Origin of the sequence: Colwellia asteriadis, from assembly GCF_039523295.1 — a bacterium.
Taxonomy (GTDB): domain Bacteria; phylum Pseudomonadota; class Gammaproteobacteria; order Enterobacterales; family Alteromonadaceae; genus Colwellia; species Colwellia asteriadis.
Genome location: NZ_BAAAFA010000004.1, coordinates 115,343 through 173,013 on the forward strand (window position 1 = coordinate 115,343; position 57,671 = coordinate 173,013).

The window sequence follows — 57,671 nt, forward strand, 5'->3', positions numbered from 1 at the left end:
GGAGGCAATGATGAAAAACATCGTCAATGTAATATCGTTAAGTTTACTTATTATGCTCACAGGTTGTAGCAACACCGTTGAGCTCAGTAAAGCTTTACCAGATGACCCAGATTTTGCGCCAATTTTACCCGAGGAAGAAGAGTCTCGTATTGTCCCTTCAGGCTCTTTATTTAAGCCTAATTATGTCAATAATATTTACTCAGACTCTAAAGCACACCGTGTTGGCGATATTATTTCGGTGATTTTGAGTGAAAATACTCAAGCGAAAAAAAATGCTAAAACCGAACTTAAAAAAGATAATGAATACAACCTAAATGCTGTTACAGGCTTAGGTGGTGCTCCGGTGACTATCAACGGCAAGTCACTAGAATTTGGCTTGTCACAAGACTCTAATTTCAAGGGTGACTCTAAAGCAGACCAAGGAAATAGTTTAAGCGGCAATATTTCAGTGCATGTGCTGCGAGTTCTGCCTAACGGTAATTTAATGATTCGTGGCGAAAAATGGATGACCCTTAATAACGGTGATGAATATATTCGCTTAACGGGTATTATTCGCTCTAAAGACATTAATTCTAATAATACTATTTTATCGAATAAAGTCGCGAATGCACGTATTCAATATGCTGGTACTGGCACCTTTGCAGACGTCAATGAACAAGGTTGGTTAACGTCGTTTTTTAACAGTTCTTGGTGGCCACTATAACTCAATGCTAATTCATTGAGAGGTATTTTATTATGAAAGCAATTCTTAACCTTATATTGATAGGTGTGGCGTTAAATACTTTTTCTGTTCACGCCCAGCGCATTAAAGATTTAGCCGATGTTGCTGGTGTACGCTCTAACCAATTAATTGGTTATGGCTTAGTGGTCGGTTTACCTGGTACAGGTGAACAAAGTCCTTTTACAGAACAAAGCTTTAAAACCATGTTAAGTAATTTTGGTATCACTATGCCAGAAAACCTTAAACCAAAAATTAAGAATGTTGCCGCGGTAGCGGTACACGCTGAACTTAATGCTTTTGCCAAACCAGGGCAAACTATTGATGTTACTGTGTCAAGTATGGGTAGCGCGCAAAGCTTACGTGGCGGTACTTTATTACAAACCATCTTAATGGGTCTAGACGGTAATGCTTATGCTGTAGCACAAGGTAGCTTAGTGGTTAGTGGTTTAGGTGCTCAAGGGCTTGATGGCTCGCAGGTATTAGTGAATATACCAACAGTTGGCCGTATCGCTAACGGGGCAATTGTTGAACGTGAAGTTAAATCACCATTTTCTTCAGGTGACCATATTACCTTTAACTTAAAAAATTCAGACTTTACTACCGCAAAACGCTTATCAGACACTATTAATGAACTTATTGCTGGTTCAGCACAAGCACTTGATGCAACGTCGGTACGTGTTAGTGCTCCACGTGATATTAGTGACCGTGTTAGCTTTTTATCTGTAATTGAAAATTTAGAATTTGAGCCGGCCTCACCGGCAGCAAAAATTATTGTTAACTCTCGAACAGGCACTATTGTTATAGGGTCAGAAGTTAAGCTTTTAGCTGCAGCAATTACTCACGGCGGTATTACCGTTACTATTAATGAAGTACAAAACGTGAGTCAACCTAATGCTTTTGCAGAAGGGGAAACTGTCGTCACTAATGAATCAGCCGTGAATGTTAGTAACTCAGATGCTCGCATGTTTGTTTTCAATCCCGGTGTAACTTTAGATACCTTAGTACGCGCTATTAATGAAGTAGGTGCAGGCCCTGGCGATGTTATGGCAATTCTAGAAGCATTAGATCAAGCCGGTGCCATTCGAGGCGAGTTGATTGTTATTTAACAGTTATCGTTTATTTAATGATTTTCGATGAACGGTTCAATAAATTAATTAAGCAGAAATTATGGATATTAAATCAAATTTAACACATAACTTTGACCAAGCGAGAAACTCGCTTGAGCTTAATGGTTTAAATAGCATCCGTCAGCAATCACGTGAAGGAAGTGAAGAAGCCAAAGACGGGGCGCTGAAAGAAGCCGCCCAACAATTTGAAGCTATTTTCATGAAAATGCTGTTATCGAGCATGCGTAAAGCGCAAGATGTTTTAGAATCAGATAGCCCATTCAACTCACAATCAACCAAGTTTTACCGCGATATGCACGACCAACAAATGGCCGTAGAGCTATCATCTAATGGATCGCTAGGGTTAACAGACTTAATTGTTCGACAATTAGGTGGTGATAGCGGTAACTTCAAGCCAAGCTCTGTATTACGTAATGACGGTAATTTAGCTGCTACGGATGATGTCAGCCTAAACCATGTTAGCCTAAATCATGTTAATAACACAGACGACACCACAGGTAAAACATCAGCAGGTAAACGCAATACCTTAATTGAAAATATGCTCGCAAGAAGTAATCAACTAAATGAGCAAATACAACCTGAGATTGATATTCCATTTGCGGGTAACTATAACGGTAATAACTATGCTCAAAGTGCTGTTATGGGGCAGTTTAATCAAAAAACTGTTAATAAAAGTAGTCGCTCAGAAAGCGTCAATAGTTTAACGCCAGACACAGGAACAACATTTAATGAGCCAAAAGATTTTGTTAGTGCCTTAACTGAGCCAGCTAAAAAAGTACAACAACAGCTTGGCGTACCTTTTGAAGTTGTTATTGCGCAAGCAGCACTTGAAACAGGCTGGGGACAAAAAATAATAAAACAGTCAGATGGGACTAGCTCAAATAATTTGTTTAATATAAAAGCAGATAACCGCTGGGGTGGCGATAAAGTAACGAAAGACACTTTAGAGTTTGAACAAGGGGCAATGGTGAAAAAATCCGAGCCTTTTAGAACTTATTCATCAATGCACGACAGCGTCAACGACTATATAAACTTCCTTTCAAATAGTGATAGATATCAAGACGCATTACAAAACTCCGGTAATGTGGAACACTTCCTGCATGGGTTACAGAAAGCCGGTTATGCGACGGATCCTCAATATGCCAATAAAATTTTAGGCACATTGAAAAAAGTCACAAACCTTTTAGCAAAGTAACCATATTTTTACGCAGCCATATAGGTTAGCGCAAGATCAAAGAACTAATAATTCAATATAAGTTACAGGATCAAAAGAGATCTATAGCGCTTATTGTTGAGGTTATCGTTCAGGAGTGTAAATTATGTCAGTAAGTTTGTACCAATCAGGTGTAAGTGGCTTACTAGCTTCTCAACAGCAGCTGGCAACTACCGGCCATAACATTGCCAATGTTAATACCGAAGGGTTTAACCGTCAAAGAGCCGAGCAAAATGCAACCTTAGGCTTTCAAAGTGGCGGTAACTTTATTGGTACTGGTACATATATTGATAATATAGCACGCCTCTACGATCAATTTTCACACAAAGAACAATTATTAAATCAGAGTAACTTAGGTCAGGCTGACTCACTTAACGGCAAGTTAAGCCAGTTAGATCGCTTAATGAGCCACTCTGGTGAAGCGGTGATGGGCTCTATTAATCAACTGTACCAGTCAATTAATGGTGTAGTAGATAACCCAAGTGATGCAGGTTTACGTAGTATTGTGTTAAACCAAGCTAGCGTGCTTAGTAGCAACTTCAATGACTTATCTAATGAATTTAATAACATGACCAAAGCTGTTAATGGCGAAATAGATCAAGTTGTTAATAAAATATCTGAGATATCGGTGGAGCTAGCAAAAACGAATGAAGCAATTTTATATTCCCAAAATTTGAAAGAAACAGGGCAAGCAAACGACTTATTAGATAAGCGTGACCAACTTATTGGCGAACTGAGCCAATATACCAGCGTTAACACTATTGAAGATCAACACGGTGTAATGACCGTTATGATTGGTCAGGGCGTGACATTAGTCGCGGGTATTACACCGTTAACTATGCAGGTTAATGCAGGAGATCCCGATCCACTTAAAACAGAGTTACGTTTAGTTGGGCCTAATGGCTCAGTTGCCATGTCTGAACAAAAACTTGGAGGCTCTTTAGGTGCTAGTTTTGAATTTAGAGATGAGCACTTAAGCCAAACGAAAAAAGATATTGATCGCTTGGCTATGGCGATCTCTTCAACATTAAATACAAACCAAGCGAGTGGTTTAGATCTTAATGGTATTCAGGGGGCTAATATGTTCTCTGATATTAATACCCTGCAGTTACAACAAGGTAGGGTTTCATCGCCATCAACCAATACAGGTAACTTAGCAGCACAAGTCAATATTACTGATATCTCATTATTACCAGCGGCCGAATTTGAAGTTCGTTATGACGGTACTAATTATATTATGACTAATATGAGTAACGGTAATACTGAGAACTTAGGTGCGCCAGGCTCAGGTACATATACGCCATCATCACCTGATTATGGTTTTGAGTTTATTGAAACCAGTGGTGCTCCCGTTGCTGGTGACGTACTAACTCTACAGCCAACTAAAGATGGTGCTGCATTATTTAAAACAATACTTAATGATGGCAGTGCAATTGCAGCAAGCTCTGCTGTGAATGTAACCCCATCAACTAACAATGTGAGTGACGGCAAAGTTGCTATAACCAATGTTACCGATCCTGCAGCAGCACGTACTTTTGCTAGCACCACTAATCAAGGCTTATTAGTTGATGTATACGAGTCTAGCCCTGGTACTTTTTCATACCGTGTTTATGATGGTGACCCTAATACACCACCACCAACACCACCCTCAGTTGTTGGTGCAATAACATCAGGTACGTTTTTAGCGGGAAATTCTGTGGTGATAGATATGCCACCAGCCCCAGCAACAGCTGCATTTCAGTTTGAAATATCAGGACAGCCTGTAGGGCAAGGTGTACTTGCTCCTGAAAAATACACTATTGGTGATGCCTTCGGTATTGGTAATGGCGGCAATGCGTTGTCAATGGCTAAAACACAAACAGAAAAAGTGATTAATGGCGGTACAGAAAGCTTTAGTCAGAATTTAGCTGTATCTACGGCAACGGTAGGCTCAAAAGCCAGCAATGCTGAACTTGTCTCTGACACAGCTCAAGCATTATATAACCAAGCTTATAACCGTAACCAATCAATATCAGGGGTTAACCTTGATGAAGAGGCGGCTAACTTATTGAAGTTTCAACAAGCCTATCAAGCATCTTCGCAAATTATTTCAGTCGCCAATACGCTTTTTGACACAATTTTAGCAGCAGTAAGATAAGGAATTATTTATGCGAGTTTCTACCTCTCAGTTTTATCTTCAAAGTGCGCAAAATATGGCGGCGAGAAATACTGATGTTCATAAGCAAGCTACTTATATTGATAGCGGCAAAAGAGTACTTACTGCAAAAGATGATGCGGTTTCTTATAGTAGCTTAGCTGGCTATAAAGAAGGTATTAATCAAATTTCACAGTACACTCGTAATATTACGTTAAGTACAGGCAGCAACCAACAAACTGAAACGGCTTTTGAGGTAACCCAAGATGTATTACTAAATGTAAAGTCGCGCTTTATACAGGCAAATAATGGCTCATTGTCTGACGATGATAGGCAGTCGCTTGCCACACAGATGAAACAATACTTAGAACAAGTTCTCGATATTGCTAATAGCAAAGATGAAACCGGAGGTTTTATTTTTTCTGGGCACCAAATTGATAAACAACCGTTTGCACTGCAAGCAGATAGAAGTGTTATTTATCAAGGTGATAGTGGTATAAATCAACTGGCTATTAGCAATAGTGTTGTCGTTAATATGAATCAGTCAGGTGATGAAGCCTTTGTTAAAATAGCTAATGCTGTAGGTGATTTTTCTCCTGAATATAATACTAATAACGGTAGCGCAACCGTAACGCGTGCGGTTGTTGCCGATAGAGGCTCTTATGATGTTGCTACATTTCCCCCTGGTTACACTTTAGATTTTACTGATGCGGATAATAATGGCCAACTTGAAGTTGTAGTAACAGATTCAGCGGCAAACCCGGTAAGTACCATAGACCCTTTTGTTCCAGGGCAACCTTTTACCTTCAATGGTGTAGAAGTCACTATTGAGGGAACACCTGAGGTTGGCGACCAATTTGGCTTAGGTGAAGATGAAGATGTTAGTATTTTTGAAACCTTAAAAGCGGCAATTGAGTGGTTAGAAACTGACAGTACAGCGGCAAATACTAGCCAACATCAAATAGACTACGGTCACATCTTAAGTCAAATTAATAGCGCTGCAAGTCATATATCAGCCCAACAAGGCATTATGGGGGTTAACTTACAGTTAATTGTTTCTCAAGAGAGCCAGCATCTTGATACTAATCTTTCGTTAGAAAAAGGTCGTTCGTCCATTGAAGATCTTGATTTTTATCAAGCAGCAACCACCCTTGAACAATCGAAAGTTGCCCTAGAGGCCGCTCAGCTAACATTCTCTAAGATTCAGGGCTTATCTTTACTTAATTATATTTAACCATTAATGACCAACTTTAAAATTATTTTTTTAAAGTTGGTATCTTAATTGCTTTAGTAATAATCAGTGACGATATGTAAAGCACTAAAAAACCATGCAGTTTGCTTGACTATATCTTTTTTAACCATTTAACACTCAAGGGGTAGATTATGCCTTTATATGTAAATAGTAATATCAGTTCATTAAACGCACAGCGCCAGTTGAGCAAATCTGGTGGTGATTTAGATACAGCTTTTCAACGTTTGTCATCAGGCTTACGTATTAATAGTGCAAAAGATGACGCCGCAGGTTTGCAAATATCAGATCGCTTACAATCACAAATTTTAGGTTTAAACCAAGGTAACCGAAACGCGAATGACGGTATTTCTTTAGCGCAAACGGCTGAAGGTGCGATGGAAGAAATGACATCAATGTTTCAGCGCGTTAGAACCTTAGCACAACAAGCAGCTAACGGCTCGAATACAGGTGATGATAGGTTAGCGATTCAAGAAGAGATTCGCTCACTTATGGATGAGGTAAACCGAGTAGCGACAGATACTACCTTTGGTGGACAAAACTTACTAAATGGTCAATATAATGCAAGCTTCCAAGTGGGCGCTGATGCGGTACAAGTTGTTGGCTTTAGTATGCAAAATGTAGGTGGTACAGCAGCAATTAACAGTTTGTCTGCTAATGGTGGTTTTACTGTTTCAGGTATTGCGGGTATTGCCAGTGCAGTAACAGGTCAAGGTTTGACTACCTTGGCGGCAGGTGTATCAACTATCGCAGGTAACGCTATTACTGGTGCTGATGATTTCGCAACACGTTTCCTTGCAGCCACTATTAGTGTGTCTACTCAGGAAAATGCTCAGTATGTATTAGCGGGTATGGATTCTATGGTTGCGGTTGTAGATAAAAAGCGTGCTGAACTTGGTGCGGTACAAAACCGTTTTCAATCAACTATCCGTAACCAAGCGAATATATCTGAGAATTTATCGGCTGCTAAATCACGTATTAAAGACGCTGATTTTGCCATGGAAACCGCTAAGTTGACACGAGCGCAAATACTACAACAAGCAAGTCAAACAATATTAAGTCAAGCGAACCAAAGACCACAAGCAGCATTAAGCCTGCTGCAAGGTTAATCGCTAACGATACTCTCTATAAAGAGACTTAATTAAAGCCTGACGATAGTCGGGCTTTTTTGTGTCTGTAATTCACGTTTAAGTAATTATACCAAACGGATTAATTAATTGACCAACTTAGCTACATTAGCGAGCTTGGAACAAACGAAATGAGTTAAACATAGTTGCTCTATATTTCATTCATTTTGTGCGGTTATTAGTTTGCTAATGAGCTCCCAAAGGGCGAGTTGAAAAGACTTATATGCTGCGTTATTGATTTTGACAAGGACGCTACATGGAAGTAGCTTATTAGAGAATGCAGGAGCAATTCTCCTGAATAACCATTCTTTTCAATCAATGCCTTACCTTTAAGCCTTTTAATTCTCGTTAAGTGATCAATTAATTAGTCCGATTGGTATTAATCAGGTTGCAGGCTTTTCATTGCACTACTGAGGTTCATTATTTTATTTAATAAACAATTGGTTATGGTGGTGTTTTGTTTATTTAAATAAAATGTGAATATTTTCTAAAGTTTATTTTACTCTGTCCGATAAAGTGTTTGAGCAAAGGAATAATCGTTAAATTATTTCTTTGTCATGTCACTTCTTTTCTAGGGGTAGAAAAAAACTGACATATAAAGTTAACTGGTATGCGCGGAGCACTCACCAAGTTAAATACTCATTAATCTGAGCAATGTTTAGGTTAATGGTTGATTAGTTAATAATTTAATTAGTCAATCATTAACAAAAACTAGAAGTTAACGGTTCAACAATAGTGAACCCGTTGAACCAATAAGATTAGTGAGGATTCTATTATGGCTTTATATGTAAATACCAACGTAAGTTCATTAAATGCACAACGCCAATTAACCAATACTGGTGGTGCACTTGATACATCATTCCAACGTCTATCGTCAGGTCTTCGTATTAATAGTGCGAAAGATGATGCGGCAGGTTTACAAATAACCGATAGACTACAATCTCAAATCTTAGGTCTTAATCAAGGTAACCGTAATGCCAATGATGGTATTTCATTAGCGCAAACCGCTGAAGGTGCGATGGATGAAATGACCTCAATGTTTCAACGTGTCAGAACTTTGGCACAACAATCAGCTAACGGCTCTAACACTGATGAAGATAGATTGGCAATTCAAGAAGAAATTCGCTCGTTAATGGCAGAAGTTAACCGTGTGGCAACTGATACCACTTTCGGTGGTCAAAATTTACTCAATGGTACCTACGATGCGAGTTTTCAGGTGGGTGCTGATGCCGTGCAAACTATTGGCTTTAGTATGCAAAATGTTGGTGGTACCGCGGCAATTAATAGTTTGTCAGCAAATGGTGGTTTTACCTTGTCAGGTATTGCCGGTATTGCCAGCGCGGTAACAGGTAATGAGTTGTCTGCATTAGCTGCTGGTGTGTCTGAGATTGATAATGCAGCTATCTCAGAAACCTTTGCTAATACGTTTATTGCAACAGCTATCAGTGTTTCCTCTCAAACGAACGCACAAGTGATCTTGGCCGGTATGGACTCATTAATTGCTGTTGTTGATAAAAAGCGTGCGGAGCTTGGTGCGGTGCAAAATCGCTTTCAATCAACTATTCGTAACCAATCGAATGTTGCTGAAAATTTATCTGCAGCGAAATCACGGATTAAAGATGCTGATTTTGCAGCAGAAACCGCAGCTTTAACGCGTAATCAAATACTGCAACAAGCAAGTCAAACAATTTTAAGTCAAGCGAACCAAAGACCACAAGCAGCATTAAGTCTGCTGGGTTAATGATTATAACAAAAAAATAATTCTCGAGCGGTAAGGTTTTGCCGCTCAATTCACTAAAAATATTTTTTTAGCGGCAACTGCTGTATGGCTTAGTGCGGTCTAAATAAAGGAAATAAGTGTTGATATAGGGTTTAGTGTGGAGGCGCGCCCTTAGCAATGGGGTAATAGCTAAGGGCGCTAATTAATGAAAGTTAACTGGTATGCGCGGAGGCTACAAAACCATTAAATACTCATTAATAGCGAGCTAATGTTTAGCAAGCTACTTAATAGTAAGCGAGTATCGTGCCAACTTTTTTAATAGTGGTAGGGGAGAAGGTTATTTTGAGTTTAAGTGTTTAAATTTGAAATGATAATTGTTTATTTTAATTAAATGTTAAGGGGGCCATCATGGCTTTATATGTAAATACAAATGTAAGTTCATTGAATGCACAGCGTCAACTAACCAACACAGGTAGTAAGCTTGATACATCATTCCAACGTCTATCATCAGGTTTGCGCATTAATAGCGCAAAAGATGATGCAGCAGGTTTGCAAATCACTGACCGTTTACAATCGCAAATTAACGGTTTGAATCAAGGTAACCGTAATGCCAATGATGGTATTTCATTAGCGCAAACCGCTGAAGGTGCGATGGATGAAATGACTTCAATGTTTCAACGTGTCAGAACTTTGGCGCAACAATCAGCTAACGGCTCTAATACTGATGAAGACAGGTTGGCAATTCAAGAAGAAATTCGCTCGTTAATGAGTGAGGTTAACCGTGTGGCAACTGATACCACTTTTGGTGGTCAAAACTTACTCAACGGTACCTACGATGCGAGTTTTCAGGTGGGTGCTGATGCTGTGCAAACTATTGGCTTTAGTATGCAAAATGTTGGTGGTACCGCGGCAATTAATAGTTTGTCAGCAAATGGTGGTTTTACCTTGTCAGGTATTGCCGGTATTGCCAGCGCGGTAACAGGTAATGAGTTGTCTGCATTAGCTGCTGGTGTGTCTGAAATTGATAATGCAGCTATCTCAGAAACCTTTGCCAATACGTTTATTGCAACAGCTATCAGTGTTTCCTCTCAAACTAATGCACAAGTGATCTTGGCCGGTATGGATTCATTAATTGCTGTTGTTGATAAAAAGCGTGCGGAGCTTGGTGCGGTGCAAAATCGTTTTCAATCAACTATTCGTAATCAGTCGAATATTGCTGAAAACTTATCTGCAGCGAAATCACGTATTAAAGATGCTGACTTTGCAGCAGAAACCGCAGCTTTAACGCGTAATCAAATACTGCAACAAGCAAGTCAAACAATTTTAAGTCAAGCGAACCAAAGACCACAAGCTGCTTTGAGTTTACTGGGGTAAACGTATAATTGATGGAGTTACCTTATGGCTCTTTATATTAATACCAACACTAGTAGCTCATTTGCGCAACGGAAACTAACATCAACAACACATGAATTAGATGTTAGTTTTCAGCGCCTTTCTACAGGTTTACGAATTAACAGTGCAGCTGATGATGCTGCCGGTTTGCAAATTTCAAATCGGTTAGCATCACAGGTACTGGGTCTGAACCAAGGGAATAGAAACGCAAATGATGGAATTTCCTTAACACAATCCATTGAAGGGGCAATGGAGGAAATATCAACCATGCTCACTCGGGTGAGAACTTTAGCATTACAATCTGCTAATGGCTCTAATTCTGGTAGCGATAGATTAGCATTACAGCAAGAAGTGCGGGCATTAAGTGAGGAGGTTAATCGTATTGCCAAAGATACAACCTTTGCACAAAGCAAAATACTTAATGGCGAATTTTCTACTTCAATACAGGTTGGTGCTGATGCTATACAGTTGATCCAACTTGATATGCGCAGTGTAGGCGGTAGTGCTGCAATTAATAGCTTATCGGCAAATGGCGGTTTTACCTTATCAGGTATTGCAGGTGTTGCTAGCGCTGTAAGTAGTAAAGGTTTAACAGTGTTAGCTTCAGGGGTCTCAATAATTACCGGTGCGGCTCTTGGTGCTAATGATGATTTTAATACCTTGTTTCGTGCAAGCACAATTAGCATTTCTACTATTGGTAATGCTCAACTCGTTTTAGCTGGAGTCGACTCATTAATTAGTGTAGTAAATAAAAAAAGGGCAGAGTTAGGTGGTTTACAAAATAGGTTTCAGTCAACCATTCGCAATCAATCTAATATCGCTGAGAATTTATCAGCAGCTAAATCAAGAATAAAAGATACAGATTTTGCTTTTGAAACAGCAAAATTAACAAAATATCAAATATTACAACAAGCCAGTGCAACGGTGCTAACACAAGCCAATCAAAGACCTCAGCAAGCATTGAGTTTATTGAGTTAATGCTAATAGGTAAAATAAAATAAGAAAAATAAAATAAAAGCTAAAGCTTTTTTATGTTGAGTCGATAGCGTGTTTAGGTAACTAAAAGTAAGTTCCCAGGCTTTTTGATTTTGGTAGGGGTACCAAGTCATTAAGTAACTAAACAATTAGCGGAGGCTCACATGGCTGTTTATGTAAATACTAACGTAAGTTCATTGAACGCACAGCGTCAATTAAATAAATCAGGTAGCGCACTTGATACATCATTCCAACGTCTATCGTCAGGTTTACGCATTAACAGTGCTAAAGATGATGCTGCAGGTCTACAAATTTCAAACCGTTTAAGTTCACAAATTAATGGCTTAAACCAAGGTAATCGTAATGCCAACGATGGTATTTCACTAGCGCAAACTGCTGAAGGTGCGATGGATGAAATGACTTCAATGTTTCAACGTGTTAGAACCTTGGCACAACAATCATCTAACGGCTCAAACACTGATGAAGATAGATTAGCGATTCAAGAAGAAATTCGCTCGTTAATGTCAGAAGTTAACCGTGTTGCTGAAGATACTACATTCGGTGGTCAGAACTTACTTAATGGTAGTTATGATGCTAGCTTTCAAGTAGGTGCTGATGCGGTACAAACTATCGGCTTTAGTATGCAAAATGTTGGTGGTACAGCGGCAATTAATAGCTTATCAGCTAATGGTGGCTTTACTTTGTCAGGAATTGCCGGTATTGCTAGTGCAGTAACAGGTGATGAGCTGTCTGCATTAGCTGCTGGTGTGTCTGAAATTGATGGTGCGGCAATTTCTGAGACTTTTGCTAATACCTTTATTGCAACAGCTATTAGTGTTTCTTCTCAAACTAACGCACAAGTAGTGTTAGCAGGTATGGACTCACTTATTGCGGTTGTCGATAAAAAGCGTGCTGAGCTAGGTGCGGTACAAAACCGTTTTCAATCAGCAATTCGTAATCAGTCTAATATTGCTGAAAACTTATCAGCGGCGAAATCTCGTGTACAAGATGCGGATTTTGCAGCAGAAACAGCAGCACTTACGCGTAATCAAATCTTACAACAAGCAAGTAGCTCTATTTTAAGTCAAGCTAATCAACGTCCTCAGTTAGCCCTTTCATTACTTGGTTAATTATTAGGATAGATAAGGTAAAGCTTGGATAAAGTTACTATAGTTAACTGATGCCAAGTTTTACCTGTTTGATTATCTGGCTTAATATTTGCATTGTTTAGTGGGAGCGAATTATGTCAATTGAACAAATATCATCTGAACAGTTAATTAATGTTTTATCGGGTTATGATAAACAGCGGAATACTGAATCAACATCGCTGAAAAGTGCGGAAAATTCAGTTGACGATACGAACTTAGTAAGTAAACGAGCAGCTTCTTTAGCTCCAGAAGGTATTGAAAAGTTAGCTGAAGAGAAAGATAAAGGACCTTACTCATTAGCATCAAGTTTAAATGAAGTAGAGGATAAAGCAGAGCTTGAGAAATCACTTGAGATTATCAATCAATTTATTCCTTTAAAGAATACAAATTTGATTTTCGAGTTTGACGACCTTTCTGATCCACCTATTGTTAAAGTGGTTGATAAAGATACAGATGAAGTTATTCGGGAAATACCGCCGAAAAATATTAGAGAAATATCTAAGGCTTTAAATGATATGGCCGATAGTATTAGTAAGTCAGGCGCGTTATTTAATTCAGAGGTTTAGTCTAATTACTTTTTAGGCTTTAGATATATAGTTAATTTTTAAGCATTAAGGTAGGTTTATATGCCATTAATTACATCAGCAGGGGTTGGCTCAGGCCTCGACCTTGAGTCTATTATTAAGGCCAGTATTGATGCTGAAAACTTACCTAAATTACAAAGTCTTGAAAAAAAAGAATCAGAGCTAAGTGTTCGCCTATCTAGTGTCGGTGCAATTAAGTCATCATTGTCGAGCCTTGATGATGTAATGGAAAAGTTATCTGATATTGATAACTTTAATAAACGTACTGCAACAATCACTCAGCCCAGTAGCGGTGATTTAATTTCTGTAACTACCAATTCCAACTCGACGTCAGCTAATTTTAATGTTGAAGTGATGCAGCTTTCTCAAGGCTCTAGAGCTGTTATGGCTGATAACCTATATACCGCACCTACCGACGTGGTAACCGCTTCGGGTGGTAACTTAACCTTTACCGCTGGTAGTAAAACATTTGACTTAAACGTTGCTGCTGGGGCTACGTTAGAAGAGTTAAGAGTGGCGATTAACGACTCGAGCGACAATTTTGGCGTTACTGCCAATATTATTAATGATGGCACGTCCTCTAAATTGGTATTAACATCAGATGAAACCGGTGTTGGTAATGATTTAGTTATTACCAGTGATACGGCTGAGCTTGATAATGTATCAACATTGGCAAATGATGGTGTTACAGCAGGTGGTTTAGCTATAGCCTTAGAAGATCAAGCGCAAGATGCTATTATTGAGGTTGATGGTATCTCAATATCTAGTTCGACCAATAAATTTACCGATGCGGTACAAGATATTACGATTAATGCGTTAAAAGTTAGTGAAAATAATGAAAAAGCTGGCTTGGTTATTGACGTCGATAAAGCTGGCGTAGAAGCAACTATAGATGAGTTTTTAGAAAAGTTTAATAATGCTATTGATACCATTGAATATCATACGCAAAGTGGTAGTGCGCTATACGGTGATAGTGCTATGCGTAGTTTGAAGTCACAATTAATTAATACATTATCGAGTAAAGTAAGTGGTGCAGGTAACTTTGAAACCCTTTATGATTTGGGGTTAGGCCTAAGTTATGATATTGATGCTAAAGAAGGTGGTAACTTAGAAAGAGATTCATTAGTGCGTAGTTTAACTGATGCATTAACCGACTCTTATGATGATGTAGGGATTATTTTTACAGCGCCTGATGGTATAGCTACCCAATTTTCTAACTTACTCGATGACTATGTTGGTGGCAGTGGTGCAATGAAATCGAGAGAAGACTCGATTAATTCTCAAATAAGACAATTGACCACAGATAAAGATAATCATGCTTACCGTATGGAACAATTAGAGATTCGCTTAAGAAAACAGTATTCAAGTTTAGATGTACTGGTTGCAGGTATGCAAAGTACAGGTAGTTTCCTTACCAGCCAATTAGCTAATTTGCCTGGTTTTACTAAACCTAAATAATACACCACAATAAATAGAGAATAAGTTATGAATATTAAATTAAATCAATATAGAAAAGAAGCGACTAAAACACAAATGGCAGGTGCAGAGCCTTATCAAATCATACAAATGCTAATGGCAGGTGTTATGGATAGTTTAGCTTTAGCAAAAGGGTGTGTTGAGCGCGGTGATTTTGAACAAAAAAGCCGTAACATCTCTAAAGCTAGCTCTATTATTGTAGCACTGCGCTCTAGCCTTGATTTTAAGGTGGAGAGTGAGGTACCAAATAATTTAAACGCCTTGTACGAATATATGACCGATAGATTAGTTGATGCAAGCATTGATAAAGACACTATAGCTATTGAAGAGGTAGCTAACTTATTTCGTGAGATTAAGTCGGCATGGGATGAAATTCCTGTTCAAGCTCGTGTTGAAGCTGAACAATTAAGAGCCAGTACAGCCACAGCAAGTTAATGGTTGCTTCAACAAAGGAAGTAACAAAAGCTTTTGATGAGTTGAATGAAATATTCATAGAAGCAAAGCTGTTAGTTAATAAAGAAAGCTATGAGCAAGCTCGCGTAACGATAGAAGCATTACAGCAAGCACTAATGCACTTGTTTTCTCTTAACAGTTTTGATCGTAATATTTTTATAGAAGATAATATTGAAAACGTAAAGAATAGAGCATTACTATTGGCAATAGATGACTTTCTAACATCGAATGTCGAAAAATTGACACTCACTTCCCAGAACCTTAAAACTGAGCTTTCAGGGCTAAACGTCGCAAAAAAAATGAAAAAAGCTTACGGTAAGCTCTAATTTCTTCTCTGTTACTCATCTATTTATCAATTATTCCTCCTTGCTCAAACGGTATTAACCTAAACCTTATTACTTTCTTGTCTGGCATAGCCCTTGCTTTATTTAGATAATATATCGAGTTAAGTGTAGATTTATGCTTAACTTAACATTGATAAAATTAATTTATTTAAAATCCAATGGTTAGGTGTGCTGTGAATTCAATTAAAGATAGCTTAGATGACATAGAAAGAAAACTGTTACGGGTGCAAAAAAAAGCAGAACAAGAGCACGAATTTTCCATAGAAGCAAATGCTCGATTTGAAAAAAACTTAAAAGCATTTGAACAGTACTTCCCTGAAATACAAAAGAAATTTATTAATTATCAACCTAGTGATAGTTTTCAATTCATAATTAACGATAATGGCACCGCAAATATTATTGATTATGATACTAAAGTGCCTATGTATAGTGACGACCCTATTACACAAGTACATGAGCAAGTCGTACAATCTTTAGCAGAACCCGTATTAAGTAACTTGAACTTTTCAGGAGTAGAGTTTCTAGAGAATACCACCAACTTTTTACATGTAGACTTAATGAAAGCGATTGGCGCTCAATATAATAAAGCGAAAGATAATCTAGCTGCTAACAAGGTCGTTGATAAAAAAGTTCCTAGTGCAATTATATTTGGTATAGGGCTCGGTTATCATTTAATGGAGCTTGCACAAGCAAGTACTGCCTCTTATTTATCAATATTTGAACCTAATGAAGATTACTTTTTTGCTAGCTTATTTTGTTTTGATTGGGCGGAGTATTTAAATATAATTGATGAAAGTGGTGCTTATTTATATATTGGGATAGGCGACTCTGAAAGTGAAATTTATCAGCAACTCCATCAACGAGCTCAGGACATTGGTCCATTTAGTATCTCTAATTCATTTTTTTACCAGCACTACCCATCAAAAGCAATGCAGCGCTTAACCACTGAAATTCAAAATAATTTTCATCAATTCTTTATGGGGTGGGGCTTTTTTGATGATGCCTTGATGAGCATGGCGCATACTATAGGTGTAATGGATAAATCACCTCATATTTTAAAAGGGAGGAATACTTTAAGCAAAGACCTAAAAGAGTTTCCTATTTTTATTATTGCTAATGGCCCATCGCTTGATGCTGATATTGAAAAAATAAAACAAGAAAAAGATAACGTTATCCTTGTTTCTTGTAATTCTGCTACCACAGCATTACTGGCGCAGGGGATTACACCTGACTTTCATGTCGCTTTAGAAAGAACCAAAGCAACAGCTGATTTTTTATCCGAATTTATTAGTCAAGAAAATCGAGAGCAGATTAACCTATTAGTGGTTAATGTTATGTACCCTGGTACTCTGGACTTATTTAAATGGAGCGGCGTTGCTTTAAAGGGTAATGAGTCAGGTACAACGTTATATCAGATGACTCAATTTATAAATAAAAATGAAGTAACGCCAACTATTGGCTACTGTAATCCATTGGTGGGTAATACAGGCTTAAGCTTCTTTACCAATATGGGCTTTGAAAACATCTACCTGTTCGGCGTTGATAATGGCTATGTTGATAAAAACCATCACCACTCAAAATCAAGTTTTTATTATAACAAGTCAGGTAAAGCGGTGTATGAACCAGTAAAAATGGGAGCAGAATTTACCGTTGAAGGAAACTTTGGCAAGCCTGTAATCACAGAGCCATTTTTATATACTGGTAAGCAACAAATGGAGCGGTTAATTGACTCATTTAAACATACCAACTTAACTTGCTTTAATTGCAGTGATGGCGCAAAAATCGAAGGGACTTATCCATTAACATCAACCGATATATTGTTATCGGAAAGTTCGTTAAGTAAAGCCGCTGTGATTGATAAAATTAAAAGTGATGCTTTTGCTCCGAGTATGGAAAATGCCGATCTTAAATCTTTGTTAGACTTTGATATATTCGAAGATATTTGTAAAACCATGGTCGAAATACTTACTGAACCAATGGATAATCGTCCACAAGCACTTGATAGCTTAATCAAACAGTTAAGGTACTTGAAGTCTTTTAAGCTTGGCGGTCGTCATACTCATTTATACTTATTACTTGAAGGTGAGGCTTTATATGTCAACTCAGTTTTAATTAGTTTGTTATATAACTTCGGTGATAGCAAAATCATTATGCCTTACTTCCAAGCCGCGTTGAATTATTGGGTAGATTTTCTTAGGAAAGCACCTGACTATTATCGCGATCGTTGGGATTTACTCAGTACGTATACATTAGACTTTTCCGCTTCTAAAGAGGAGTAATGCTTGAAAATTTCTACGCATCGATTTTACCTTAGAGAGTTAACTGAAAATGATGTTGGCTCTCGTTATTTGTCGTGGTTACAAGATAAAGAAACAGCTGAGTTTATTACTTATAAACAGAAAAATTTAGATGAGTTAACACTGTATGTGAAAACTAACTTATTAGCTAAGGATGTATTGTTTTTAGGCGTTTTTTGTAAATGTACTGACGAACATATTGGTAACTTGAAGTTTGATAAAATTATTAATCACTCTGCAGTCATGGGGGTTTTAATCGGACAGGCTAATTGGCGTGGCTGTGGAGTTGCAACAGAAATATTGCCAGCTTCTATAGAGTATTTATACCGAGAAATGAATATTGATTCGGTCTATTTAGGTGTAGAAAGAGACAATACACCGGCTATTTCAGTTTATGATAAAGTGGGTTTTTTACCTTGTACTAATCAGCCATTCTCTTTAGGTGATAATGGACTTGCAATGGTCCATCGGTTTTTATAGATGTTTATAGGTTTCTTATGGTTGATTTAAATAAAATTTATAGTGATAGGGCTGCTCGATATATTCCCGCAGGTGCGCACACTTATAGTAAGGGAGCCGATCAATTTCCTGTTAATGCTCCGTCGGTAATTGAGCGCGGTGATGGTTGTTATATTTGGGATGCGAATGGCAATCAGTATACTGATTTTGCTATGTCTTTGGGGACTGTTGTTTTGGGACACGCATATCAACCTGTACTAGAGACTGTTCGTACAGAATTAAATAAAGGGGTTAACTTTGTTCGTCCTTCTATTATTGAAGGGGAATTGGCCGAGTTACTTTGCGATATTATCCCCTGTGCAGAAATGGTTAAGCTAGCTAAGCATGGAAGTGATGTAACTACAGGGGCTATCAAACTTGCTCGTGCTTACACAGGAAGAGAAAGGGTAGTACGTTGCTCTGCTGACCCCTTCAACTCCGTTCATGATTGGTTTATAGGCTCAACAGTTGTTGATCGAGGAGTTCCACAGGCTGTAAAAGACTTAACCTTGCAGTTTGAGTATAACAATATTGATAGTTTGAAATGTTTATTTGAGCAATTTCCAAATGAAATTGCTTGTATTATATTTGAACCGATTTCATTCATTGTGCCTCATGATGGCTTCTTACAAGAAGTAAAAGACTTATGTGAGGAACAAGGTGCTATTTTAATTTTTGATGAAGTAGTTTCTGGTTTTCGTTTTGCTTTGGGCGGCGCACAGCAATATAGCGGTGTAACCCCACATTTGGCTGCATTTGGAAAAGCGATGGCTAACGGTTTTTCGGTAAGCGCATTAGCTGGCAGTAAAGAAATAATGCAGCTAGGAGGAATTGAGCATGAAAGCGAGCGAGTTTTCTTATTATCAACCACTCATGGCGGCGAAACACACTCTATTGCTGCGGCAATAAAAACAATCAATACTATTAAAGAACAAAATCTAATAGAGCACTTTTGGCATGTTGGAAAGTCATTAAAGTTAGGTATTTTAAAGGCAGCAAATAACAGTGAGTTATCTAACTATGTTCATGTAGGAGGCTATGATTGCAAACCTGCTTTTGCACTGTTAAATGACAAGGGAGAAGCGTGTATGGCAATGAGAACGCTCTTTTTACAGGAAACTATTAAACGCGGTTTGATGATGCCTTATATTGTACCCTGTTTAGCTCATACCGATGAAGTTATAGATCACTCCCTGAATATTATTGAAGACGTTTTTAGTATTATAAAAACAGCTTTAGATACTGGAAGTATTGAGAAGAAAATTGTTGGCCCTATCGTTAAACCTGTCTTTAGGAAGTTTAATTAATGCAAAGCTTTAAAATAGGCAATCATTTAATCGGCGAAAATCAACCTGTCTTTATTATTGCTGAAATGTCTGCTAACCATGGTGGTAAGCTTGAAAATGCAATTGAAATTATTCGAGCTGCTAAACGCGCTGGAGCCGATGCGGTTAAATTGCAAACATATAGAGCAGATACTATTACGCTGAATTCAGAAAAAGAAGACTTTACCTTACCAAGTGAAAGTCCTTGGCAAAAAAGTAAAACATTATACTCATTGTATGAACAAGCCTATATGCCATGGGAATGGCACACTAGATTGTATGAAGAGGCTAAAAAGCTAGATATAGAAATATTTTCGTCCCCGTTTGATCATAGTGCGGTTGACTTATTAGCTGAGTTAAACTCTGTCGCTTATAAAATTGCCTCACCTGAAATAACAGATTTACCTCTGATTGCTAAAATAGCAAAATTAAAAAAACCTGTAATTTTATCAACAGGTTTAGCTGAAAAAGCAGATATACAAATGGCAGTTGATGTTTTAAAAGAAAATGGCAATGAGATGTTTGCATTTTTAAAATGTACTACGGCTTATCCTGCACCCATTCATGAATCAAATTTAGCGCTAATCCCTCAAATAATGAAAGACTTCTCTTGTATATCAGGCATATCAGATCATACTTTAGGTCACGAAGCAGTACTCGCTAGTGTTGCTTTGGGTGGAAAAATTATTGAAAAGCACTTTATGCTTGATAACAGTGACGAAACTCCAGATTCATTCTTTTCGTTATCAGAGTCTGAATTTACGGACATGGTAAAACTCGTGAGGCGAGTAGAGTCGAGTTTAGGTAATGGTTATTATGACTTATCTTCATCGGCCCAGAAAAATTTGCGTGGGCGGCGCTCACTTTATGTTGCTAACCCTATTAAAGCAGGGGAAGTGATCAGTGAATCACATATAAAATCAGTAAGACCCAGTTTTGGTCTTCACCCTAAATATCATGAAGAAATTCTTGGTAAAAGAGTTCTTAAAGATTTAGATATCGGGGATAGGTTATCTCTTGAGTTAATTGACTTTGAATAAGGGCAATACAGCTGTTCTCATTAAATGTGATGGCTCTTCTTTTTATGGTCTTGGACATATCAGGCGGTCTATCACATTATTTCAATACTTAACTCAATTAGGGGTCACTTGCTACGTTGAATGTTTATCTGAAGCAGGGCGAAAATGGATGCTCGATACGTTTAAGCAACATGCGCCATTTTTTTTACCTATTAAAGCTTTAGTACTTCAGCCCGATGTTGTGGTTTTTGATGTTCCTTACCCATTAAAAGAAAAAGTGCTAGATGAAAAAAATAAAGGACGAAAAGTCGTTTGTTTAGACTGTATAGCTGATACGGCACCAGATACTTCGTTATTTATTTTTAAGCACCCTGAGCAAGTTATTATTGGTCCACATTTTATTGGGTATGAACATATCATAATTCGTGATGAGTTTTTTAAGGAAAATAGCACTCAGCAGTATGTCAATAACACTAGAGCTCGTGTGCTTGTTGTCTTAGGTGGTGCTGATGTTAAAGGGCAAAGCTTTGATACAGCTAAAAAACTCGCTTTTATAGGGTATTCAGTAACTTTGATTTTAGGGCCTTTAGCTACTATTCCTACGGTAGAAGAACAGCAGGATATTCAAATATTAACTTGTCCTGAAAATGTTGCTGAACTGATGGCAAGTGCTGATTTTTGTGTGGTAAATGGTGGCGGCTGTTTATTTGAGGCATTATTTTTGAAAAAACCATGCGTTGTATTACCTCAAACCCAGGCTGAACTTAATATTGCGCAGGATCTTATGCAAAAACAACAACTTTTGGGGGTTGGTGAAGAGTTTATTCGGTTATTTTCAAAGCAAGAGTTGTTAAAAAAGCACAATCAAATAAATCAGGTAGATGGCTTAGGGTTACCGCGGATTTCAACCATTATTACCAAATTACTAGGCGAGTATAGTCATGCAGTTTAACTGGTTAATTACTGTCACCGCAGGACGTTGGCAGGCAAATACAATAAAAAGAGCAAAGCAGCAAGGGATCAAGATCATTGCCATTGACTCGTCTCTAGCCGCTGAAGGTTTCGAATATGCTGACTTGATCATAATAGCTGAGCTCGACGATGTTGAATCAATTAAGGCTCAAATAGGTAACAGAAATATCTGTGGTGTGCTCAGTATATGCTCTGAAGCTGGAATGATTTTGGCAGGAAAGCTCAGAGATTACTATCATGTCAGCACAGGGCCTAATCTAGAGGTTAGTCAACGCTTAGTGAATAAGGCCTTACAGCGTACTTATTGGCAGCAAGAAAATGTTACAGGTCCTAAATGGTTGGCGAGTGGAAACTTAGATCAGCTTTTTAGCTCAGCACAAACTATGGCACTCCCTTTTATGATAAAACCTGCTGATAGTGCAGGGAGTAGAGGCGTGGTTAAAGTTGAGCATTTCGATGATAATATTAACAATTACCTTGAGTCTGCTTTAAGTCTATCAAAATCTAAACAAGTGATTATTGAAGACTTTATGGATGGGGTTGAATACACAGTAGAAGGGTTTGTTCATCAAGGTAAGTCACAGGTTTTAGTGATAACTGAAAAAGATAAAATACCTTCAACCCATGGGCTTGTTGCCTACCGTTTACAAAGTGCTATTTTATCTGAAAAGCTTAACGCTAAAATATCTCAGTTGGTAATTGATGCTGTTACAGCGCTGAATTATAAAAATGGACCGTTTCATGCAGAGGTTATTGTTATGAAAAACGGAAATATTGGTATGGTTGAGTTAGCTGGAAGAGGAGGTGGTTTTTTAGTGTTTGAGCGTTTTGTTCAGCTTGCTTCTGGTGTTGATATTGTTGCAAATACGATAAACCAAGCTATAGGAAAAAACATTACTCCTACACAAGTTTCTAAGCAATATTGTATTTTACATTTCTTTCCAAATGAAGTGGGTACAGTAAACGCTATAACAGGTTTTGAAGAGGCAAATCTATTAGATGGTGTTGAAGGTGGAGCTTTTATTGAGCAAGGTACAGTGCTCACCGAGGCAAAGTGTGATGGCGATAGAATGGGATATGTTATTAGCTATTCAGACAATGAGACTAAGTCAAAACAACAATTACAAAAGGCCATTAGCTTGATCAACTTTAAGGTAACAAAATGAACTGTATAGATTCACACTTACACTTAGACTCGTGGACGTTTCCTTGTATTTCAGAAGCCTCTGCTCAATTACAGCAGCAGTTAGCTGCGGCTAACATTGAAAAAGGTATCATCTTACACTTATTGATCCAGCCTTGGTCAATTTCAGACGTTGCTCAGGTGATAGCTAAACATTCACGACTAGAGGCTTTTGTTAATGTCCATCCTGATGATAAAGACGCTTTTAGCATTATGAATAAGGCAATCAAGGAACAAGGATTTTGTGGGATAAAGTTACATCCTCGATTACAAAAACTAGATATGACTAGTGCAAGCTTGATTGAGCTATGTCGTCACGCGGCGAGTTTAAACGTGCCTGTATTATTAGATGCATTTCCTGACGGTACAGGTTTAATGCAGGGATTTAATCCATTGCATTATGCTAAGTTAGCAAAAGAGTGTCCACAAACGCGGTTTATTTGGGCGCATATGGGCGGCCACCATGTGTTAGATATGATGATGCTAGCAAAGCGCCTTGAAAATGTATATTTTGATTGCTCATATTCATTGCTTTATTTTAGAGGGAGTTCAGTGCCCCAAAACATGGTTTATGCAATGAATAGCATGCGTTTTGAACGAGTGTTTTATGGCTCTGACTACCCTGATCGAAACATTAAAACATCGCTAAATGAAAGTGTTGCTTTGTTAAAGTCGCTGCAAGTTAATGATGAGCAACTTGAAAAGTTGTTGTATACGAATTTTAAGAGTTTTATGCAATGGTAAAAGGGCTTAGTGAACACGACTATCAGCAAATAACCGATTTTTATAATCAACGATTTCAAGAAAAAGGGCATGATATTGCATCGGTTGGTTGGCGAGATAAGGCCTCCCAGTGGCTTCGATTTGATATGTTATTTAGAGATTATAACCCTAAAGGAAAAGTTATTTTAGATGTTGGCTGTGGCTTTGGTGATTTATATGCATTTTTAACTCAGCAATGTGGTGATGACTTTCATTATATTGGTATTGATATTTCTTCAGAACTTATTAACGAAGCTAAAAAGAAATATAACCAAACGAATGCCGATTTTTTTGTAGGAGATCTCTTTTCTATCGCTGATTTTACTCAAAAGGATATAGATTACGCTGTAGAGTCAGGCATGTTGAGTTTTAAATTAGAAAACAATGATGAGTATGCAAAACAGATTATGGATGAAATGTTTACACTTTCTAAAGAGGGAGTAGCACTAAACTTTTTAACGGATCAAGTCGATTACCAATTAGAAAAAAATCACCACTATGCTATGCAAGATGTTTTGTTATGGGCGAGAGCTCTCTCTAGTGATTTTGCATTGTTTCATGATTATCCCCTTTGGGAATTTACCGTCAAAATAATGAAGAGAAGGTAACTACAATGAGTATGAAAGAGCAGATAATTTCTTTTATTAAAAAAAATAGAGTTTCGACCACTGAAGTTGCGGATGCATTAGGGAAAAAGGGAGTTCTACCTAACGTGTTGCCGGTTATTGATGATGTTCACGAAGTTGGGAGAATTCACTGCGTTTTTACCGCCAATGAGTCAAATTATCAAGTACACGATGAAATTAACAAAGTGAATGAAAATGATATTGTTATTGTGTTTACACACAACTGCGGTGAACGTGCAATTTTAGGCGATCTAGTAAGTAAATATGCTTTACTTTATAGAGGAGCTAAAGCGCTTGTGGTTAATGGCAAAGTACGAGACATTGCTTCAATAAAGCGCTCAAAATTTAAAGTGTGGTGTAATGGCACTAGCCCTATAGGCTGCTTCAATGAAATTGCTGATGAATTTCCAAAAGATAAGCGAGCAGTAATAGAAAAAAGGTTTCATGGGGCTATTGCTGTTTGTGACGATGGTGGTGTGGTGGTCATTGAAAATGATAATATCAATGAAACTATGTTAACTAAATTGCACCGCATTGAAATGCAAGAAGACATTTGGTTTTTCTGTCTAGATAGCTTGAAGTGGGATACAAAAAAAATAGTGTGTGATAACGCTTATTTAACTGAAACTAATTTACTTTCTACTGTTCATTTAGAGCAGTTAGCCGAATTAGATAAGCTTCTCGATGGCGATGATTCGAATGTGGAATAAACTACTGCAACAGGTTGAAGAGTCAATTAATGTCTCATTAGCCAATTCAATTCGTGATATTGAAGCAACAGGGCAAAGCATTATAAAAATGCAAACAGGAGATCCTGACTTTAACACTCCTGATTTTATATGTGAGGCGAGTCAACAGGCTATGCTTAGCGGAGAAACACACTACTGTGCCTCAAGTGGAGTAAGTGAATTAAAAGCTGCAATAACACAAAAACTAGCCAGCCAGAACAAATTTACCTCACCCAAGTCTCATCATATTTTAGTAACGCAAGGTGCTGTGCATGGCTTGTATTTAACATTGCAAACATTGCTTAATTATGGTGACGAGGTCATTATTATTGCTCCCTACTGGATGCCTTACCATAGTAATATTATTTTGGCAGGAGCTAAACCAGTAGTTGTTAAAGCCAGAGCTGAAAATGATTTTATCCCCAGCCTAAATGACATTATATGTGCTATTACTCAAAACACTAAAGCTATCATTATAAATAGTCCTAATAACCCAACAGGCGCTGTTTACAGTAGGGATGTACTGCAAAGTATTGGCCAGCACTGTTTTGATAAGGGAATATATATTATCTCAGATGAAGTTTATGAAGATTTGCTGTATGAAGATAAACACTACTCAATGCAATCTATATTGCCTAACAACCCTTACATTGTAACCTTATTTAGCTTTTCTAAATCGTATGCGATGACAGGTTGGCGCATTGGTTATCTATATGGCTCTAAGGAATTTGTTGCTCAGGCTAATAAATTAACACAATACATAACCACCTCAATTAATAGTTTTGTTCAAGCAGGCGCTGTTTCTGCTTTAACACATCAAAAATCACCAGAAAGTAAACAAAGCATCTTAGACTTGTTTTCTAGCAGAAGAGAGCTGATTATAAATAAAATATCCGGTACTTGGTTACAACATTGTATTGTAATACCTAAAGGAGCATTTTATTTATTCATTGATATTTCGTCTTTTTCTAGTAACTCAATGACTTTTGTAAAGCAGCTATTGGAACATGAACATATTGCTTTTACGCCAGGGCTTGCTTTTGGTGTAGAGAGTGATCACTGTATTCGTATGACCTTCGCAAGTAATGAGGTGGATATCATTAAAGCATTAGATATTTTAATTAGGCTGAAGTAAATAATGTTTGCTTATATTCCTGCTAGAATAGGTTCAACCCGTATAAAGAAAAAAAATATTCGTTTATTAGATGGTAAGCCTGTCATTTGTCATGTAATTGAAAATTTACTTAACACCTCTGGCTTACAAGGCATTGCTATATCTACAGACAGCCAAGAGATTAAAGATATTGCTGATAAGTATACTGGAGTAACAACATTATCGTTAAGGAACAAGAAGATATCTAATAATAGTTCGAATTTTATGGATCTCGTTAAGCAGGATCTGCCTCGGTTTCAACAGCACTTCTCAAGTGATGATGTGTTATTCACTTTAGCAACATCAGCGTTAATTTCATCTCATTATTTTCAGCAAGGAATTGATAGCTTTACCAAACAGAGTACGGCATCTGAAAATAGCTCTAGCTTAGTCATGTCAGTTAGGGAAATTGGTAGTGAAGCTTTACTTGGTATGATACAAACTACCGATGGCAGCATTAGTCCTTTGTTTCCTAATAACTTTAATCTGCCAACGGCTGACTTACCTAAGCTATTTACTGATGCCGGTGGTTTTTATATTTTTAATGCCGATCAGGCTCGTCAGTATAAAATGTTAATTGATTTAAAACCTATCCAGCCAGTTTTTTTACCTGACAATATTGGAGTTGACGTTGATATAGAAGAGGACTGGCAAAAATTAACGGATAGTTATTTTAAGACCAAAGGCTTGGTTTAATTATTTTCTCATCTGTGACCGCAAAAGAATCATAACCCCAATCGAGATCTATTGCCGAGTGATAACCTTGAATAATTTCTTTTAACTCTAACGAAGAACAACAGCCTATAACCAGCTTGTCGATGTACTTACTCTTAATAAAAGGGGAAAGTGTTAAACTTATCATAGATTTATTTTTTTCCACGGAGACTTGCTTTAGCTTTGCCAATTTTGGTGCAAGTATTTTGAGGTGTTCTGGCAAAGTATTAGGCTGTAAGAAAACCACGCCTTGTAGAAATAGCGATCTAACATGAATTTCTATATTCTTTTCTTTTAACGTTTTACCTACCACTTCACCTAAGATCTCTTGATCAAAAATATTTCCAGGTAGTTGGATAATATCAATATCAAATTTATTGCTAATTTCTATTGCTTGTTTAGCACTGTAAACGGAACAACCTATTTTTTCAGTCAGTCCCTTTTTTTTTGCTAGCTGTAGCTGCTGATAAATTTTATTTCCTTCACCTCCAAGTAGTGCTTCACCATGGTGTAGCATAAGCCCTGATAGTTTTTGAGTGTCTAGATCTTTTAGAGAGTTTTGACAGCTTGCAACAAGTTTACTTATTGAGAGTTGAGGTGGTACTTTCGTGACAAAAGAAAAACTTTTACTTTGTTTTTGTAAACCAAGTACTTTTTCACTATTACCATAGGCTGGAGCGGTATCAATCACGGTAATATTATGTTGTTTAGCGAGTGCTAATATGTTGCCAATCTCGGTATGACTGACTTGACCAAGCTGATTAGAAATCCCGTAGTTGCAACCAAACTGGACTGAGCCTAGTGCGATTTTCATGACTTTTATTACCCCTTAGTTACGTAATAGCTGTTGTTAAACACTTTTATAAAGCTGCTTTAGTTGGTGTTATAACAGCTCAAGTATGGTTTTTATAATATAGCCTTGCTCATCTTCGGTTAACTCAGGGTATAGAGGTAGTGAAATAGCACGGGAGTAGTACTCTTCTGCAACAGGAAAGTCACCAGCGGCGAAGCCAAGCTTTTTATAAAAGGGTTGTAAATGTACGGGAATATAATGTACGTGTGCGAATATTTCACGGTTGCGTAGTGCGGTTATTACGGCTTTATGCTTTTCTTTATCACTATCAGGCAGTAAAACAATATATAAGTGATAGGCTGAGTAATTATCTGTTGTCGTTGTTAAGCTGGTTAATGCTGAAGATGAAAATGCCTGATCATAAACCTGTGCGAGGGCGTTGCGTTTAGCAACAAAAGCCTCTAAACATGTCAGTTGACTTAAACCTAAAGCTGCTTGTAACTCAGTCATTCGGTAATTAAAGCCTAATGCGATTTGCTGATAATACCAAGGGCCATGGCTTTCCTCGTCCATGTCTTGCGCGTTACTGGTTATGCCGTGACTTCTATAAAGCTGCATTTTTTTAGCTAAATCGGCATTATTCGTTAAGGCAACGCCGCCTTCAGCACATGTAACAATTTTTACAGGGTGGAAACTAAAGATAGTGATGTCACTGTACTGGCAATTACCAATAGGTAAATTTTGATAATGACCGCCAATGGCATGTGAAGCATCTTCAATAATGCTAAAACCATACTCTAACGAAAGTGCCTTAATGCTTTTCATATCACAAGACTGTCCGGCTAAATGCACAGGAATAACCACTAGAGGTAAAGTGTTGCTCTTTTTGGCTTGCTCAAGTTTTTGTTGTAATGCTTGTACTGACATCAAGCCTGTATCGATATCAATATCAACAAAATCAACACTCGCGCCACAATATAAAGCGCAGTTAGCTGAAGCAACAAAGGTTATTGGTGTTGTCCAGACAATATCTTTACTATCTACATTTAGCGCTAAACAGGCAATGTGTAAAGCTGATGTAGCACTGTTAGCAGCAATACCAAATTGACTACCGCAAAGCTTAGCAAGTGTACTTTCAAATAAAGGTACCTTAGGGCCTTGTGTTAAATAATCAGAAGTTAATACCTCTGTTACTGCATCAATATCAGCTTGTGATATTTGTTGCTTTCCATATGGAATCATTGATCAACCTGTTGGTTAAATTCAGTGATTTCTTTAATCGATAAATAATTAGGGTTACTTAATGAGTCATACTCATAACCTTCAGGAACAGGCTTACCGGTTTCATTTATAGCATTGACGGTAAAATCGTTACTGCGGCTACTAAACTTTATCGCTGGCGCAATAACAAAATGATCATCAAACTCAAAGGTGCTATAACAAATCTCTCCAGGACACATCACTTCATGCAATTTTTCACCAGGGCGAATACCGACAATTTTTTGCGGTAAATCTGGCGCCATAGCACTGGCTAAATCGGTAATTTTAATTGATGGGATTTTAGGTACAAAAATTTCACCACCGTACATCCGGGAAAAATTCTTAAGAACAAAATCAACACCTTGTTGTAGTGTTATCCAAAAGCGTGTCATGTTTTCATGTGTAACAGGTAAGTGGTCTGCGCCATCATTGATCATTTTTTGAAAAAAGGGCACAACTGAACCTCGTGAGCCAACCACATTACCGTAACGTACTACTGAAAAAGTAGTTTTATGACCACCAGCAATATTATTTGCAGCGACAAAAATTTTATCGGAAGCGAGTTTGGTTGCACCATATAAGTTAATAGGGTTAGCTGCTTTGTCTGTTGAAAGTGCGATAACTTTTTCAACATTATTATCTAAAGCCGCATCAATAACATTTTCAGCGCCATTAATGTTGGTTTTAACACATTCCATTGGGTTGTACTCTGCCGCAGGTACTTGTTTCATTGCTGCAGCATGAATAACAAAATTAACACCGCGCATAGCACGAGTTAAGCGCTCTTTATCACGAACATCACCAATAAAGTAACGCATGCAAGGTTGATTAAAGACCTGTTGCATTTCAAATTGCTTTAATTCATCGCGTGAGTAAATAATGATTTTTTTAGGGTTATGGCTTTTTAGTAATGTTTCTACATATTTCTTACCAAAAGAGCCGGTGCCTCCAGTGATCAAAATGCTTTTATTGTCGAACATTGATGTGGTCATTTTTGCCTCACACGTGTATTTAGGATGCTTGTTATAGTTGAGTAAAGCCCACCATATGTGTGATTTACTTTAGGTTTAACTATAACGACATTCAAGAGTAACGCAAATTATGTGCCTACTGTTGTTGATACACAATAGATTATTGAAAAATATCAGTAAAAAAGTAAATTATTTATTTAATGTTGGAGCGTAGCTCTTCAGAGCTAAAAGCCTTTGTCGATTAACCACACAGTTAAGTGTCAATAATTCGTCTTATTCGGCTTTTTTCAATTAAAGCGTCAATATTTTGTTGATTTTAGTTAATCAAGCGCTACTATAAAAAGTGAAGTGCTGATAATAGTGATATTTTAAAGAACTGGGTTGTATATGAATGATATGAATCAAGCGTTAGACCATAAGAAGATATTAGTTGTTGATAATGAACCTGTTCGTTCACAACAAATAACAACGGTATTATCGTTTGTGGGTGAGTACTTTGAACATTGTGAACAAGATGATCTTGCTGAAAAATTATCGAAAAATAGTAACTATATAACCGTAATTGTTACTGGGGACATTAGCAATAATACAAGCGATATTATTAAAAAAAATCCTAGCACTCCTTTTTTATTACATGATGTTATTGATGCAAATGCTCTTGCTGGTTTAATGAATGTTATTGGCTCTTTACAAGTTCCTTTAAACTATGCCCAATTAACAGAGCAGATCCACCACTGTCACCAATACTTTAATAAATTACCACGCACAGGCGCTCAATTTACCTCAAGTGCTTTATTTCGTTCACTTGTTGGATCAAGTAAAGCCATGTCAGAAGTACGTTTTCTAATTGAGCAAGTTGCCAAAACACCCGCGAGTGTTCTCGTACTTGGAGAGTCAGGTACCGGTAAAGAAGTGGTCGCTCGTAATATACACAACCTATCTGATCGTGCTAAGGGGACTTTTGTGCCCGTTAACTGTGGCGCTATCCCCGCAGAGTTACTTGAAAGTGAATTATTTGGTCATGAAAAAGGTGCTTTTACAGGAGCTATCTCTACTCGTAAAGGCCGATTTGAACTAGCTGAAGGCGGCACTTTATTTTTAGATGAAATAGGTGATATGCCGCAACCAATGCAAGTTAAACTACTGCGCGTATTACAAGAGCGTACCTTTGAACGAGTAGGCGGCAGCAAAAGTATTAAAGCGGATGTACGTATTGTTGCAGCGACCCACCAAAACTTAGAAGACATGATCAAAGAAGGTAGCTTTCGTGAAGATTTATTCTATCGGCTCAATGTTTTTCCCGTTGAAACGCCATCATTACGTGAGCGTAAAGAAGACATTCCTTTACTGTTAAAAGAGTTGTTATCTCGTTTTGAAAGTGAACAAGGTAAAACTGTACGTTTTACTGAAAAAGCGATTGAGTCGTTAATGGAGCATCCTTGGCCAGGTAATGTCAGAGAGCTTTCAAACTTGATTGAACGTATGCTTATTATGTATGGCGACCAAATAGTTGATGTGACAGAGTTACCTCGAAAATATCAACATATTGATATTGAGGCATATAATCCAGAGTACCCTGAAGAGCTACAAGAGCAAGATGCGATTAATGAACTTTTTGCTGGGTTCGATTATGACGATATCGATGATAATGATGCTCCAGAAAGTACAATTGTCGATAACACTACTGATGCCAACATAGTAGAAAACAATAATACGGGCCTGCTGCCTGACGAGGGCTTAAACCTTAAAGAGCATCTTGCCGAGTTAGAGGTTTCTCTTATTACTCAATCATTAGTGAAACATGATTATGTTGTTGCTCGAGCTGCTGAAACATTAGGTATGCGCAGAACAACATTAGTGGAAAAAATGCGTAAATATGACTTACAAAAACCAAATGAATAGTTTAGTAATGAGTCAATGTCTTGACAGTTATTTAGGGTGTTAAATTACAGGTTTTAAGTTTTTTGTGTTGTAGGTGTATGATTTTATTTGAATAAATAAATGGCATGTTAAATGCTTTGTAAGTACTGAGTTAATTTTTAATTGAGTACTTATTTATGACACATGTGACAGCACAAACAATAAAACTAGACCCTAAAAATAGTTCAAACCTTGATGCTAAAGCGAATGCTAGTTTTGGCGCCGCTTTTGAAAGCGAGCTTAATAATGATGTCGCTGGTTTACATAGTACTTTAAATCATAAAGGCGTTAATTTTGTGGCGCGTAAAGCTAAAGCGCCTACACGCCATGTTTCCTTAGCGCAAGAGTCATTTCCAGGTGAACTTGCGTCTCTTCGAGCACAATTAGCTGAGCAAACTTCTCCACAATTCAATCAAAATATTACTCAAAAAAATCAATTAGCGGATCAACTTATTGACGTTATGCCAACAGGTTTAGTTATGCTTGATGGTAACGGTATTGTTGTCAGAATCAATAAAGTCGCTAGCCACTTACTTGATGAGCCTATTTTAGGGCAGCCTTGGTTTGAAGTGATTGCTCGATCATTTAATCCCAGAGAGGATGACTGGCACGAAATATCATTAAAAGATGGTCGTCGCGTTAAATTAGAAATTAGCAGTTTAGGTGCTCAACCTGGGCAGTTAATTATGATCACAGACTTAACTCAAACACGCTTGCTACAAGATAAAATAGGGCAAATGCAGCGTCTTTCTTCATTAGGGCGCATGGTGTCAACACTCGCACATCAAATTAGAACCCCATTATCTGCGGCCATTCTATATGGTGCTAATTTAAAAAATAGCCAACTGCCAGAGGCGTCCCGTTTAAGCTTTCAAGAAAAGTTAAATGCTCGTTTATATGATTTAGAACAACAAGTTAATGACATGCTGTTATTTTCTAAAAGCGGCACTGAGCAAGTTGTGGCGCCGGTAGTGGTAAATGACCTCATTAATAGTTCAGTGCAATCAATGGATGCCTTATTAACTAAAGCTAAAGCACAAGTTAATTTACAACTTTCAACGGAAGAACATACCATTTTAGGTAATAAAAGTGCATTAACAGGTGCAATACAAAATTTATTACACAACGCCTTAAAAGCTGCAGTGCTAACACAACAAACCGTGATTAACATTCAAGTTTATAGCCAAGAAAATAATATTTATTTGAGCGTTAAGGATAATGGTCCGGGGATTGATGTACCGAATAAAGACAAAATTTTCGAACCTTTCTATACCTCAAGTAGTCAAGGTACAGGGTTAGGGCTTGCTGTTGTTAAATCAGTAGTTAATGCCCATCAAGGTGATGTGAAGCTTATTAGTAAAGCAGGTGAAGGAGCGCATTTTGTTATTCGCTTACCATTAATGCTTACGACACAGACTAAATCAAACACATCGCCAGAACATCATGTAGGAGAGCACTAATGACCATGCATAAAGTACTTGTTGTTGAAGATGATGCAGGCTTACGCGAAGCGTTAGTTGATACCTTATCTTTAGGAGGGTATGTTTGCGTTGAAGCAGATTCAGGTGAAAATGCATTATTATTATTAAAAAATCATGCTATTGATATCGTGATCAGTGATGTACAAATGGGGGGGATGTCTGGTTTATCTTTACTCAAAAGTATTAAAGCGCAGCAACCTAACTTACCGGTATTATTAATGACAGCATACGGTACCATTGATGATGCTGTACAAGCTATGCAAGATGGAGCATGTAATTATATTGCCAAACCATTTGCACCTGAAGTATTACTAAATATGGTAAGTCAGTACATTCCGCCAGTCGTTATTAATAAATGTATGCCAGTAGTCGCTGATAAACGTTCGTTAGAGTTATTATCACTGGCGAAAAAAGTAGCAACAACAGAGGCCTCTGTGATGATTTTAGGGCCAAGTGGCTCTGGTAAAGAAGTGTTAGCGCAGTACGTGCATTATAGCTCTAAGCGTAATGACCAACCTTTTGTTGCCATTAATTGTGCTGCCATTCCTGAAAATATGCTTGAAGCGACTCTTTTTGGTTATGAAAAAGGGGCATTTACTGGTGCTATACAGGCTTGTCCTGGTAAGTTTGAACAAGCGCAAGGTGGCACTATTTTACTCGATGAAATAACAGAAATGGATTTAGGTTTACAAGCTAAAATTTTACGGGTATTACAAGAGCGAGAAGTAGAGCGCTTAGGTGGCAGAAAAACGATTAGTTTAAATGTGCGTATTATTGCCACCAGCAACCGTAACTTAAAAGATGCCGTAAAAGAGGGCGTTTTTAGAGAAGACTTATATTATCGCTTGAATGTTTTTCCATTAACATGGTTACCACTAGCTGAGCGTGTTGATGATATTTTAGTACTAGCACAGCATTTAGTTGCACGCCATTGCCAAGAGTCAGGGCAAGTTATTGCTGAGTTTTCAGCCGCAGCGCGTAGTAAACTAAACGCTTATCATTGGCCTGGTAATGTTCGAGAGTTAGATAATGTTGTGCAGCGTGCGCTCATTTTACAAAGTGATAATGTTATTGACGCCAGTGACTTACTAATTGAAAACTTTGAAACAGCAAGCGTGAGCGATGTTGAAAAAGCTATTGTCTCAGACGATAAGCTAGGCAGTGAACTTAAATTGCAAGAACATCAAATAATTTTAGACACACTACTCGCCTGTCACGGCAGTCGTAAAGACGTTGCTGAACGACTAGGTATTAGCCCCCGAACATTACGTTATAAAATTGCTAAAATGCGCGAGTCGGGCATTGAAATACCCGCGTAGTTTTAGTGTTGGTTAACTTTTTTATAGCGCCTTTATTGGCGCTATTTTTATCGGCGTTATTTTATCGCTAACTCAACACTCATGTTGTTACCTTCACGAATAAACGATCGTAGCACTTCACGTATTATTAGCTGCATGCTACTTTGATGACGCTAATTCCTCTTTCTTTAGTGCGTTCGATTAGTCTTTATCTTGTTGTTTTTGTTTGACAATATCTGATTGTAAAATACATTTCCTTGTTGGCATTATGCTTGCATTTTCACTAAGTAATCGCCATTGCAGCGAATAATTGACACAAGTGAGAAACCTATGGATATCAAAAGCAACTCTTTATATAACCAAATGCAAAGTATGTCATTACAGGCTATGGGTAATAAACTTCCTGTAGCGAATGGCGACTCTATTGGTGTAGGTAACGTAGGGCAGCCGAACCAATCAACCAGTAATTTTGGCAATATGCTCACTGATGCTCTAAAAAATGTTAATGATTTACAAAAAGATGCTGGCGCAAAGAAAATGGCTTTTGAAATGGGTGATAGCAATGTCACATTAGCGCAAGTGATGGTTGCCTCTTCTAAGTCAGGTATCGCATTAGATGCCACAGTACAAATACGAAATAAGTTTGTTGAAGCTTATAAAGAAATTATGAGTATGCCTGTTTAAAGTGTAACTACTTTATAGACCTACTAAGTCTCAAGTTATTCATCAATCAACAATATAACTTAGACGTAAATAATAAGTCCTCCGGAGAAGCGAAGTGTCCGATACCAATGCGATAGTAGCAACAGATAATAGTAACGATATGCTTGCTAATGAAAATGACAATAATGGCATGGAAGAGCAAAAATCAGGCTTTTCTGCTGCTATTGGTAATGTTGACTTTATGCGTCAAGTTACTTTAGTTGTTGCCTTAACTATTTGTTTAGCTATTGCTATTTTTGTGATTATTTTGGCGAATGAGCCAGAGTATCGCTCACTTGCTAAACTACCGACCGAACAGCTTATCAAAACCATGGATTTTCTTGACGCCAATGAAGTGGAATACCGTCAAGAAAATAACACTCTTTCAGTACCAACAGACCAATATCAAGATATTAAATTATTACTAGCGCGTGAAGGGCTAACTAAAGAGCCTTCTCAAGGTGAAGATATATTAATGAAAGATATGGGCTTTGGTGTTAGCCAACGTCTTGAGCGTGAACGATTAAAGTTTGGTCGAGAGCAGCAACTAGCAAAAACCATTGAACAATTACAAAGTGTTAGCCGAGCAAGAGTATTACTTGCTATCCCTCGTGAAAATGTTTTTGCTCGCCGTGAGAAAAACCCTTCAGCAACGGCAGTATTAACACTACAACGTGGTCGTTTATTATCAGAAGAAGAAGTTGACTCTGTGGTTGATATTATTGCCTCAGCAGTACAAGGGTTAAATCCTAATCGAGTTACCGTTACTGATCAAAATGGCCGTTTACTAAACTCAGGATCACAAGATACAACGTCTTCACGTTCACGCAAAGAGTTTGAAATAGAGCAAAAACGAGAGCAAGAATACAACGACAAAATAGATAGCATTCTTATTCCTGTGGTTGGTTTAGGTAACTACACCGCGCAAGTGGATGTAACCATGGACTTTACCAATGTTGAAGAAACCCAACGTCGTTACAATCCAGACTTACCTGCGCTACGTAGCGAAATGAAAGTTGAAACCAGTAATATCGGCGGTACCGTTGGTGGTATCCCTGGTGCATTAACAAATCAACCACCACTTGAATCAAATATTCCAGAAGATGCTGTTGGTGGACAACAAAAAACGATGCCAAGCCGTAAGCATTCAGAATCAACTAAAAATTATGAGCTAGATGAAGCTATTAGTCATACAAAACAGCAAACAGGCGTTGTAAGAAGAGTGAGTGTTTCTGTTGCTTTAGATTATGTTGCTGGTGCAGCTTCTACCCCGGTTGAGGGGGAACCAAGCGTTGCAGGACAAGCGGTACCAAGATCAGTCGCTGAAATTGCCAGTATTCGTCGATTACTTCAAGGCAGTATCGGGTTTGATTTACAACGTGGCGATGTTTTAGAGGTCGTAACTATTCCATTTAATCGTCCTGACTTAGGTCCTGCGGTAGAACTACCTATTTGGCAGCAACCTTGGTTTGTTAAAGTATTAAAATTAGTGTTAGGTGCGTTGGTGATTATTGTTCTAATCTTAGCGGTAGTACGCCCAATGTTGAAACGCTTAATTTATCCTGACCAAACACCACAAGATTACGGTGATAAATCACTAGATAGCCACATTGATCTTGGTGATGAGACTATGGACATGTTAACGTCAGACTTCGATGCTGGAGCGGTTGGTTTTGCGCCAGATGGTAGTCTACAGTTACCTGACTTACATCGAGATGAAGATATTTTAAAAGCGGTTCGTGCGCTAGTAGCAAATGAGCCAGAGTTATCATCGCAAGTAGTTAAAAGTTGGTTGAACGAAGATGAGTGATGAATCCCAAGAAATGACAGCGTCAAGTGGTGGCTTTGACGTTGATAAGCTGGAAGGCGCTGAAAAAGCTGCAATCTTATTACTGAGTTTATCGGAAGAAGACGCTGCACAAATTTTAAAACACCTTGAGCCAAAACAGGTACAGCAAGTTGGTACTGTAATGGCTGCAATGGAAGATTTTACGCAAGAAAAAATAACCGCTGTTCATAAGTTATTTATTCAAGAAATTCAAAACTTCTCTACCATTGGCTTCCAAAGTGAAGAGTTTGTACGTCGCGCATTAACTGCTGCCTTAGGTGAAGATAAAGCTGGTAACTTAATTGACCAAATAGTGATGGGTGGTGGCGCTAAAGGCCTTGATTCATTGAAATGGATGGACTCAAAGCAAGTAGCCAATATTATTCGTAACGAACATCCTCAAATTCAAACCATTGTTTTATCCTATTTAGAGCCAGAGCAATCAGCGGAAATTGTTGGACAGTTTACTGAAAAAGTACGTTTAGATTTAATGATGCGTATTGCCAATTTAGAAGAAGTACAACCTGCAGCATTACAAGAATTGAATGAAATTATGGAAAAACAGTTTGCTGGTCAAGCGGGTGCACAAGCTGCGAAAATGGGTGGTTTGAAAGCAGCAGCAGACATTATGAACTATTTAGATACCAACGTAGAAGGTATGCTAATGGACTCAATTCGTGAAAATGATGAAGAAATGAGTCAACAAATTCAAGACTTAATGTTCGTCTTTGAAAACTTAGCGGATGTTGATGACAGAGGCATGCAAGCTATTTTACGTGAAGTACAACAAGAAGCCTTAATGAAAGCGATTAAAGGTACAGATGAAGCCTTAAAAGAGAAAATTTTAAGTAATATGTCTAAACGTGCGGCTGAAATGTTAGCTGATGATTTAGAGGCTATGGGACCTGTACGCATCAGTGAAGTAGAAGCGGCACAAAAAGAGATCCTTTCTATTGCGCGACGTTTATCTGACGCAGGTGAAATTATGCTTGGTGGTGGTGGTGGTGGTGACGAGTTCTTATAAAGTCACGTATCACTTCCTTAGCATAGTAAAATACAAAGCATTTAAATAGCGCAATAAGGTAACTAATATGACAGAAGCAGGTAAGTCTCCTGTAAGGGTAATTAAAGCGGCACAACACGAAAGCTCAGATGTGTGGCCGTTACCTGATGTGCAAGCTAACGAAAGCTTAGAAGAGACTGAAAAAACCAATGCCCTTGGTAAAAAAAAGGGCTGGGTTTTTGAGCCTCCTGAAGAACCAGCATCAGAGCCTGAACCTTTAACGGTGGAAGAAATTGATGAAATACGCCAAGCAGCGTATGAAGAGGGCTTTAATCAAGGTAAAGAAGAAGGTTTTGCTGTTGGTGTTGAAGAAGGTAAAGCACAAGGATTAGAAGAAGGCACAGCACAAGGTATTGAAGAAGGAACCGCACAAGGTTTAGAGACTGGTAAAGAAACTATTGAACAGCTTGCTCAAAATTGGCAAAACCTTGTTGAACAACTTCATCAGCCATTAGCCACCGTGGATAAAAATGTCGAAGAGCAACTGCTAAATTTAGTGGTGCAGCTAACCGAAGCTGTAGTGTTGCAAGAAGCTAAAACCCACCCTGACATTTTAATGGCGGCTATTTCTACGGGCATTAAAAGTTTACCTAGCCATGATGCACAAACACAAATTTATTTACATCCTGATGATATTAAAATTGTTGAGGCGCAATTTGGCGTTGAGCATATTAATGAAAGTGGCTGGCGTTTATTACCTGCACCACAGTTATCTCAAGGTAGTTGCCAAATAGAAAACAGCACATCGAATATTGATCTGCAAGTTAAAACACGTTTAAAACAAGTGCTGGAACCTTTCTTGCAAGACGCTATTCATCAAGAATAAACGTCAATAATTACGCTGTTCACACTTTAGCGTAATCGCCGAAAAGGTAATAAAACAATATGGTTGATAGTGTTCGTCTAACTGAGCGACTTAAAAAAAGCCAAACCTTCATAACCCCTTTTAAACAACCTGTTGCTGGGCGCTTAGTACGTGTGGTTGGTCTAACTTTAGAAGCGGTAGGTGTAAAAGCGCATATTGGCAGTCAATGCATTGTTGAAACGGCACATGGTGATTTACTCGCTGAAGTTATTGGCTTTTCACAAGAAATTACCTTTCTCATGCCCGAAGAGAGTTTACGTGGTGTATTACCAGGAGCTCGAGTACTACCTGTTAGCAATAAAATGAAACTTCCGTTGTCAATGGCATTGTTAGGTCGTGTTATTAATGGCGTTGGCAGCCCTATTGATGGTAAAGGACCAATTAAAGTCACCGAAGACTATCACCTTGATCAAACACCCATTAATCCATTATCTCGCCGTGCAATTACCGAAGTACTCGATGTTGGCGTACGGTCTATTAATAGTTTTATTAGTGTTGGCAAAGGGCAACGTATGGGACTTTTTGCCGGCTCAGGTGTTGGTAAAAGTGTTTTGATGGGAATGATGACACGTGGTACCACCGCCGATGTTGTTGTGGTTGGGCTAGTAGGTGAGCGTGGGCGTGAAGTAAAAGAGTTTATTGAAGAAATTTTAGGTGAGCAAGGGCGTGAACGTGCGGTAGTTGTTGCTGCACCAGCAGATAACTCACCTTTAATGCGTTTAAAAGGTTGTGAAACTGCAGTACAAATTAGTGAGTACTTTCGTGATCAAGGTTTAAATGTTTTATTATTATTAGACTCGTTAACACGATATGCGCAAGCCCAAAGGGAAATAGCGCTGGCCGTAGGTGAGCCGCCTGCAACAAAAGGTTATCCACCATCAGTTTTTTCTAAATTACCCCAACTGGTTGAGCGAGCAGGTAATGGCGGGGAAGGGCAAGGCTCTATTACCGCCTTTTATACCGTGTTAACAGAAGGGGATGATTTACAAGACCCTATTGCTGATGCATCTCGCGCTATTCTTGATGGCCATGTCGTTTTATCACGAGAGCTTGCCGATTCAGGACATTACCCTGCTGTTGATATTGAAGGCTCTATCTCTCGTGTTATGCCAATGGTTACTAGCAAAGAACATCAAACTTTAGCGCGACAATTAAAACAAATTTATTCACTGTACCAGCAAAACAAAGATCTCATTTCTATTGGCGCTTATACCAAAGGCAACGACCCTCGTATCGATCAAGCCATTAATGTTCAACCAGTAATTAACTTTTTCTTACAACAGCAAATTGATGAAGTGATCCCTTATGAGCAGAGTATAAGCCAGTTACAAGAAATTATAGCGGCGGCGAATGCTAGTGCTAATCAGCAGCAACATGCTAACGGCTAAGGCAGAGTAAAAAATGGCTAAAACACAATTAGATACGTTATTAAAGTATGAACAAGAAAAAGTTGACCGCTGTGCGGAGCAACTAAAAATTGCTGAAAATGAATATCAACAAAATATCACACGTTTGCAAGGTGTTGCCGATTATCGTTTAGAGTACATGAAACGCTTAAGTCAACGCGCTGAGCAAGGTTTAGATAGTGCTACTTACAGTCATTATCATGCGTTTATTGCTAAGCTAGATCAAGCCTCGTCACAGGTTGAAATTGCTATGCATCAAGCTAAGGCATTGGCAGAGCAGAGTAAAAGTTTGTGGTTAAAGCAACGGCAAAAGCTTAAAGCAGTACAATCATTGCAAGAGCAGCGTATGAAAAAATTAAACCTAGCAGAGCAAAAGCGTGAGCAAAAAATGTTTGATGAAATAGCCACACAACAGCTTATTCGCCGAAACATACGTTAGTTAATAAGATAATTCACCTTTTTAAAGCGCTGTGTTATTACTGGAATATTTCTTGCTTTATATTATTTAAGCGTTTTTGTAAGCAACCGACTTGCGTTAATTTAGTAGACATAACATGCCTGCCTAATGACGATAAGTTTATTTATTACTATGTACCTTAGCCTAGCGGATATACTATGCAGCAAGTAAATACTTTAGCAATAATGTCACCTCAAGATACTGAATCTACTCATAAAAATTCATCTGTCGTGAAAAACAGTAATGATAGCGACTTTTCTACATTCGTAGATAAGCATTTAGATAAAAAATCAGTTGAAGGCAAAGAAAAGTCAGAAAAAACAGGTAAATCTGATGACGAAAGATCATCGGGCAAGGTTGATAATGGCCACGCTATTGCCGCTGACGGCAATGCTGAGAAAGCAGTGAATAATGAGGTAACACAGGGCTCTGTTAGTGAGGATGATGATATTGAGTCGTTACCTGAAACAGACACCGCGGGGGAGGGGCAAGTCGGAAAAACTCAAAAGAATGACCCATTAGCACAAAGCGAACAATTTTTTTCATTACTGTATCAAAGTGATAATGCGTTAACGAACAACCAAGTTAAAACAAAAGTAACTACTAATGCCGACGTTAATATTACAACTCCTTCTACCGCCTCAACTGATGAAGCTGTAGGGGCAGATAAAGATCAAATAGTAAATTATCAAGCAAGTACGGAGCATAAACTAAAAGCTTTTATTAATCAGAATACTGATGTGCAAAGCATTGCTAACAATAGTAGTACAACAACAGCCAACTTGATGAGTTACCAGCAAGCTGTTTCAGTTAATAAGTTAGCAGGCGAAAATGATAAAGCATTACCTCTGTCTGAGAATATAAGTGAGTTACTCGAAGAGCATGAGCAAGACGTAGCATTTAATGCTAATCGTTTTGTTACCGGTAAAGCTCAGCCTGAAGATACTAAACCAACATTGGGTTCACAGGTTCCTGTAACGCCAACTAATACAGCAAAAGATGCTCCGTTAATCACCAGTCCTGCTAATGAACCTGTTAGCAAAAACATTGAAGCAATGCAGCTATCTTCAAAAGAGGTTACTAGTGATAGTGAGTTAGCCTTAAAATCGCAGCAAACGAGCTCACTAATTACTGAAAATACGAGTAAAATTTTAAATGGTAAAGCTGTGGGAACTCAATTTGAGGAAAGTACTCAGAATAAAGAGTTGGTAAGTAGCAAGGTGGCTGAAGCCATTAAGCAAGAGCTAAACGGTCAACCTCAAAATCAAGTTCAGAGCCAAGTTAAAAATAATGCTAATCAAGTAGAGCCCAAAAGCCAACAAACCAAACAGAGCACGATTAATAGTAACCTTGCTGAAACATTAAAGACACAAAATCAAATTGCTGCACAAGAGAGTGAAGAGAATAGTGCCGCAGATGATCTTAATGTAGAAAAGCAAGCAGTAGAAGCCGAGTTGATGTTAACAGGAAAAGGAAGTGAACCTGTTGTTGCTAAATCAGAAGGAAGTCAAGTTGCCAACCCACAAGTTCGTTCGATAAATGATAGTGCGAGCCATGTCACACAAATCAGACACGAAAGCCAAGCGTATAATGCACATGAAAGCGCAATGAAAATGGATCAAAGTGTGACGAGTGAAGTAATACAAACTCAAAAACACAATGTTCAGTTACAGCAAGAAACTATTGCCATTTTCAGAAAAGATTTTGCTGAGGCGGTGAAAGATAAAGTGATGCTAGTTATTTCTCAAAAATTACAGCAGTTTGACATTACTTTAGACCCGCCAGAGTTCGGTAATATGCAGGTACGAGTTAACCTACAGGGTGAACAAGCCTCGGTAAATTTTGTTGTACAAAATCAACAAGCCAAAGATGCTTTAGAGCAAAATATGCATAAGTTAAAGGATATGTTAGCTGAGCAAGGTGTTGATGTTGGTGGTGCAGATGTTCAGCAGCAAAATAAAAATCAGGCTGATTCAGACGACAATGCTAGCCAAGGAGCCTCACACTCAAACTCAACAGGAAAAGAGCAAGAAGATCATAGTGAGCACATTTTATCAGCTGCCTTGGTTAATTCTTCTGCAAGTGGCGTAGATTACTATGTTTAATCAACTAAAATAGAGTTAACTTGATGAAAACACATTGGATCAAACGCTTTTCAAGGATATAGTTATTAGTAAATATGTATTATTTAACCTGAACTCGGTTTAAGAGATATTTAACAAATTGAAATATCAGTAAAAATTACTTTTATGAACCTCTAGCTTGATAGTTTTTCTTCTTTTCATATGATAAGCAAGGCAAATTTCGCGTCAATAGCTGGCCTATTGCAAGTAAATTTAACGAAGAAGTTAGGAAAAATAGCTGCTAGAGAAACATTTGTTAAGCCGAGATCAGGTTATTTAATAATGACATAAATTTTTGCAGTATCAATAATTAGGTAAGGGCGAGTAATGGCAGACGATAAAGATGGTGAATTAGAGTTAGAAGGCTCAGGAAAAAGCAAAAAATTAATAATTATTATTGTAGCTGTCGTTGTGCTTTTAGCTGGCGCTGGCGCGGGTTATTTTTTCTTTATGGGAGACGATAAACCTGCTAGTGATGCACAAATGAGCTCAGCACTTGACAGTGAAACTCCTGAAGGTGAAAGTGCGCCTGAAGAAAGTAGCTCAGCACAAGTGGGAACTGCTTTATATGTGCCGATGCCAAGACCTTTTAGATTCAATGTTCCTGGTGCTGCTCGCGATCGCTTTGTTGAAATAAGGGTGCAGCTACTTGTTCGAGGTGGTGAGCACGAAGAAAGTGCCAAAATGCATATCCCTTTAATTGAAAGTACCTTACTAGGGGTCTTCTCACAAAGTAATGCAGAAGATCTTGCAACAAGTGCTGGTAAAGTGTCATTAAAGCAGAAGTCGCTAGCAGCGGTGCAAAAAGTCATGACAGAGTTAGAAGGCAACAAAACGGTAGAAAAAGTATTATTCACTGGCTTTGTGATGCAGTAACGTATTAATTAGCTAGTTTTTATTTTACTACTCAAAGAATAAATTAAAAATAACTGAAGAATTCATTTACCTTAATAAAAAGAGAATACTGAGTGAGTGATTTATTATCGCAAGACGAAATAGATGCGTTACTACACGGTGTCGATGATGTAGAAGAAGAAGAGGTATCCGAAGATACGGTTGAGTCCAGCACCGGTACTTCGGATTACGATTTTTCTTCACAAGATCGTATCGTTCGTGGACGTATGCCAACCCTTGAAATGGTGAACGAACGTTTTGCTCGTCATATGCGTATTAGTTTATTTAACATGATGCGACGTACGGCAGAAGTGTCAATAAACGGTATACAAATGATTAAGTTTGGTGAGTACATACATACTTTGTTTGTTCCTACCAGCTTGAATATGGTGCGTTTTCGTCCACTAAAAGGTACTGCGTTAATCACCATGGAAGCCCGCTTAGTTTTCATTCTTGTTGATAACTTTTTTGGTGGTGATGGCCGTTATCATGCAAAAATAGAAGGACGAGAGTTCACGCCAACTGAACGACGCATTATTCAAATGTTACTTAAGCTGATTTTTGAAGATTATAAAGAAGCTTGGTCACCAGTAATGGATGTGTCGTTTGAATATTTAGATTCAGAAGTTAACCCGTCAATGGCTAATATTGTCAGCCCAACCGAAGTTGTGGTTATTAGCTCATTTCATATAGAACTCGACGGTGGCGGCGGCGATTTTCATATTGCACTACCTTACTCAATGCTTGAGCCTATTCGTGAGTTACTTGATGCTGGTGTGCAAAGTGATAAAGAAGACACTGATATGCGTTGGTCTAAGGCATTACGTGATGAAATTATGGATGTTCCTGTTGCCGTTAACACTAAGTTTATTGAAGTAGACTTACCATTGAGTCAAATCATGGAGCTGCAAAAAGGCGATATTATTCCTATTGAAATGCCTGAACACATTACAGTATTGATTGAAGACTTACCTACCTTCAGAGCTAAGCTTGGTCGCAGCCGAGATAATGTAGCACTGAAAATAGAAGAAAAAATTAAACGACCAGAGTCGGTGAAATCTGAGCTAACGATACTAACTAAAGGAGGGAAACGCCTTGATAGTGACGCAGAGCTCCATCTTTTAGAAGATGATTTATAAAAAATAAAGCGAGTTACTTCGCATTGAATAAGAATTTTAGTGAGGCGTAGGGTATGAGTAACGATAAAGACGAAGATTTAAGTATGTGGGATGAAGCATTAGATGAGCAGGCTGAAGCAAAAGCCTCAACACTTGATGCTGAAACCGTTGAGTTAGAAGAGTTAACTGAAGATGACGCACCTATTACTGGTGATGAAAAGCGAAAATTAGATGCCATTTTAGATATTCCAGTTACTATTTCAATGGAAGTTGGCCGCAGCAATATTAGTATTCGTAATTTATTACAGTTAAACCAAGGTTCAGTCGTTGAACTTGACCGCGTTGCAGGGGAAGCTCTTGATGTTTTAGTTAATGGTACATTAATAGCCCATGGTGAGGTTGTTGTGGTAAACGACAAATTTGGTATTCGCTTGACTGATGTTATTAGCCAAGTAGAGCGAATTAAAAAGTTAAAATAACCTTGCAAAAAGCAGATGGATAAGATGATTTAATTATGCGTATATTCACAGCCATCACTAGCGGGCTATTTTCAAGCATTGCATTTGCACAAGAAAGTCTCACTCCAAATACCGCAAGCACCGATGCGTTAGTGCAAGACGCCCCACAAGTTGGGAAGCATGTTATGGCAAATATGGATGCTGGTAGCATGATTTTGTCATTACTAATGGTATTAGCACTAATTATTGTCAGTGCTTTTGTGTTAAAGCGCTTTAACCTGGTACAGCAAGGAGGCAGTCAACTAAAAGTGATTACTAGCTTATCTTTAGGCGCCAAAGAGCGTGTGGTAGTGGTTCAAGCTGGAGATAAACAATTATTACTTGGGGTTACTGCACAACAGATCTCCTTACTTGATACCTTAGAAGAGCCGTTAGCTGAGCCAACCTTAACGAAAGATTCTTTAAAAAAGCACAATATACCGGCAAGTATTTTATCTCTATTGGGGGCTAAACCCGCAAAGTCAGAAAAGTAGTTGTTTAAATGCAAGTAGTTAGGTAGTAATGGTTAAGTGATAATGGTTAAGTGAAAACAGTGAAGTCATCAAATATTGAACTTTGCTAGGTAATAAAGCGCAAAACTATATTACTAAACTATACATATTTAGGAAAAATATGAAAAAAATAATCTCGTTATTGATTTTAGTTTTATCGTTAACCAGTTTAAGTTTTGGTGTATCAGCAGAAGACTTATCTTTATCTGCGCTGAAACTGACAACGAACCCCGACGGCACACAAGAATATTCAGTAACGCTGCAAATTTTAATTTTTATGACTGCGCTGAGTTTTATTCCCGCAGCCGTCATTATGATGACTTCATTTACTCGTATTGTCGTGGTTATGGCGATATTACGACAAGCATTTGGTCTACAACAAACCCCTTCTAACCAAGTCATTATTGGTCTGACGTTATTTATGACGCTTTTCATTATGACACCGGTCTATAATAAAATAGATGAAACGGCCATTCAGCCATACTTAGCAGAAGAGTTAACCTCTATTGAAGCTATTGATCGGGGGAAAATACCGCTACGTGCTTTTATGTTAGAGCAAACTCGGCTAAAAGATTTACAAACGCTAGCTGAAATGGCGGGTATTGAAGAAGTAGATAATGTTACAGACTTACCAATGACGGTTATTATACCGTCATTTATTATTAGTGAATTAAAAACGGCCTTTCAAATCGGGTTTATTCTGTTTATTCCTTTTCTTATTATTGATTTAGTGGTCGCTAGTATTTTGATGGCTATGGGTATGATGATGTTATCCCCGATGATCGTCTCTTTACCGTTTAAATTAATGCTTTTTGTACTGGTTGATGGCTGGAACTTAGTGATAGGTACTATTGCAACAAGCTATGGTTTAGGTACTTAGCTCATTGGAAAGTAAACATTGATTTTAAACCATATAATTAACCTTAAATAGAGTCTTTTATGGGTCCAGAGATTTATATAGATATACTCGGTGATGCGCTGTTGTTAGTGATTATACTGGTCTGTGCCATTATTTTACCTAGCTTAGCGGTTGGTTTAATGGTTGCTGTATTCCAAGCTGCTACGTCTATTAACGAGCAAACATTAAGTTTTTTACCGCGTTTAATTGTGACGTTGTTAGCGTTGATTTTTGGGGGGCATTGGCTGGTACAAAAATTGATGGATTATACGATTAGGCTCATTGAGAGCATACCAAGTGTGATTATTTAATGGAGTTTACTGAGCTGGTTATTAATCAGTATATTGCTGATTTTATTCTCCCATTTAGTCGTATTTCAGCTTTGGTGATGACCATGATAGGTTTAGGGGCTAAAACTATCCCTGGTCGAATTAAATTATTTCTTTGTATTACAATCACCGTTGCTATTATGCCCGCTATTCCTCCTGCTAATGTGGATAATTTATTCTCTTTAGCAACGGCTATCTTATTAGGGCAACAAATGATCATTGGGGTCATGTTAGGCTTTGTAACGGTAATGGTCGTAAATACCTTTACCTTAGCTGGTCAAATTATCGCTATGCAATCAGGTCTTGGTTTTGCATCATTAATTGATCCTGCAAGTGGTATGAACGTTCCAGCCATTGGTCAGTTTTTTCTTATTTTATCTTCATTACTTTTTTGGGCGATGGACGGACATTTAGCTTATTTACAATTTATTGTTGCTAGTTTTGATACATTACCAATACCTACAGAGCATTTATCAAGTATTAAATACAAAGAAGTGGTTGAGTGGGGAGGCTGGATGTTTGCCACTGCGCTTTCTCTTGCCTTAGCGCCAATTACCGCGATGTTATTGGTTAACTTTGCATTTGGTATTATGACCAGAGCAGCGCCACAGCTGAATATTTTTGCTATTGGTTTTCCTATCACTATGATGGCTGGTTTACTTATTATGTGGTTAACTTTTGGTAATTTCTTTACTCATTTTGAATTACAGTGGCAGCGAGCTTTAGATTTTAGCTGTTATTTAATTGATTGTCAGGCAGCATAAATGGCAGAGTCAGATAGCGGTGAAAAAACCGAAGAACCCACAGCAAAAAAACTTACTGATGCACGTAAGAAAGGGCAAATAGCTCGTTCTAAAGACTTAGGTACTTTTTTTGTACTTGTTGGTTGCGCCTGTGCAATGTTACTTATGGGGGGCTCTTTAGCAGCATCTATCGCTCAAATGATGAAACGATTATTTAGCTTTAGCCGCGAAGAAGCAATGGATGTTAATGCCTTATTTAAAATTATTGATGAGGGCGTTACCTTAATTATTGCGCCTATGTTGTGGATTTTCGCTATTGTTGCGCTGGCAGCGTTTGTAGGTAATATTTTGCTTGGTGGTATGAGTTTTTCGTGGGCGGCTACCGCACCGAAGGCAAGTAAACTTTCTCCACTTGCCGGCTTTAAACGTATGTTTGGTGTACAAGCATTTGTTGAACTCATTAAATCTATTTTAAAATTTTTAGTGATATTTATTGTTTCGTACTTATTACTCAGTGGGTTATTTGAAGAAATTTTAGGTTTGAGTCGAGAATCTATACCGAATAATTTCGCTCATGCAACGACAATGCTATTGTGGATGTTTTTAGTGTTAGCGCTTTCTATTGGTATTATTGTCGTGATAGATGCACCTTATCAAGTGTGGAATCATGCCAAGCAATTAAGAATGACCAAACAAGATATTAAAGATGAACATAAAAATAGTGAAGGTAGCCCAGAAACTAAAGGGCGTATAAAAAGAGCGCAGTATGAAATATCACAACGACGAATGATGGCCGAAGTGCCTAACTCTGATGTCGTTATTACCAACCCTACGCATTACTCAGTAGCCTTAAAATACGATGCTGCTGTTGGTGGTGCGCCTGTTGTCATTGCTAAAGGGGTTGACCAAATGGCGATTCATATTCGTACTATAGCCAAAGAACATAATATTGAAATAATTCAGTCACCGGCTTTAGCACGATCGCTTTATTATACCACTGAAGCGGGTGATGATATTCCTGAAGAATTATTTGCCGCGGTTGCGCAAGTATTAGCGTTTATTTTTCAACTTAATGAGCATAAGAAAGGCAAGGCAAAAAGGCCAACCGCTATTCCGAAAACATTACCCATTCCAGATGATTTTAAATATTGATATAAGTGACTTGTTTTATTGATAAAAGTTAAACGTAATTTTATGGTACGAGATTTGCTTTTCTTATTATTACGTGTCAAAAAAATAACATGAAGTATTAATGCAACTACCCGCTTATTTAAACCGCTTTGATAAAAAGAACTTTCATCACCTGACTGGTTTAGGCACACCTATATTAGTGATGGCCGCACTCGGTATGGTTATTTTACCTATGCCATCGTGGCTGCTTGATATTCTATTCTCTTTTAATATCGCTTTATCACTTGTCGTGCTTTTAATTACAGTTTATACCCTAAAGCCGTTAGATTTTGGCTCTTTTCCTGCGGTATTACTGGTGGCCACTATTTTACGATTAGCTTTGAATGTTGCAAGTACTCGAGTAGTACTGTTAGAAGGTCATGAAGGTCCTGAGGCTGCAGGTAAAGTTATTGAAGCCTTTGGCTCGGTAGTTATTGGCGGTAACTATGCGGTAGGTATTGTTGTATTTCTTATTCTTATTATTATTAACTTTGTTGTTGTAACTAAAGGTGCTGGTCGTATCGCCGAAGTAACAGCGCGCTTTACCTTAGATGCTATGCCGGGTAAACAAATGGCGATAGATGCCGATTTAAATGCCGGTTTTATCACTCAAGAGCAAGCTAAAGAGCGCAGAACAGAAGTCACGAGTGAAGCTGACTTTTATGGCTCCATGGATGGTGCCAGTAAATTTGTTAAAGGTGATGCCATTGCTGGTATTTTAATATTATTTATTAATATTGTTGGCGGCTTAGTTATTGGTATGGTTCAACATGACTTAACCTTTGATGAAGCAGTAGAGATATACACGTTACTTACCATAGGTGACGGCCTAGTTGCTCAAATACCTGGGTTATTGCTTTCAATTGGTACTGCGATAGTTGTAACTCGTCAGAACACTTCACAAGACATGGGGGAGCAAGTTAGCGCTCAGCTTGGTCAAGGGAAGTCACTGTATATTGCTGCAGGTGTCATGTTTGTTATGGGTGTTATTCCAGGCATGCCTCACTTTGTGTTTTTACTTTTTGCTGCAATGATTGCGGGTACTGCCTTTTTAGGTAACCGTAATAAAATTAATAAAGCCGCTGAACTTGAAAAAAATGAACATGAAGAGAAAGCCCAAATCAAGCAAAAAGAAGATGAAGTTAAAGAGCTTGATTGGGACGATGTTAACCATGTAGATATTATTGGCTTAGAAATAGGTTATCGCTTAATACCTTTGGTTGATAAAGCGCAAGGCGGAGAGTTGCTTAGTCGAATTAAAGGTGTTCGTAAAAAGCTTTCTCAAGAGTTTGGCTTTTTAGTGCCAGCAGTTCATATTCGAGACAATTTAGATTTAGAACCCAACAGTTATCAAATTTCATTAATGGGCGTTAATGTCGGCTCTGCACAAATTAGACACGACCAAGAATTAGCCATAAACCCAGGCCAAGTTTTTGGCCAGTTAGAAGGCATTCCAACTAAAGACCCAGCTTTTGGTCTTGATGCCGTTTGGATTAACCAAAATCAACGTGAACAGGCGCAAACTTTGGGTTATACCGTCGTTGATTCGGCAACGGTATTAGCAACGCATTTAAGCCAAATATTAACTAATAACGCATCACAGTTGCTTGGTCATGAAGAAGTTCAAAACTTATTAGATTTACTGGCGAAAAATCATCCTAAATTAGTTGAAGGTTTTATTCCTGATACGCTGACTTTAGGCACTGTAGTGAAAGTGCTGCAAAGTTTAATGAATGAAGGTGTTGCTGTTCGTGATATGCGCTCAATAGTACAAACCTTAGTAGAGTACGGCCCTAAGAGTCAAGATGCAGAAGTGTTGACTGCTGCTGTACGTATTAGCTTACGTAAATTTATTATTCAAGACCTTGTCGGCGGTGAGCAAGAAGTCCCTGTCATAACTTTGGCACCTGAGTTGGAACAAATGTTGCACCAGTCTATGCAAATGGCCGGAGATGACGGCGCAGGTATTGAACCAGGGCTTGCAGAGCGTTTACAAAAATCATTAACTGATGGTGCTCATCAACAAGAGATGTCTGGAGAAGTTCCTATTCTATTAACATCGGGTATTTTACGTTCAGTGTTATCTAAATTTGTAAAATATACGATTCCAGGGTTGCGGGTTATTTCTTATCAAGAAATCCCTGATGATAAACAAATAAAAATAGTGAGTGTTATAGGTCAGTAATTTAGACCCAAGCAAAAATTTGCTTGATAACAAATAACATAGTAATGACTAGTTACACTGAGGTTTTATATGAAAATTAAACGTTTTGTTGCCAAAGATATGCGCAGTGCCTTAGCACAAATAAAAGATGAACTCGGTGTTGATGCCGTCATTATGTCAACTAAAAAAATTCCTGAAGGTGTTGAGCTAATGGCTGCGGTTGATTACAACCAGCCAATAACTACAAAAACACAACCACAAGAACAGTCATTATCGGCAAATAGTATTAACTCATTTGATGAGCGCAGTAGCAATAGAGCAGTAACAGACGATGTAGTTAATATTGGGAATCATGCCTCACATAGCCAAAGTGCTTCAACACGTCAAAATAGTGTCGCGTCAGAAAATGTAACTGTTAATGAAAAAGTAAACTCAACGGCCAATGAAGAAAACCATGCTGACAGCTTATCCGCTTTACTTAATCGTCAAGTTCAGCAAACAACGACACCAATGCCATCACATAGTCAGCCGACAGTTAATGACTTAACTGAAGAGGATGAAAGCATAGAGCAACAATTTAAAAGCTTTACTGACCGCTTAAGTCAATCAACTGTTTTAAATGAAGATGCCGATGATATTACCGCGAATGTAACTCCGTTTAATGCGCAACAAACAGTACCAACAGAAAGCCAAAGTGCGGCGGTTTCTTCGCAAGACTTTGCTAAAATGCAACAAGAAATGATGTCTATTCGAGCGCTATTAGAGCACCAGGTTTCTGGGTTGATGTGGCAAGATATGGCACAAAAGGATCCTCAGCGTGCGGTATTGGTAAGTCGTTTATTAGCACTAGGAATTAATGAGCAAATAGCAGATCAGATAGCGGGTTATGTGCCACCACAAACTTCTGAGCCAGAAGCTTGGCAACAAGCAACACAACTTATCGCTAAGCAAATAAATACCACGCAAAACGATATCATTCATCGTGGTGGCGTTGTTGCTTTAGTTGGCCCGACAGGGGTTGGGAAAACAACAACTATTGCCAAACTCGCTGCTGGTTTTGCGCAAGTTCATGGGAGTGATAATGTTGCACTTATTTCGACTGATACCTTTCGTATAGCGGGTTTTGAACAACTTGCAACGTACGGTAAAATTATAGGTTGTCAGGTCATGCTTGCTAAAGACAGTCAGGCATTAGATGCTTTATTACAGCAGTTTTCGAAGAAAAAACTTATTTTGATTGATACTGCGGGTATGGGGCAACGCGATATGCGTTTAGCTGAGCAGTTGGCAAACTTGGTTAATAATGCACGCGTTACTATTCGTAATTACTTGGTACTTGCTGCCAATACCCAACAGCGAGTTATGCAAGAAAATGTTGAACGCTTTAAAAAAGTACCAATATCAGGGTGTATTTATACTAAACTTGATGAAAGCGTTAGTATTGGCGAAATAATTACCACATCAATAAAAAATGGTTTACCAATTGGGTATCTTACTGACGGACAACGAGTTCCTGAAGATATTAAAGTTGCAAATGCTGAGAAATTAGTTACTCTTGCTGATAAGATGGCAAGTAAGCCAGCAAATGGTAATAATACACCTGTGCGCACTATGCCAGTTGCTCCCGCGGGAGTAATGTAGCGTGTTAGTTTATACGACAATAGAAGTAAAAATTTGATGATAGATCAAGCGAGTGGCTTAAGAAAAATGCAAGATTTACAAAAAGTTAAAGTAATCGCTGTTTCAGGAGGCAAAGGAGGCGTAGGTAAAACCAATGTTTCTTTGAATACCGCTATAGCATTAGGCCAACAGGGCAAGCGTGTTCTCGTTTTAGATGCCGATTTAGGTCTAGCTAATGTTGATGTAATGTTGGGCTTGAGGGTAAAGCGCAATTTATCACATGTGCTCTCGGGTGAGTGCGAGCTCGATGATATTATTATTGAAGGGCCTGCCGGTATTAAAATAATTCCAGCAACATCTGGCTCACAATCTATGGTTGACTTAACGCCAGCAGAGCATGCTGGATTAATTCGTGCCTTTAGTGAAATGCAAACTCAGTTTGATGTACTTATTGTTGATACCGCAGCAGGTATTTCAGATATGGTACTTAGCTTTACCCGTGCAGCACAAGATGTCATGTTAGTGGTTTGTGATGAGCCCACATCAATAACAGATTGTTACGCACTGATGAAGTTATTAAGTCGCGACCATGGGGTTTTCAAGTTTAAAGTTGTTGCCAATATGGTGCGAAATCCAAAAGAAGGCGAACAGCTTTTTGCTAAACTGACTAAAGTAACAGACAGGTTTTTAGATGTAGCACTAGAGTTAGTCGCGGTTATTCCCTTTGATGAAAATATTAGAAAGTCGGTTCGCAAGCAACAAGCTATTGTTGAAGCGTTTCCACAATCCCCAGCCGCTAAAGCATTTAGCAGTTTAGCGACTAAAGTAGGCCAATGGCCTATACCTAAACAAGCATCAGGACACTTAGAGTTTTTTATTGAGCAGTTATTAGCTAATTAGCTAGTTTATTCAAATCCATACGACTTTATGAGAGCATTATTACGTGGCAAAAGCGAATAGCTATAGTAATCAAATTGATAAAGCTGCGATACTTGAGCAACATACTGTTTTGGTCAAACGTATTGCCTATCACTTATTGGCAAGACTACCTGCAAGTGTATTAGTCGATGATCTCATTCAATCAGGCATGATTGGATTATTAGAAGCCGCTAATAACTTTGATAATACTAAAGGTGCTAGCTTTGAAACCTTTGCAGGTATTAGAATACGTGGTGCAATGCTAGATGAAATGCGTCGCGGTGACTGGACTCCTCGCTCAGTACATAAAAATAGCCGAATGGTAAGTGATGCAATCAATACATTAGAAGCTAAACTTGGTAGAGATGTTTCTGATATTGAAGTTGCTGAAAAACTTGATATTTCATTAAATGACTACCATCATATATTAAGAGAAGTCAGTACAGGTAAAATACTAGGCATAGATGACTTAGGTACAAGTGAAGATGCGTTAAGTTATACTGATGACAATATTGATGATGATCCCTATCTAAATATAGAACAAATTGCGTTTAAAAAGGCGTTAGCTGAGTGTATAAGCACTTTACCCGAGCGTGAAGCTCTAGTACTGTCGCTATACTACGATGAAGAATTGAATTTACGTGAAATTGGTCAAGTACTTGATGTAAGTGAATCAAGGGTGAGCCAAATTCATAGTCAAGCAATGCATAGGTTAAAAGCGCGTATGCAATCTTGGCAAAATTAACTAAACTATTAAATCGATAACAATTAACTTCACTGTTAAAATAAGTTTGATAGTATAAATAATACCACCATTATTAATTTTAAATGTTTCGCCGGAGGGTGCCTTGGATAAAAATATGAAAGTGCTTGTAGTTGATGACTTTTCAACCATGAGACGTATAGTAAAAAATTTATTGCGTGATTTAGGCTTTACCAATATTCAAGAGGCGGATGATGGCAGCACAGCATTACCGATGCTTCAAGGTGGAGATTTTGACTTTGTTGTAACTGATTGGAATATGCCTGGTATGCAAGGTATTGACTTATTAAAAGCAATACGAGCTGATGCGAGCTTATCTCACATCCCTGTCTTATTAATTACTGCAGAAGCTAAAAAAGAGCAAATAGTTATGGCAGCTCAAGCAGGGGTAAATGGTTATATCGTTAAGCCATTTACTGCGGCAACGTTAAAAACTAAATTAGACAAAATTTTTGAGCGTTTGGGTTAATAACTGTTTTAGCTTTATACGAATTTAATATGCTAAGAATATGGTTTGCATAAGTATTAAGGACTTTGCATGAGTATAGCTATGATGGGGCGGATCTCTTTAGAGCAAGCAAAATCGCTAGTTGAGTATCTTGAATCTGGGCAGCAAGATGCTGCCGATGCAATTATTGCAGAAATTCAAAACCCAATTAACTCGGAACTGTTTGCAGAAATAGGTAAGTTAACACGTCAACTTCATGACTCGTTAACGAACTTCCAAGTTGACTCTCGTTTAAGTGACTTGGCTAATGCTGATATTCCGGATGCGAAAGAGCGCCTGAATTACGTTATTGAAAGAACAGAAGAAGCAGCAAACAAAACTATGGACGCTGTTGAAGCTATTTTTCCAGTGGTTGATAGAATATCAGAACAAGTTGATGCAGTTAATCCCGCTTGGACTAAACTGATGAATAATCAAATTGATTTAGCTGAGTTCAAAAGCCTTTGTTTGGGTATTGACACACTACTTAAAACAACAGGTAAAGAAACTCAATTAATACATGGCTTAATGACCGATGTCTTAATGGCACAGGATTTCCAAGATCTAACAGGCCAAGTTATTCGTAAGGTTATTGATTTGGTTCGAGAGGTTGAAGACAGTTTAATTAACATGTTAACCGCTTTTGGTATCACTTCTGATGATGATAAAAATCAAGCGACACCTAAAGTCGGTGACAATTTAGTTGAAGGTCCGATAGTAAACACAGAAAACAGAGACGATGTTGTTGAAGATCAAGACGATGTTGATGATCTTTTATCAAGTTTAGGATTTTAATGGGAGTTGCTGCATGTCTTTTGAAGCAGATGAAGAAATTTTACAGGATTTTTTAGTTGAAGCGGGTGAAATCTTAGAGTCTCTTTCAGAAGAGCTAGTTGAGCTAGAAAATGATGTAGATAACTCTGGGCTATTGAACTCTATCTTCCGTGGATTTCATACAGTGAAAGGGGGAGCAGGGTTTTTAAGCTTGAATGAGCTTGTTGAAGTCTGTCATGGTGCGGAAAATATCTTTGATTTATTACGTACTGGACAACGACGTGTTAATCCTGAGCTTATGGATACTATTCTATCTGCTCTAGATACGGTTAATGATATGTTTGCTTTAGTGCAAAATAGCCAGCCATTAATTCCTGCAGATCCGCAACTATTAGCTGAATTACATCGCCTTAGTACTCCTGATTCAGCAGGCGCTGCTGATCCAGCTCCAATTGAAGCTGTCGTTGAAGATGCTACGGTAGCTGTTAATAACGATATTAATGATGAAAACTCAAATGATACAGGCTCAAATGATGAAATGACCGAAGATGAGTTTGAGCGCTTACTCGATGAGTTACATGGCGGTGGGGAACCTTCAACTCCTGCGCCATCAGAAGAGGTTAATGTAGCTCCTACGGCTAGCAATCCAACCGATAGCAATGAAATATCAGACGATGAATTTGAATCATTGCTTGATGAATTACATGGTCAAGGGGCTTTTTCTTCAGAAGTTGCAGCGTCCTCTCAAGCCACTTCTAGTACATCTTCGGATGATATAGATGACTTAGAATTTGAAAAACTACTCGATGAGTTACACGGTAAAGGTAATGCCCCAAGTACCGCAACTGACAGTACAGCAACCGAAAATACAGTTGAAAATACTCCCCCTGCAGTGACTCCAGATCCTGTTACTCCGGCTAAGCCAGCAGCAGCTAAGCCATCAACACCAAGTCCTGCGCCGGCACCAGTAAGCTCTGCTCCTGCTAAAGTCGCAGAGAAGAAAGCAGCAGCGGCATCACAAGGTGAAACCACTGTTAGGGTTGATACAAAAAGGCTTGATCAAATCATGAATATGGTTGGTGAGCTCGTACTCGTTAGAAATAGGCTAACCAGTTTAGGGCTAGTGTCTGATGATGAAGATCTCACTAAAGCGGTAACTAACTTAGATGCAGTGACTACCGACTTACAGGGCGCCGTGATGAAAACACGGATGCAGCCTATTAAAAAGGTTTTTGGTCGTTTCCCTCGAGTTGTTCGTGACTTAGCTCGAAGCCTGAAAAAAGATATTAAGCTTATTCTTGAAGGTGAAGAAACTGATTTAGATAAAAACTTGGTTGAAGCTCTAGCCGATCCTCTAGTTCACTTAGTACGTAACTCTGTTGACCACGGCATTGAAGCACCAGATGTTCGTGAATCAATAGGTAAGCCTAGAGAAGGTACTGTTGTTTTATCAGCCTCTCAGGAAGGAGATCATATATTACTGACCATTAAAGATGATGGTGCAGGTATGAACCCTGAAAAATTAAAAAATATTGCGATAGAACGCGGTGTTCTTGATGCGGATGCCGCAGCACGTATGTCAGATAAAGAGGCGTATAGCTTAATATTTGCTCCAGGTTTCTCTACTAAAACAGAAATATCTGAAGTATCGGGTCGTGGTGTTGGTATGGATGTGGT

Annotated in this window: 53 protein-coding genes (1 of these 53 cut by a window edge); 50 read left to right on the forward strand and 3 right to left on the reverse strand. The window is 38.2% G+C overall.

Going from position 1 to position 57,671, the window contains the following annotated elements; genetic code table 11:
• The first annotated feature begins 10 nt into the window (after window positions 1-10).
• The 25 genes from flgH (at window position 11) to ABD005_RS07110 (ending at window position 26,922) form a co-directional block, all read left to right on the forward strand.
• The gene (gene flgH, locus ABD005_RS06990) at window positions 11-703 is read left to right on the forward strand and encodes a flagellar basal body L-ring protein FlgH (protein ID WP_343816793.1); all 693 of its coding nucleotides are present in this window, start codon (window positions 11-13) and stop codon (window positions 701-703) included.
• 32 nt (window positions 704-735) lie between these two features.
• Window positions 736-1,827, forward strand: coding sequence for a flagellar basal body P-ring protein FlgI (locus ABD005_RS06995; protein WP_343816580.1), 1,092 nt, complete (start codon window positions 736-738; stop codon window positions 1,825-1,827).
• Window positions 1,828-1,888: 61 nt separating this feature from the next.
• Window positions 1,889-3,043 carry a flagellar assembly peptidoglycan hydrolase FlgJ gene (gene flgJ, locus ABD005_RS07000; protein ID WP_343816581.1) on the forward strand — a complete coding sequence of 385 codons (1,155 nt, stop codon included), beginning with the start codon at window positions 1,889-1,891 and terminating at the stop codon, window positions 3,041-3,043.
• A 124-nt stretch (window positions 3,044-3,167) separates the two neighbouring features.
• Window positions 3,168-5,198 carry a flagellar hook-associated protein FlgK gene (gene flgK, locus ABD005_RS07005; RefSeq protein ID WP_343816583.1) on the forward strand — a complete coding sequence of 677 codons (2,031 nt, stop codon included), beginning with the start codon at window positions 3,168-3,170 and terminating at the stop codon, window positions 5,196-5,198.
• Window positions 5,199-5,208: 10 nt separating this feature from the next.
• Window positions 5,209-6,429 (forward strand): flagellar hook-associated protein FlgL, encoded by a 1,221-nt coding sequence (flgL, locus tag ABD005_RS07010; protein WP_343816585.1) that lies wholly within the window; start codon window positions 5,209-5,211, stop codon window positions 6,427-6,429.
• Window positions 6,430-6,578: 149 nt separating this feature from the next.
• Complete coding sequence (locus ABD005_RS07015; RefSeq protein ID WP_343816586.1) at window positions 6,579-7,553, forward strand: flagellin N-terminal helical domain-containing protein; 975 nt, start codon at window positions 6,579-6,581, stop codon at window positions 7,551-7,553.
• A 793-nt stretch (window positions 7,554-8,346) separates the two neighbouring features.
• Entirely contained in the window at window positions 8,347-9,312 is a 966-nt protein-coding gene (locus tag ABD005_RS07020) for a flagellin N-terminal helical domain-containing protein (protein WP_343816588.1), read from the forward strand.
• A gap of 387 nt (window positions 9,313-9,699) precedes the next feature.
• Entirely contained in the window at window positions 9,700-10,665 is a 966-nt protein-coding gene (locus ABD005_RS07025) for a flagellin N-terminal helical domain-containing protein (RefSeq protein ID WP_343816590.1), read from the forward strand.
• A 24-nt stretch (window positions 10,666-10,689) separates the two neighbouring features.
• Entirely contained in the window at window positions 10,690-11,661 is a 972-nt protein-coding gene (locus ABD005_RS07030; RefSeq protein ID WP_343816592.1) for a flagellin N-terminal helical domain-containing protein, read from the forward strand.
• Window positions 11,662-11,822: 161 nt separating this feature from the next.
• Window positions 11,823-12,788 carry a flagellin N-terminal helical domain-containing protein gene (locus tag ABD005_RS07035; RefSeq protein ID WP_343816594.1) on the forward strand — a complete coding sequence of 322 codons (966 nt, stop codon included), beginning with the start codon at window positions 11,823-11,825 and terminating at the stop codon, window positions 12,786-12,788.
• A 113-nt stretch (window positions 12,789-12,901) separates the two neighbouring features.
• On the forward strand, window positions 12,902-13,372 hold the full coding sequence (locus ABD005_RS07040) for a flagellar protein FlaG (protein WP_343816595.1): 471 nt from the start codon (window positions 12,902-12,904) through the stop codon (window positions 13,370-13,372).
• Between the two features lie 60 nt (window positions 13,373-13,432).
• On the forward strand, window positions 13,433-14,848 hold the full coding sequence (fliD, locus tag ABD005_RS07045) for a flagellar filament capping protein FliD (protein WP_343816596.1): 1,416 nt from the start codon (window positions 13,433-13,435) through the stop codon (window positions 14,846-14,848).
• A gap of 27 nt (window positions 14,849-14,875) precedes the next feature.
• Complete coding sequence (gene fliS, locus ABD005_RS07050) at window positions 14,876-15,301, forward strand: flagellar export chaperone FliS (protein WP_215979565.1); 426 nt, start codon at window positions 14,876-14,878, stop codon at window positions 15,299-15,301.
• Window positions 15,301-15,645 (forward strand): hypothetical protein, encoded by a 345-nt coding sequence (locus tag ABD005_RS07055; RefSeq protein WP_343816599.1) that lies wholly within the window; start codon window positions 15,301-15,303, stop codon window positions 15,643-15,645. Before fliS ends, ABD005_RS07055 begins: the two co-directional genes overlap by 1 nt.
• A 191-nt stretch (window positions 15,646-15,836) precedes the next feature.
• A complete protein-coding gene (locus ABD005_RS07060) occupies window positions 15,837-17,942 on the forward strand; it encodes a motility associated factor glycosyltransferase family protein (protein WP_343816601.1) in 2,106 nt (701 codons plus the stop codon).
• Between the two features lie 3 nt (window positions 17,943-17,945).
• Entirely contained in the window at window positions 17,946-18,440 is a 495-nt protein-coding gene (locus ABD005_RS07065; protein WP_343816602.1) for a GNAT family N-acetyltransferase, read from the forward strand.
• A gap of 17 nt (window positions 18,441-18,457) precedes the next feature.
• A complete protein-coding gene (locus ABD005_RS07070; RefSeq protein ID WP_343816604.1) occupies window positions 18,458-19,765 on the forward strand; it encodes a glutamate-1-semialdehyde 2,1-aminomutase in 1,308 nt (435 codons plus the stop codon).
• Window positions 19,765-20,823: a pseudaminic acid synthase gene (gene pseI / locus ABD005_RS07075; RefSeq protein WP_343816605.1), complete on the forward strand. Its 1,059-nt coding sequence runs from the start codon at window positions 19,765-19,767 to the stop codon at window positions 20,821-20,823. Before ABD005_RS07070 ends, pseI begins: the two co-directional genes overlap by 1 nt.
• Window positions 20,816-21,754, forward strand: a complete 939-nt coding sequence (locus tag ABD005_RS07080; RefSeq protein ID WP_343816607.1) for a hypothetical protein — start codon at window positions 20,816-20,818, stop codon at window positions 21,752-21,754. The genes pseI and ABD005_RS07080 overlap by 8 nt, the downstream gene beginning before the upstream one ends.
• On the forward strand, window positions 21,744-22,940 hold the full coding sequence (locus ABD005_RS07085; RefSeq protein ID WP_343816609.1) for an ATP-grasp domain-containing protein: 1,197 nt from the start codon (window positions 21,744-21,746) through the stop codon (window positions 22,938-22,940). The genes ABD005_RS07080 and ABD005_RS07085 overlap by 11 nt, the downstream gene beginning before the upstream one ends.
• The gene (locus ABD005_RS07090) at window positions 22,937-23,701 is read left to right on the forward strand and encodes an amidohydrolase family protein (protein ID WP_343816611.1); all 765 of its coding nucleotides are present in this window, start codon (window positions 22,937-22,939) and stop codon (window positions 23,699-23,701) included. Before ABD005_RS07085 ends, ABD005_RS07090 begins: the two co-directional genes overlap by 4 nt.
• On the forward strand, window positions 23,695-24,327 hold the full coding sequence (locus ABD005_RS07095; protein WP_343816613.1) for a class I SAM-dependent methyltransferase: 633 nt from the start codon (window positions 23,695-23,697) through the stop codon (window positions 24,325-24,327). Before ABD005_RS07090 ends, ABD005_RS07095 begins: the two co-directional genes overlap by 7 nt.
• A gap of 11 nt (window positions 24,328-24,338) precedes the next feature.
• Window positions 24,339-25,055, forward strand: coding sequence for an RraA family protein (locus ABD005_RS07100; RefSeq protein ID WP_343816615.1), 717 nt, complete (start codon window positions 24,339-24,341; stop codon window positions 25,053-25,055).
• A complete protein-coding gene (locus ABD005_RS07105) occupies window positions 25,045-26,208 on the forward strand; it encodes a pyridoxal phosphate-dependent aminotransferase (RefSeq protein WP_343816617.1) in 1,164 nt (387 codons plus the stop codon). Before ABD005_RS07100 ends, ABD005_RS07105 begins: the two co-directional genes overlap by 11 nt.
• 3 nt (window positions 26,209-26,211) lie before the next feature.
• Entirely contained in the window at window positions 26,212-26,922 is a 711-nt protein-coding gene (locus ABD005_RS07110) for an acylneuraminate cytidylyltransferase family protein (protein ID WP_343816619.1), read from the forward strand.
• Here ABD005_RS07110 and ABD005_RS07115 read toward each other — a convergent pair.
• The 3 genes from ABD005_RS07115 to pseB form a co-directional block, all read right to left on the reverse strand.
• Window positions 26,900-27,754: an aldo/keto reductase gene (locus ABD005_RS07115; RefSeq protein WP_343816621.1), complete on the reverse strand. Its 855-nt coding sequence runs from the start codon at window positions 27,752-27,754 to the stop codon at window positions 26,900-26,902. The genes ABD005_RS07110 and ABD005_RS07115 overlap by 23 nt on opposite strands.
• A 69-nt stretch (window positions 27,755-27,823) precedes the next feature.
• Entirely contained in the window at window positions 27,824-28,975 is a 1,152-nt protein-coding gene (gene pseC, locus ABD005_RS07120) for a UDP-4-amino-4,6-dideoxy-N-acetyl-beta-L-altrosamine transaminase (RefSeq protein WP_343816623.1), read from the reverse strand.
• On the reverse strand, window positions 28,972-29,973 hold the full coding sequence (pseB, locus tag ABD005_RS07125; protein ID WP_343816795.1) for a UDP-N-acetylglucosamine 4,6-dehydratase (inverting): 1,002 nt from the start codon (window positions 29,971-29,973) through the stop codon (window positions 28,972-28,974). Before pseB ends, pseC begins: the two co-directional genes overlap by 4 nt.
• Window positions 29,974-30,351: 378 nt before the next feature.
• Between pseB and ABD005_RS07130 the strand changes: the two genes are divergently transcribed.
• The 25 genes from ABD005_RS07130 to ABD005_RS07250 all read left to right on the forward strand — a co-directional run.
• Window positions 30,352-31,866: a sigma-54 dependent transcriptional regulator gene (locus tag ABD005_RS07130; protein ID WP_425544886.1), complete on the forward strand. Its 1,515-nt coding sequence runs from the start codon at window positions 30,352-30,354 to the stop codon at window positions 31,864-31,866.
• 155 nt (window positions 31,867-32,021) lie between these two features.
• Complete coding sequence (locus tag ABD005_RS07135) at window positions 32,022-33,344, forward strand: sensor histidine kinase (RefSeq protein ID WP_343816625.1); 1,323 nt, start codon at window positions 32,022-32,024, stop codon at window positions 33,342-33,344.
• Window positions 33,344-34,684 carry a sigma-54-dependent transcriptional regulator gene (locus ABD005_RS07140; RefSeq protein ID WP_252738836.1) on the forward strand — a complete coding sequence of 447 codons (1,341 nt, stop codon included), beginning with the start codon at window positions 33,344-33,346 and terminating at the stop codon, window positions 34,682-34,684. The genes ABD005_RS07135 and ABD005_RS07140 overlap by 1 nt, the downstream gene beginning before the upstream one ends.
• 309 nt (window positions 34,685-34,993) lie before the next feature.
• Window positions 34,994-35,347: a flagellar hook-basal body complex protein FliE gene (gene fliE, locus ABD005_RS07145; RefSeq protein WP_215979549.1), complete on the forward strand. Its 354-nt coding sequence runs from the start codon at window positions 34,994-34,996 to the stop codon at window positions 35,345-35,347.
• A gap of 139 nt (window positions 35,348-35,486) precedes the next feature.
• The gene (fliF, locus tag ABD005_RS07150; RefSeq protein ID WP_215979568.1) at window positions 35,487-37,175 is read left to right on the forward strand and encodes a flagellar basal-body MS-ring/collar protein FliF; all 1,689 of its coding nucleotides are present in this window, start codon (window positions 35,487-35,489) and stop codon (window positions 37,173-37,175) included.
• Window positions 37,168-38,217, forward strand: coding sequence for a flagellar motor switch protein FliG (fliG, locus tag ABD005_RS07155; protein ID WP_215979548.1), 1,050 nt, complete (start codon window positions 37,168-37,170; stop codon window positions 38,215-38,217). Before fliF ends, fliG begins: the two co-directional genes overlap by 8 nt.
• A gap of 67 nt (window positions 38,218-38,284) precedes the next feature.
• A complete protein-coding gene (fliH, locus tag ABD005_RS07160) occupies window positions 38,285-39,082 on the forward strand; it encodes a flagellar assembly protein FliH (protein ID WP_343816626.1) in 798 nt (265 codons plus the stop codon).
• Window positions 39,083-39,141: 59 nt separating this feature from the next.
• On the forward strand, window positions 39,142-40,509 hold the full coding sequence (gene fliI / locus ABD005_RS07165) for a flagellar protein export ATPase FliI (protein ID WP_343816627.1): 1,368 nt from the start codon (window positions 39,142-39,144) through the stop codon (window positions 40,507-40,509).
• A 13-nt stretch (window positions 40,510-40,522) separates the two neighbouring features.
• Window positions 40,523-40,966 (forward strand): flagellar export protein FliJ, encoded by a 444-nt coding sequence (fliJ, locus tag ABD005_RS07170; RefSeq protein ID WP_343816629.1) that lies wholly within the window; start codon window positions 40,523-40,525, stop codon window positions 40,964-40,966.
• 176 nt (window positions 40,967-41,142) lie between these two features.
• Complete coding sequence (locus ABD005_RS07175) at window positions 41,143-43,089, forward strand: flagellar hook-length control protein FliK (protein WP_343816631.1); 1,947 nt, start codon at window positions 41,143-41,145, stop codon at window positions 43,087-43,089.
• A gap of 345 nt (window positions 43,090-43,434) precedes the next feature.
• Complete coding sequence (fliL, locus tag ABD005_RS07180; protein WP_215979816.1) at window positions 43,435-43,983, forward strand: flagellar basal body-associated protein FliL; 549 nt, start codon at window positions 43,435-43,437, stop codon at window positions 43,981-43,983.
• A gap of 92 nt (window positions 43,984-44,075) precedes the next feature.
• Window positions 44,076-45,140, forward strand: coding sequence for a flagellar motor switch protein FliM (gene fliM / locus ABD005_RS07185; RefSeq protein WP_215979817.1), 1,065 nt, complete (start codon window positions 44,076-44,078; stop codon window positions 45,138-45,140).
• 53 nt (window positions 45,141-45,193) lie between these two features.
• Entirely contained in the window at window positions 45,194-45,598 is a 405-nt protein-coding gene (gene fliN / locus ABD005_RS07190; protein ID WP_215979818.1) for a flagellar motor switch protein FliN, read from the forward strand.
• Window positions 45,599-45,633: 35 nt separating this feature from the next.
• Window positions 45,634-46,110 carry a flagellar biosynthetic protein FliO gene (fliO, locus tag ABD005_RS07195; protein ID WP_343816635.1) on the forward strand — a complete coding sequence of 159 codons (477 nt, stop codon included), beginning with the start codon at window positions 45,634-45,636 and terminating at the stop codon, window positions 46,108-46,110.
• A gap of 139 nt (window positions 46,111-46,249) precedes the next feature.
• Window positions 46,250-47,008, forward strand: a complete 759-nt coding sequence (gene fliP / locus ABD005_RS07200; RefSeq protein ID WP_215979820.1) for a flagellar type III secretion system pore protein FliP — start codon at window positions 46,250-46,252, stop codon at window positions 47,006-47,008.
• A 59-nt stretch (window positions 47,009-47,067) separates the two neighbouring features.
• On the forward strand, window positions 47,068-47,337 hold the full coding sequence (gene fliQ, locus ABD005_RS07205) for a flagellar biosynthesis protein FliQ (RefSeq protein WP_215979821.1): 270 nt from the start codon (window positions 47,068-47,070) through the stop codon (window positions 47,335-47,337).
• Window positions 47,337-48,119 carry a flagellar biosynthetic protein FliR gene (gene fliR, locus ABD005_RS07210; RefSeq protein WP_343816638.1) on the forward strand — a complete coding sequence of 261 codons (783 nt, stop codon included), beginning with the start codon at window positions 47,337-47,339 and terminating at the stop codon, window positions 48,117-48,119. The genes fliQ and fliR overlap by 1 nt, the downstream gene beginning before the upstream one ends.
• Entirely contained in the window at window positions 48,120-49,250 is a 1,131-nt protein-coding gene (gene flhB / locus ABD005_RS07215; RefSeq protein ID WP_343816640.1) for a flagellar biosynthesis protein FlhB, read from the forward strand.
• Between the two features lie 100 nt (window positions 49,251-49,350).
• Window positions 49,351-51,453, forward strand: coding sequence for a flagellar biosynthesis protein FlhA (gene flhA, locus ABD005_RS07220; protein ID WP_215979824.1), 2,103 nt, complete (start codon window positions 49,351-49,353; stop codon window positions 51,451-51,453).
• A 69-nt stretch (window positions 51,454-51,522) separates the two neighbouring features.
• The gene (flhF, locus tag ABD005_RS07225) at window positions 51,523-53,073 is read left to right on the forward strand and encodes a flagellar biosynthesis GTPase FlhF (protein WP_215979825.1); all 1,551 of its coding nucleotides are present in this window, start codon (window positions 51,523-51,525) and stop codon (window positions 53,071-53,073) included.
• Between the two features lie 36 nt (window positions 53,074-53,109).
• A complete protein-coding gene (locus ABD005_RS07230; RefSeq protein WP_215979826.1) occupies window positions 53,110-53,952 on the forward strand; it encodes a MinD/ParA family protein in 843 nt (280 codons plus the stop codon).
• A gap of 43 nt (window positions 53,953-53,995) precedes the next feature.
• The gene (locus ABD005_RS07235) at window positions 53,996-54,715 is read left to right on the forward strand and encodes an RNA polymerase sigma factor FliA (RefSeq protein ID WP_343816645.1); all 720 of its coding nucleotides are present in this window, start codon (window positions 53,996-53,998) and stop codon (window positions 54,713-54,715) included.
• Window positions 54,716-54,818: 103 nt separating this feature from the next.
• Window positions 54,819-55,202, forward strand: a complete 384-nt coding sequence (gene cheY / locus ABD005_RS07240) for a chemotaxis response regulator CheY (protein ID WP_215979828.1) — start codon at window positions 54,819-54,821, stop codon at window positions 55,200-55,202.
• Between the two features lie 69 nt (window positions 55,203-55,271).
• A complete protein-coding gene (locus ABD005_RS07245; RefSeq protein ID WP_215979829.1) occupies window positions 55,272-56,015 on the forward strand; it encodes a protein phosphatase CheZ in 744 nt (247 codons plus the stop codon).
• A gap of 13 nt (window positions 56,016-56,028) precedes the next feature.
• Window positions 56,029-57,671, forward strand: partial view of a chemotaxis protein CheA gene (locus ABD005_RS07250; RefSeq protein WP_343816647.1) — the 5' portion only. Its footprint extends 535 nt past the window's final position; the window shows 1,643 of its 2,178 coding nt (coding positions 1-1,643); its start codon is at window positions 56,029-56,031; its stop codon lies beyond the right edge, outside the window.

Excerpts from the sequence above, each read along its gene's own strand:
- ABD005_RS07095 (WP_343816613.1), top strand. The coding sequence starts at position 23,695 with ATGGTAAAAGGGCTTAGTGAACACGACTATCAGCAAATAACCGATTTT.
- ABD005_RS07130 (WP_425544886.1), top strand. The coding sequence starts at position 30,352 with ATGAATGATATGAATCAAGCGTTAGACCATAAGAAGATATTAGTTGTT.
- ABD005_RS07085 (WP_343816609.1), top strand. The coding sequence starts at position 21,744 with ATGCAGTTTAACTGGTTAATTACTGTCACCGCAGGACGTTGGCAGGCA.
- fliO (WP_343816635.1), top strand. The coding sequence starts at position 45,634 with ATGCGTATATTCACAGCCATCACTAGCGGGCTATTTTCAAGCATTGCA.
- fliS (WP_215979565.1), top strand. The coding sequence starts at position 14,876 with ATGAATATTAAATTAAATCAATATAGAAAAGAAGCGACTAAAACACAA.
- pseI (WP_343816605.1), top strand. The coding sequence starts at position 19,765 with ATGCAAAGCTTTAAAATAGGCAATCATTTAATCGGCGAAAATCAACCT.
- fliD (WP_343816596.1), top strand. The coding sequence starts at position 13,433 with ATGCCATTAATTACATCAGCAGGGGTTGGCTCAGGCCTCGACCTTGAG.
- ABD005_RS07135 (WP_343816625.1), top strand. The coding sequence starts at position 32,022 with ATGACACATGTGACAGCACAAACAATAAAACTAGACCCTAAAAATAGT.
- ABD005_RS07070 (WP_343816604.1), top strand. The coding sequence starts at position 18,458 with ATGGTTGATTTAAATAAAATTTATAGTGATAGGGCTGCTCGATATATT.
- fliG (WP_215979548.1), top strand. The coding sequence starts at position 37,168 with ATGAGTGATGAATCCCAAGAAATGACAGCGTCAAGTGGTGGCTTTGAC.
- flhA (WP_215979824.1), top strand. The coding sequence starts at position 49,351 with ATGCAACTACCCGCTTATTTAAACCGCTTTGATAAAAAGAACTTTCAT.
- fliE (WP_215979549.1), top strand. The coding sequence starts at position 34,994 with ATGGATATCAAAAGCAACTCTTTATATAACCAAATGCAAAGTATGTCA.
- ABD005_RS07110 (WP_343816619.1), top strand. The coding sequence starts at position 26,212 with ATGTTTGCTTATATTCCTGCTAGAATAGGTTCAACCCGTATAAAGAAA.
- ABD005_RS07245 (WP_215979829.1), top strand. The coding sequence starts at position 55,272 with ATGAGTATAGCTATGATGGGGCGGATCTCTTTAGAGCAAGCAAAATCG.
- ABD005_RS07020 (WP_343816588.1), top strand. The coding sequence starts at position 8,347 with ATGGCTTTATATGTAAATACCAACGTAAGTTCATTAAATGCACAACGC.
- ABD005_RS07040 (WP_343816595.1), top strand. The coding sequence starts at position 12,902 with ATGTCAATTGAACAAATATCATCTGAACAGTTAATTAATGTTTTATCG.
- fliQ (WP_215979821.1), top strand. The coding sequence starts at position 47,068 with ATGGGTCCAGAGATTTATATAGATATACTCGGTGATGCGCTGTTGTTA.
- flhF (WP_215979825.1), top strand. The coding sequence starts at position 51,523 with ATGAAAATTAAACGTTTTGTTGCCAAAGATATGCGCAGTGCCTTAGCA.
- ABD005_RS07100 (WP_343816615.1), top strand. The coding sequence starts at position 24,339 with ATGAAAGAGCAGATAATTTCTTTTATTAAAAAAAATAGAGTTTCGACC.
- ABD005_RS07015 (WP_343816586.1), top strand. The coding sequence starts at position 6,579 with ATGCCTTTATATGTAAATAGTAATATCAGTTCATTAAACGCACAGCGC.
- flgJ (WP_343816581.1), top strand. The coding sequence starts at position 1,889 with ATGGATATTAAATCAAATTTAACACATAACTTTGACCAAGCGAGAAAC.
- ABD005_RS07230 (WP_215979826.1), top strand. The coding sequence starts at position 53,110 with ATGATAGATCAAGCGAGTGGCTTAAGAAAAATGCAAGATTTACAAAAA.
- fliP (WP_215979820.1), top strand. The coding sequence starts at position 46,250 with ATGAAAAAAATAATCTCGTTATTGATTTTAGTTTTATCGTTAACCAGT.
- flgH (WP_343816793.1), top strand. The coding sequence starts at position 11 with ATGAAAAACATCGTCAATGTAATATCGTTAAGTTTACTTATTATGCTC.
- fliF (WP_215979568.1), top strand. The coding sequence starts at position 35,487 with ATGCTTGCTAATGAAAATGACAATAATGGCATGGAAGAGCAAAAATCA.
- ABD005_RS07105 (WP_343816617.1), top strand. The coding sequence starts at position 25,045 with ATGTGGAATAAACTACTGCAACAGGTTGAAGAGTCAATTAATGTCTCA.
- ABD005_RS07035 (WP_343816594.1), top strand. The coding sequence starts at position 11,823 with ATGGCTGTTTATGTAAATACTAACGTAAGTTCATTGAACGCACAGCGT.
- ABD005_RS06995 (WP_343816580.1), top strand. The coding sequence starts at position 736 with ATGAAAGCAATTCTTAACCTTATATTGATAGGTGTGGCGTTAAATACT.
- fliJ (WP_343816629.1), top strand. The coding sequence starts at position 40,523 with ATGGCTAAAACACAATTAGATACGTTATTAAAGTATGAACAAGAAAAA.
- ABD005_RS07055 (WP_343816599.1), top strand. The coding sequence starts at position 15,301 with ATGGTTGCTTCAACAAAGGAAGTAACAAAAGCTTTTGATGAGTTGAAT.
- flgL (WP_343816585.1), top strand. The coding sequence starts at position 5,209 with ATGCGAGTTTCTACCTCTCAGTTTTATCTTCAAAGTGCGCAAAATATG.
- fliH (WP_343816626.1), top strand. The coding sequence starts at position 38,285 with ATGACAGAAGCAGGTAAGTCTCCTGTAAGGGTAATTAAAGCGGCACAA.
- ABD005_RS07030 (WP_343816592.1), top strand. The coding sequence starts at position 10,690 with ATGGCTCTTTATATTAATACCAACACTAGTAGCTCATTTGCGCAACGG.
- ABD005_RS07175 (WP_343816631.1), top strand. The coding sequence starts at position 41,143 with ATGCAGCAAGTAAATACTTTAGCAATAATGTCACCTCAAGATACTGAA.
- fliN (WP_215979818.1), top strand. The coding sequence starts at position 45,194 with ATGAGTAACGATAAAGACGAAGATTTAAGTATGTGGGATGAAGCATTA.
- fliI (WP_343816627.1), top strand. The coding sequence starts at position 39,142 with ATGGTTGATAGTGTTCGTCTAACTGAGCGACTTAAAAAAAGCCAAACC.
- pseB (WP_343816795.1), bottom strand. The coding sequence starts at position 29,973 with ATGTTCGACAATAAAAGCATTTTGATCACTGGAGGCACCGGCTCTTTT.
- fliR (WP_343816638.1), top strand. The coding sequence starts at position 47,337 with ATGGAGTTTACTGAGCTGGTTATTAATCAGTATATTGCTGATTTTATT.
- ABD005_RS07025 (WP_343816590.1), top strand. The coding sequence starts at position 9,700 with ATGGCTTTATATGTAAATACAAATGTAAGTTCATTGAATGCACAGCGT.
- ABD005_RS07090 (WP_343816611.1), top strand. The coding sequence starts at position 22,937 with ATGAACTGTATAGATTCACACTTACACTTAGACTCGTGGACGTTTCCT.
- ABD005_RS07115 (WP_343816621.1), bottom strand. The coding sequence starts at position 27,754 with ATGAAAATCGCACTAGGCTCAGTCCAGTTTGGTTGCAACTACGGGATT.
- flgK (WP_343816583.1), top strand. The coding sequence starts at position 3,168 with ATGTCAGTAAGTTTGTACCAATCAGGTGTAAGTGGCTTACTAGCTTCT.
- pseC (WP_343816623.1), bottom strand. The coding sequence starts at position 28,975 with ATGATTCCATATGGAAAGCAACAAATATCACAAGCTGATATTGATGCA.
- flhB (WP_343816640.1), top strand. The coding sequence starts at position 48,120 with ATGGCAGAGTCAGATAGCGGTGAAAAAACCGAAGAACCCACAGCAAAA.
- ABD005_RS07140 (WP_252738836.1), top strand. The coding sequence starts at position 33,344 with ATGACCATGCATAAAGTACTTGTTGTTGAAGATGATGCAGGCTTACGC.
- fliL (WP_215979816.1), top strand. The coding sequence starts at position 43,435 with ATGGCAGACGATAAAGATGGTGAATTAGAGTTAGAAGGCTCAGGAAAA.